At 66.9% G+C, this 56,583-nt stretch carries 54 protein-coding genes (2 of these 54 running past the window's edge); 16 read left to right on the top strand and 38 right to left on the bottom strand.

Features of this window, described 5'->3' with window-relative positions:
- Positions 1–789, top strand: the end of a protein-coding gene (locus LFT44_RS06805) for an HNH endonuclease signature motif containing protein (RefSeq protein ID WP_236801916.1). It extends 885 nt beyond the left edge of the window; only the last 789 of its 1,674 coding nucleotides appear in the window; its start codon lies off the left edge, out of view; its stop codon occupies positions 787–789.
- 42 nt (positions 790–831) lie between these two features.
- Here the strand turns inward: LFT44_RS06805 and LFT44_RS06800 are convergent, their stop codons facing one another.
- The 10 genes from LFT44_RS06800 to truB form a co-directional block, all read right to left on the bottom strand.
- Positions 832–1,383: a DUF1579 family protein gene (locus tag LFT44_RS06800; protein WP_336885641.1), complete on the bottom strand. Its 552-nt coding sequence runs from the start codon at positions 1,381–1,383 to the stop codon at positions 832–834.
- A gap of 38 nt (positions 1,384–1,421) precedes the next feature.
- A complete protein-coding gene (locus LFT44_RS06795) occupies positions 1,422–2,765 on the bottom strand; it encodes a M16 family metallopeptidase (RefSeq protein ID WP_236801915.1) in 1,344 nt (447 codons plus the stop codon).
- A gap of 112 nt (positions 2,766–2,877) precedes the next feature.
- Positions 2,878–5,136: a polyribonucleotide nucleotidyltransferase gene (locus LFT44_RS06790; RefSeq protein WP_236802821.1), complete on the bottom strand. Its 2,259-nt coding sequence runs from the start codon at positions 5,134–5,136 to the stop codon at positions 2,878–2,880.
- A 243-nt stretch (positions 5,137–5,379) separates the two neighbouring features.
- Positions 5,380–5,649, bottom strand: coding sequence for a 30S ribosomal protein S15 (gene rpsO / locus LFT44_RS06785; protein WP_236801914.1), 270 nt, complete (start codon positions 5,647–5,649; stop codon positions 5,380–5,382).
- A 227-nt stretch (positions 5,650–5,876) separates the two neighbouring features.
- A complete protein-coding gene (locus LFT44_RS06780) occupies positions 5,877–7,136 on the bottom strand; it encodes a kynureninase (RefSeq protein WP_236801913.1) in 1,260 nt (419 codons plus the stop codon).
- Positions 7,133–7,987 carry a tryptophan 2,3-dioxygenase gene (kynA, locus tag LFT44_RS06775; protein WP_236801912.1) on the bottom strand — a complete coding sequence of 285 codons (855 nt, stop codon included), beginning with the start codon at positions 7,985–7,987 and terminating at the stop codon, positions 7,133–7,135. Before kynA ends, LFT44_RS06780 begins: the two co-directional genes overlap by 4 nt.
- 44 nt (positions 7,988–8,031) lie before the next feature.
- Positions 8,032–9,015, bottom strand: a complete 984-nt coding sequence (locus LFT44_RS06770; protein WP_236801911.1) for a bifunctional riboflavin kinase/FAD synthetase — start codon at positions 9,013–9,015, stop codon at positions 8,032–8,034.
- A gap of 99 nt (positions 9,016–9,114) precedes the next feature.
- Positions 9,115–9,582, bottom strand: coding sequence for a hypothetical protein (locus LFT44_RS06765; RefSeq protein WP_236801910.1), 468 nt, complete (start codon positions 9,580–9,582; stop codon positions 9,115–9,117).
- Positions 9,583–9,601: 19 nt separating this feature from the next.
- A complete protein-coding gene (locus LFT44_RS06760; RefSeq protein WP_236801909.1) occupies positions 9,602–9,955 on the bottom strand; it encodes a hypothetical protein in 354 nt (117 codons plus the stop codon).
- 2 nt (positions 9,956–9,957) lie between these two features.
- Positions 9,958–10,911, bottom strand: coding sequence for a tRNA pseudouridine(55) synthase TruB (truB, locus tag LFT44_RS06755; protein WP_236801908.1), 954 nt, complete (start codon positions 10,909–10,911; stop codon positions 9,958–9,960).
- A 67-nt stretch (positions 10,912–10,978) separates the two neighbouring features.
- Between truB and LFT44_RS06750 the strand changes: the two genes are divergently transcribed.
- Together LFT44_RS06750 and LFT44_RS06745 are read left to right on the top strand one after the other, a co-directional pair.
- Complete coding sequence (locus LFT44_RS06750) at positions 10,979–12,136, top strand: pyridoxal phosphate-dependent aminotransferase (protein ID WP_236801907.1); 1,158 nt, start codon at positions 10,979–10,981, stop codon at positions 12,134–12,136.
- A gap of 163 nt (positions 12,137–12,299) precedes the next feature.
- Complete coding sequence (locus LFT44_RS06745; protein ID WP_236801906.1) at positions 12,300–13,427, top strand: ScyD/ScyE family protein; 1,128 nt, start codon at positions 12,300–12,302, stop codon at positions 13,425–13,427.
- 88 nt (positions 13,428–13,515) lie between these two features.
- On the opposite strand, the gene rbfA is transcribed toward LFT44_RS06745, so the two are convergent.
- From rbfA to rimP, 5 genes are all read right to left on the bottom strand, one after another.
- Positions 13,516–14,025 (bottom strand): 30S ribosome-binding factor RbfA, encoded by a 510-nt coding sequence (gene rbfA / locus LFT44_RS06740; protein WP_236801905.1) that lies wholly within the window; start codon positions 14,023–14,025, stop codon positions 13,516–13,518.
- A 289-nt stretch (positions 14,026–14,314) separates the two neighbouring features.
- Complete coding sequence (infB, locus tag LFT44_RS06735) at positions 14,315–17,242, bottom strand: translation initiation factor IF-2 (protein WP_236801904.1); 2,928 nt, start codon at positions 17,240–17,242, stop codon at positions 14,315–14,317.
- A 152-nt stretch (positions 17,243–17,394) separates the two neighbouring features.
- The gene (locus LFT44_RS06730) at positions 17,395–17,727 is read right to left on the bottom strand and encodes a YlxR family protein (RefSeq protein ID WP_236802820.1); all 333 of its coding nucleotides are present in this window, start codon (positions 17,725–17,727) and stop codon (positions 17,395–17,397) included.
- A gap of 195 nt (positions 17,728–17,922) precedes the next feature.
- Positions 17,923–18,903 (bottom strand): transcription termination factor NusA, encoded by a 981-nt coding sequence (nusA, locus tag LFT44_RS06725; protein ID WP_236801903.1) that lies wholly within the window; start codon positions 18,901–18,903, stop codon positions 17,923–17,925.
- A complete protein-coding gene (rimP, locus tag LFT44_RS06720) occupies positions 18,903–19,514 on the bottom strand; it encodes a ribosome maturation factor RimP (RefSeq protein WP_236801902.1) in 612 nt (203 codons plus the stop codon). The genes nusA and rimP overlap by 1 nt, the downstream gene beginning before the upstream one ends.
- 106 nt (positions 19,515–19,620) lie before the next feature.
- On the opposite strand from rimP, the gene LFT44_RS06715 reads away from it, so the two are divergent.
- Genes LFT44_RS06715 through LFT44_RS06705 form a run of 3 tightly spaced genes read left to right on the top strand, consistent with a single transcriptional unit; the run spans position 19,621 to position 22,638 of the window.
- A complete protein-coding gene (locus tag LFT44_RS06715) occupies positions 19,621–20,790 on the top strand; it encodes a DUF4439 domain-containing protein (RefSeq protein WP_236801901.1) in 1,170 nt (389 codons plus the stop codon).
- A gap of 53 nt (positions 20,791–20,843) precedes the next feature.
- Positions 20,844–21,608 carry a VIT1/CCC1 transporter family protein gene (locus LFT44_RS06710; protein WP_236801900.1) on the top strand — a complete coding sequence of 255 codons (765 nt, stop codon included), beginning with the start codon at positions 20,844–20,846 and terminating at the stop codon, positions 21,606–21,608.
- Between the two features lie 49 nt (positions 21,609–21,657).
- On the top strand, positions 21,658–22,638 hold the full coding sequence (locus LFT44_RS06705; protein ID WP_236802819.1) for an aminoglycoside phosphotransferase family protein: 981 nt from the start codon (positions 21,658–21,660) through the stop codon (positions 22,636–22,638).
- 27 nt (positions 22,639–22,665) lie between these two features.
- Here the strand turns inward: LFT44_RS06705 and LFT44_RS06700 are convergent, their stop codons facing one another.
- The 11 genes from LFT44_RS06700 to dxr all read right to left on the bottom strand — a co-directional run bounded on the left by LFT44_RS06700 (position 22,666) and on the right by dxr (position 34,363).
- Complete coding sequence (locus LFT44_RS06700; protein WP_236801899.1) at positions 22,666–24,057, bottom strand: pyridoxal phosphate-dependent decarboxylase family protein; 1,392 nt, start codon at positions 24,055–24,057, stop codon at positions 22,666–22,668.
- Between the two features lie 55 nt (positions 24,058–24,112).
- Positions 24,113–24,907, bottom strand: coding sequence for a sulfite exporter TauE/SafE family protein (locus LFT44_RS06695; RefSeq protein WP_236801898.1), 795 nt, complete (start codon positions 24,905–24,907; stop codon positions 24,113–24,115).
- Positions 24,904–26,715, bottom strand: a complete 1,812-nt coding sequence (locus LFT44_RS06690; RefSeq protein ID WP_236801897.1) for a proline--tRNA ligase — start codon at positions 26,713–26,715, stop codon at positions 24,904–24,906. The genes LFT44_RS06695 and LFT44_RS06690 overlap by 4 nt, the downstream gene beginning before the upstream one ends.
- A gap of 417 nt (positions 26,716–27,132) precedes the next feature.
- The gene (locus LFT44_RS06685; RefSeq protein WP_236801896.1) at positions 27,133–27,876 is read right to left on the bottom strand and encodes a hypothetical protein; all 744 of its coding nucleotides are present in this window, start codon (positions 27,874–27,876) and stop codon (positions 27,133–27,135) included.
- A 52-nt stretch (positions 27,877–27,928) separates the two neighbouring features.
- Entirely contained in the window at positions 27,929–28,819 is an 891-nt protein-coding gene (locus LFT44_RS06680) for a GNAT family N-acetyltransferase (protein ID WP_236802818.1), read from the bottom strand.
- Entirely contained in the window at positions 28,782–29,948 is a 1,167-nt protein-coding gene (gene ispG, locus LFT44_RS06675; protein ID WP_142134593.1) for a flavodoxin-dependent (E)-4-hydroxy-3-methylbut-2-enyl-diphosphate synthase, read from the bottom strand. The genes LFT44_RS06680 and ispG overlap by 38 nt, the downstream gene beginning before the upstream one ends.
- A 34-nt stretch (positions 29,949–29,982) precedes the next feature.
- A complete protein-coding gene (locus LFT44_RS06670; protein WP_236801895.1) occupies positions 29,983–30,276 on the bottom strand; it encodes a YciI family protein in 294 nt (97 codons plus the stop codon).
- Between the two features lie 117 nt (positions 30,277–30,393).
- Positions 30,394–30,942 carry a hypothetical protein gene (locus tag LFT44_RS06665; RefSeq protein ID WP_236801894.1) on the bottom strand — a complete coding sequence of 183 codons (549 nt, stop codon included), beginning with the start codon at positions 30,940–30,942 and terminating at the stop codon, positions 30,394–30,396.
- On the bottom strand, positions 30,939–31,694 hold the full coding sequence (locus LFT44_RS06660; protein ID WP_236801893.1) for a MarR family transcriptional regulator: 756 nt from the start codon (positions 31,692–31,694) through the stop codon (positions 30,939–30,941). The genes LFT44_RS06665 and LFT44_RS06660 overlap by 4 nt, the downstream gene beginning before the upstream one ends.
- A gap of 135 nt (positions 31,695–31,829) precedes the next feature.
- Complete coding sequence (locus LFT44_RS06655) at positions 31,830–33,161, bottom strand: M50 family metallopeptidase (protein ID WP_236801892.1); 1,332 nt, start codon at positions 33,159–33,161, stop codon at positions 31,830–31,832.
- Positions 33,162–33,178: 17 nt separating this feature from the next.
- A complete protein-coding gene (dxr, locus tag LFT44_RS06650) occupies positions 33,179–34,363 on the bottom strand; it encodes a 1-deoxy-D-xylulose-5-phosphate reductoisomerase (protein ID WP_236801891.1) in 1,185 nt (394 codons plus the stop codon).
- Between the two features lie 104 nt (positions 34,364–34,467).
- Between dxr and LFT44_RS06645 the strand changes: the two genes are divergently transcribed.
- Positions 34,468–35,937 (top strand): lipase maturation factor family protein, encoded by a 1,470-nt coding sequence (locus tag LFT44_RS06645; protein WP_236802817.1) that lies wholly within the window; start codon positions 34,468–34,470, stop codon positions 35,935–35,937.
- Between the two features lie 51 nt (positions 35,938–35,988).
- On the opposite strand, the gene LFT44_RS06640 is transcribed toward LFT44_RS06645, so the two are convergent.
- From LFT44_RS06640 to LFT44_RS06610, 7 genes are read right to left on the bottom strand one after another with little or no spacing between them, the layout of a single operon-like run.
- Positions 35,989–36,828: an HpcH/HpaI aldolase/citrate lyase family protein gene (locus LFT44_RS06640; protein ID WP_236801890.1), complete on the bottom strand. Its 840-nt coding sequence runs from the start codon at positions 36,826–36,828 to the stop codon at positions 35,989–35,991.
- 4 nt (positions 36,829–36,832) lie between these two features.
- Positions 36,833–37,402, bottom strand: coding sequence for a MaoC family dehydratase (locus LFT44_RS06635; RefSeq protein ID WP_236801889.1), 570 nt, complete (start codon positions 37,400–37,402; stop codon positions 36,833–36,835).
- Positions 37,399–38,181 carry a CoA transferase subunit B gene (locus LFT44_RS06630; RefSeq protein WP_442863772.1) on the bottom strand — a complete coding sequence of 261 codons (783 nt, stop codon included), beginning with the start codon at positions 38,179–38,181 and terminating at the stop codon, positions 37,399–37,401. Before LFT44_RS06630 ends, LFT44_RS06635 begins: the two co-directional genes overlap by 4 nt.
- On the bottom strand, positions 38,178–38,942 hold the full coding sequence (locus tag LFT44_RS06625; RefSeq protein WP_236801888.1) for a CoA transferase subunit A: 765 nt from the start codon (positions 38,940–38,942) through the stop codon (positions 38,178–38,180). Before LFT44_RS06625 ends, LFT44_RS06630 begins: the two co-directional genes overlap by 4 nt.
- A 46-nt stretch (positions 38,943–38,988) precedes the next feature.
- A complete protein-coding gene (locus tag LFT44_RS06620; protein WP_236801887.1) occupies positions 38,989–40,164 on the bottom strand; it encodes an acyl-CoA dehydrogenase family protein in 1,176 nt (391 codons plus the stop codon).
- A gap of 2 nt (positions 40,165–40,166) precedes the next feature.
- Positions 40,167–42,443, bottom strand: coding sequence for an ATP-binding protein (locus LFT44_RS06615; RefSeq protein WP_236801886.1), 2,277 nt, complete (start codon positions 42,441–42,443; stop codon positions 40,167–40,169).
- 7 nt (positions 42,444–42,450) lie between these two features.
- Positions 42,451–44,058 carry a carboxyl transferase domain-containing protein gene (locus tag LFT44_RS06610; RefSeq protein ID WP_236801885.1) on the bottom strand — a complete coding sequence of 536 codons (1,608 nt, stop codon included), beginning with the start codon at positions 44,056–44,058 and terminating at the stop codon, positions 42,451–42,453.
- Between the two features lie 145 nt (positions 44,059–44,203).
- On the opposite strand from LFT44_RS06610, the gene LFT44_RS06605 reads away from it, so the two are divergent.
- The gene (locus LFT44_RS06605; RefSeq protein WP_272910881.1) at positions 44,204–44,896 is read left to right on the top strand and encodes an SACE_7040 family transcriptional regulator; all 693 of its coding nucleotides are present in this window, start codon (positions 44,204–44,206) and stop codon (positions 44,894–44,896) included.
- A gap of 97 nt (positions 44,897–44,993) precedes the next feature.
- Here LFT44_RS06605 and LFT44_RS06600 read toward each other — a convergent pair whose 3' ends face one another.
- From LFT44_RS06600 to pdhA, 3 genes are read right to left on the bottom strand one after another with little or no spacing between them, the layout of a single operon-like run.
- Positions 44,994–46,382 (bottom strand): dihydrolipoamide acetyltransferase family protein, encoded by a 1,389-nt coding sequence (locus LFT44_RS06600; RefSeq protein WP_236801884.1) that lies wholly within the window; start codon positions 46,380–46,382, stop codon positions 44,994–44,996.
- Positions 46,379–47,389: an alpha-ketoacid dehydrogenase subunit beta gene (locus LFT44_RS06595; RefSeq protein ID WP_236801883.1), complete on the bottom strand. Its 1,011-nt coding sequence runs from the start codon at positions 47,387–47,389 to the stop codon at positions 46,379–46,381. The genes LFT44_RS06600 and LFT44_RS06595 overlap by 4 nt, the downstream gene beginning before the upstream one ends.
- Positions 47,389–48,558, bottom strand: a complete 1,170-nt coding sequence (pdhA, locus tag LFT44_RS06590) for a pyruvate dehydrogenase (acetyl-transferring) E1 component subunit alpha (protein WP_236801882.1) — start codon at positions 48,556–48,558, stop codon at positions 47,389–47,391. Before pdhA ends, LFT44_RS06595 begins: the two co-directional genes overlap by 1 nt.
- Before the next feature lie 192 nt (positions 48,559–48,750).
- Here pdhA and LFT44_RS06585 point away from each other — a divergent pair, with 192 nt between their 5' ends.
- From LFT44_RS06585 to LFT44_RS06570, 4 genes are all read left to right on the top strand, one after another.
- Positions 48,751–49,224, top strand: coding sequence for an Lrp/AsnC family transcriptional regulator (locus LFT44_RS06585; RefSeq protein WP_236801881.1), 474 nt, complete (start codon positions 48,751–48,753; stop codon positions 49,222–49,224).
- 268 nt (positions 49,225–49,492) lie between these two features.
- The gene (locus LFT44_RS06580; RefSeq protein WP_236801880.1) at positions 49,493–49,984 is read left to right on the top strand and encodes a hypothetical protein; all 492 of its coding nucleotides are present in this window, start codon (positions 49,493–49,495) and stop codon (positions 49,982–49,984) included.
- Positions 49,985–50,131: 147 nt separating this feature from the next.
- Complete coding sequence (locus tag LFT44_RS06575) at positions 50,132–50,536, top strand: DUF4383 domain-containing protein (protein ID WP_236801879.1); 405 nt, start codon at positions 50,132–50,134, stop codon at positions 50,534–50,536.
- Positions 50,537–50,550: 14 nt separating this feature from the next.
- Positions 50,551–51,174 (top strand): hypothetical protein, encoded by a 624-nt coding sequence (locus LFT44_RS06570; RefSeq protein ID WP_236801878.1) that lies wholly within the window; start codon positions 50,551–50,553, stop codon positions 51,172–51,174.
- A 145-nt stretch (positions 51,175–51,319) separates the two neighbouring features.
- Here the strand turns inward: LFT44_RS06570 and LFT44_RS06565 are convergent, their stop codons facing one another.
- Positions 51,320–52,936 (bottom strand): solute symporter family protein, encoded by a 1,617-nt coding sequence (locus tag LFT44_RS06565; RefSeq protein WP_236801877.1) that lies wholly within the window; start codon positions 52,934–52,936, stop codon positions 51,320–51,322.
- Positions 52,933–53,313 (bottom strand): DUF485 domain-containing protein, encoded by a 381-nt coding sequence (locus LFT44_RS06560; RefSeq protein WP_236801876.1) that lies wholly within the window; start codon positions 53,311–53,313, stop codon positions 52,933–52,935. The genes LFT44_RS06565 and LFT44_RS06560 overlap by 4 nt, the downstream gene beginning before the upstream one ends.
- Before the next feature lie 184 nt (positions 53,314–53,497).
- Here LFT44_RS06560 and LFT44_RS06555 point away from each other — a divergent pair, with 184 nt between their 5' ends.
- The 4 genes in view from LFT44_RS06555 to LFT44_RS06540 are tightly spaced (at most 32 nt apart) and all read left to right on the top strand, a layout consistent with a single transcriptional unit that may run on beyond the window.
- Entirely contained in the window at positions 53,498–54,679 is a 1,182-nt protein-coding gene (locus tag LFT44_RS06555) for a sensor histidine kinase (protein WP_236801875.1), read from the top strand.
- A gap of 32 nt (positions 54,680–54,711) precedes the next feature.
- Complete coding sequence (locus tag LFT44_RS06550) at positions 54,712–55,428, top strand: LytR/AlgR family response regulator transcription factor (protein ID WP_236801874.1); 717 nt, start codon at positions 54,712–54,714, stop codon at positions 55,426–55,428.
- A complete protein-coding gene (locus LFT44_RS06545) occupies positions 55,425–55,796 on the top strand; it encodes a hypothetical protein (RefSeq protein WP_236801873.1) in 372 nt (123 codons plus the stop codon). Before LFT44_RS06550 ends, LFT44_RS06545 begins: the two co-directional genes overlap by 4 nt.
- Positions 55,797–55,803: 7 nt before the next feature.
- On the top strand, positions 55,804–56,583 hold the 5' portion of the coding sequence (locus LFT44_RS06540; RefSeq protein ID WP_236801872.1) for a sodium/solute symporter. Its footprint extends 687 nt past the window's final position; only the first 780 of its 1,467 coding nucleotides appear in the window; its start codon is at positions 55,804–55,806; its stop codon lies beyond the right edge, outside the window.

Genomic DNA, 56,583 nt, shown 5'->3' with positions numbered 1-56,583 from the left:
GACGTCCTGGTCACGGTGCCGGTATTCTCCCTCCTCGGACTCACGGAGGAACCCGCCATGCTCGACGGGCTCGGACCCATCCCGGCATCCACGGCCCGCAAACTCGTCGCCGACGGCGCGAACTCCTTCTACCGCATCCTGGTCGACCCGAGAGACGGGGCACCCTTGGAGATCGGCCGGAAGAACTACCGGCTCACCGAAACCATCAAACGCTGGATCAGGATGCGCGACGCCAAATGCACCTTCCCCGGCTGCACCAACCGCACCCCGGACAACGACACCGACCACCTCCAGGCCTGGGAACACGGCGGAACCACCGGGGCCAGCAACCTGGCACAACTCTGCCCCAAACACCACCGGCTCAAACACCACACCCAATGGACACCAGACCCAGCCACAGAAGACAGATCACCCGGCTGGACCTCACCCACCGGCCGCCACTACAAACCCGAACACCCCCACCCAGAACCCACACACTGGCCACCGCGAATCCTCCCGGCGGAAGCTATCGTGGCTGCCATGTCGGTGGACGCTCCCCAGTGGCAGCAACTGCTCGCGGGCATGCCTGATTGGGCCGATCCACCACCCGAAGATCCACCCGGCGAAAACCTGCTCGAGCCGGGCGAACTATGCCCGACAGATCCACTGTGGGAGGACTTCTACGCGCAGCCCTTCATCCTGCCACCCGACCCGTTGCAGGAACTGGGAATGGGAAGCGCTGGAATCACAAACGTATTGCCAGCGCCGGACCGGCTAGCCGCCCGACCGGTGTCAAACGATCAGTATTGATGGGTCGGCAAGGCGCGCGGCCCGCAGGCAAGTACCCGGCACTCAGACACGGTGGAAGACAGACCGCATGAATGGCCTGTAGCTTGTGCCCTTTCCGTTCCTGGTGACTGGCGCTTTAGCGTCCGGCACCCCTTCACGCGCGGCCTCACGGGTTGCCCGCAATTCGCTGATATGCTGCAGCACGCCGGCCTCGACACTGATGGCGTGGCGCGTCCAGCCCGCACGGCTTGGCCGCTCAACCCGGATGACGCCGTCGTGCCAAGTACAGCGGACGGCGGCAGCGGGCGGCACCCCAGTACTGTCGACGTAGTACCACAGGACGTCATTATGGTCTGGATCGACCGTGAAGATGCCGTGGCCCTCGAAGTGCGTACCGTCAGCCTCGACATGCCGATAGCTCTGGACGACCCCGATGCCGCCGGCCATCGGCCTGTAGGAAACCTCAGCGTCCACGGTGCGCTCGGGTCCCCAGGGGCCGGCGGCGAGTATGGTGCTTCCCCGCCAGCGTCCCAACAGAGGTGCCAGGGCAGGATGCTCTGGCTTCAACTCGGGCCCGTCCACGAACACGCACCTCCTGCCGAAGCTCGCCCCCATACTCAGGATGGACTCTGCAGGGCAACAGCGCCAGCGTCCTACAGCCCGAAGGTTTCCGTCTCCTCGAAGGGACCCACGACGGTGATGGTCCGCGGCGCGGCGGCGAGTTCGGCGGCCAGTTCCTGGACCTGTTCGGCGGTGACAGCCTTGATCAGGCGGAGGGTCTCGTCGATGTCCTGGTATTCCCCGGAGACCAGCTCGGCCCGGCCCAGACGGGACATCCGGGAGCCGGTGTCCTCCAGTGCCAAAACGATCCCACCGCCGAGCTGCCCCACTGCCTTGCGGAGTTCGTCGTCGGATATTCCGTGTTCGGCGAGTTTGTCCAGCTCTACGCCCAGCAGGTCCACCACCTGGCGGACCTTCGACGGCGTGCAGCCGGCATACATGCCGAAGTAGCCGGCGTCGGCGTAGGACGAGGCAAAGGAGTAGGTGGAGTACACCAGGCCGCGCTTCTCGCGGACTTCCTGGAACAGCCTGGAGGACATGCCGCCGCCCAGGACCGCGTTCAGGACACTCATCACGTAGCGGCGTTCGTCGGTGGCGACGATCGTGGGGCATCCCATGATGATGTTTGCCTGCTCCACGGCACGCTTGACCACGTGCAGACCGGCCGTCCCGGTAATCAGGGCGCGTTCGGTGGAACGGCGCTGCACGGGTGCCGCGTCGGACTGCAGCGACCAGCCGGCAGACTCGAGGGCATCCACCACAAGTCCGCATACGACGTCGTGGTCCAGGCCGCCTGCCGCGGTGATGACCAGTTCCTCCGGCTTGTAGTACCGGCGGTAGTGCTCCCACACCGAGTCCCGGGCCACGGCCCTGATCGCGGCGGGCGTGCCGCCGATGGGACGGCCCAGCGGGTGGCTGCCAAGGACCGCGGCGACAAAATGCTCGTGGGCAACGTCGGTGGGGTCATCGCTGTCCATGGCGATTTCTTCCAGGATGACGTCGCGTTCCTGCTCCATCTCATCCGGGTCCAGTACGGCCCCGGTGATCATGTCCGCAATGACGTCGATGGCCATGGGCAGGTCGGTGTCCAGGACCCGGGCAAAGTAGCAGGTGCTTTCCTTGGCTGTTGCCGCGTTGGATTCCCCGCCCACCTCATCGAACGCCGAAGCGATCTCCAGGGCGGTGCGCCGCTTGGTGCCCTTGAACAGCAGGTGCTCGAGGAAGTGGGTGGATCCGTGCTGGCCGGGGGCTTCATCCCGGGATCCGACGCCTACCCAGAACCCGATGGTGGCTGACCGCTGGCCCGGCATCGCCTCCGTCAGTACCCGCACGCCTCCTGGCAGCACTGAACGGCGGACCTCGGACCCACCGTCGGAGCCGTGGACCAGGGTGTCGCCGGCGTGGTTCTGCTCAAGCGGCAGGGGTACAACAGTCATTGATGCCTTTCAGGAGGGGCAGCCGGATCTGGCTGCCATCGTAACAGCGGCGGGACCGGTGGATCATCCACCGGTCCCGCCGATTCATGCTTGTGCCGGGAAGCCCGGGCTGTTAGACCTCGGCGCCCTCAGCAGGCTCCGTGGCGTGAACGCGCTCGGTCTCGTCGGCGCCTTCCTCTTCGGCCACGACGGGCGACAGGGACAGCTTTCCACGGTCATCGATCTTGGTGATTTCCACCTGGATCTTCTGGCCCACGGAAACAACATCGTCGACATTGTCCACGCGCTTGCCGCCTGCAATCTTGCGGAGCTCGGAGATGTGCAGGAGGCCGTCCTTGCCCGGGGTCAGCGACACGAAGGCACCGAAGGTGGTGGTCTTGACGACCGTGCCCAGGTAGCGTTCGCCGATCTCGGGGACCTGCGGGTTGGCGATGGCGTTGATGGCGGAGCGTGCTGCGTCGGCAGACGGGCCGTTGGTTGCGCCAATGTAGACGGTGCCGTCGTCCTCGATGGAGATGTCCGCGCCGGTGTCCTCCTGGATCTGGTTGATCATCTTGCCCTTGGGGCCAATGACCTCGCCGATCTTGTCCACGGGGATCTTGACGGCGATGACGCGCGGCGCGAACTCGGAGAGCTCGTCCGGGGTGTCGATGGCCGAGTTGATGACCTCGAGGATGTGCAGGCGGGCTTCGCGGGCCTGCTTCAGTGCCGCTGCCAGGACCGAGGCGGGGATGCCGTCGAGCTTGGTGTCCAGCTGGATGGCCGTGACGAACTCGGAGGTACCGGCAACCTTGAAGTCCATGTCACCGAAGGCATCTTCGGCGCCGAGGATGTCGGTCAGGGCTGCGTAGCGGGTCTGGCCGTCCACCTGGTCGGAAACCAGGCCCATGGCGATGCCGGCGACGGCGGCCTTCAGGGGCACACCGGCGTTCAGCAGGGACAGGGTGGAGGCGCAGACGGAACCCATCGACGTCGAACCGTTGGAGCCGAGCGCCTCGGACACCTGGCGGATGGCGTACGGGAATTCCTCGCGGGACGGCAGTACGGGCACGATGGCGCGTTCGGCCAGGGCGCCGTGACCGATTTCGCGGCGCTTGGGCGAGCCCACGCGGCCGGTTTCACCGGTGGAGTACGGCGGGAAGTTGTAGTTGTGCATGTAGCGCTTGCGCGTCACCGGCGACAGCGAGTCGATCTGCTGTTCCATCTTGAGCATGTTCAGCGTGGTGACACCCATGATCTGTGTCTCGCCGCGCTCGAAGATGGCGGAACCGTGGACGCGGGGCAGGACCTCAACCTCGGCGGTGAGCTGGCGGATGTCCGTCAGGCCGCGGCCGTCGATGCGGACCTGGTCCTTCAGGATGCGCTGGCGCACCACGTGCTTGGTGACCGAGCGGAAAGCTGCGGAAAGTTCCTTCTCGCGGCCTTCGAACTGGCCTGCCAGGCTGGCAAGGACCTCGTCCTTGAGTGCGTCGGAAGCGTTGTCGCGTTCCTGCTTGTCCGCGATCTGGAAGACAGCGGCCAGCTTGTCGGCGGCGGCGGACTCGACGGCGGCGTAAGCGTCATCCTCGTAGTCCAGGAAGACCGGGAACTCGACCGTGGGCTTGGCAGCGCGTGCGGCGAGGTCGGCCTGGGCGTCGCAAAGTGCCTTGATGAAGGGCTTTGCAGCCTCCAGGCCCTCGGCCACAACCTCTTCGGTGGGGGCGGTGGCGCCCTGTTCCTTGATGAGGTTCCAGGAGTTGTCCGTGGCTTCGGCCTCGACCATCATGATGGCGACGTCATCACCGGCAACGCGGCCGGCAACCACCATGTTGAACACGGAGTTTTCCAGCTGGGAGTGCTTAGGGAAGGCAACCCACTGGGATCCGTTTTCGTCGTTCACCAGGGCAACGCGGACACCGCCGATGGGGCCGGAGAACGGCAGGCCGGACAGCTGGGTGGACATCGAGGAAGCATTGATGGCCACGACGTCGTACAGCTCGTCGGGGTTGATGGCCAGGACGGTCACTACGATCTGGACCTCGTTGCGCAGGCCCTTGATGAAGGCGGGGCGCAGCGGGCGGTCCATCAGGCGGCAGGCCAGGATGGCCTCGGTGGAGGGGCGGCCTTCGCGGCGGAAGAACGAGCCCGGGATGCGGCCCGCGGCGTACATGCGCTCTTCGACGTCGACGGTAAGGGGGAAGAAGTCGAAGCCTTCACGCGGGTGCTTGCCGGCGGTGGTGGCGGACAGCAGCGCAGTGTCATCGTCGATGTACACCATGGCTGCGCCGGCGGCCTGCTTGGCGAGGCGGCCGGTTTCGAAGCGGATTACACGCTTGCCGAAGCGGCCATTGTCAATGACTGCTTCTGAGAACTGGATTTCGGGACCCTCCAAGAGAGTCACCTCCGTTTCTGTTTGACGGAAGTCCAGCCGCATCAACCCAGCCCAGCATCTGTCTACTGGCCCTGCACCCGGTCATCGATCGAGACCCACGGGCCGCCGGCTTCTGTCGACGAAGCCGTTCCCGGGGATCACTACCGAGGACCGCGAATGCGTGATGCGGTTGATCCTCCTGTTTAGTTTTTCATTTGAAGAGGGCGGCCCGTTCCGGATGGGAAGGGCCGCCCCAAAGCCAGACTAGCGGCGCAGGCCGAGGCGCTCGATGAGCGAACGGTAGCGGGCGATGTCAGTCTTCTTGAGGTAGCCCAGCATGCGCTTGCGGCGACCAACCATGGCCAGCAGACCGCGCTGGGTGTGGTAGTCGTGCTTGTGCTCCTTCATGTGCTCAGTCAGATCCTTGATCCGCTGGGTCAGGACCGCAACCTGGACCTCCGGTGAACCGGTGTCGCCTTCGGCGGTTGCGTATTCCTTGATGATGGACTGCTTTACAGCGGCGTCAAGTGCCACAATTACTCCTTGGGAATGTGCCGTGAGGGCCCAGGTCAGTAACTCACTGCCGGGTCTGCCGCCAACGTCCTGAACCGGAAAACCGGAGGAGGCGCCAACAGCAGGAGCCAGCCGCCACGGACTGCAGCCGGATCCATCGTCCAGTTTACCGGCCCCGGCCTAACCTTGTCGAAACAGGGCAATCGCGGCAGTGCGGGCGGAACAGTCCAATCCGAACAGCGGGGCACTCAGCCCTGAAGCCGGTCCCGGATGGCCGCCATGCCCTGCAGCACTTCGGCGAAGCTGGTGCTCAGCGGGGACAACCCCACCCGGATGCCGTGCGGCGAGCGGAAGTCCGGAATAACGTCTCCGTCCCAGAGCGCTTCGACGGTGGCCTTGGTGAAGTCGGGGTGGTCCACGGTGATGTGGCCGCCCCGCTCCCCCGGCTCCCGGGGCGATGCCAGCTGCGCCCCCAGCGGGGCCAGCCATGCGTCGAAGACTTCCACGGCGAAGCCGGTCAGTGCCACGGACTTCTCCCGGATGGCGGCCATGGACGCTTCCTCGATGAGGTCCAGGGTGCCCTGCATGGCGATCATGCCGAAGACGGCGGGAGTGCCGCTGAGGAAACCCCGGATGCCCTGGGCTGGTTCATAGCCGGCCCCCATTTCGAACGCGTCCTTGCGCCCCATCCAGCCCCAGATGGGCTGGTTCAGTGCGGGCAGGTGGCGGGCGTTGACGTAGGCAAAGGCCGGCGACCCCGGGCCTCCGTTCAGGTACTTGTACGTGCACCCGGCGGCAAAATCCACGTCCGCGCCGTCAAGGTCAATCTCCACCGACCCCGCGGAATGGCAAAGGTCCCACACCGCCACGGCACTGGCGTCGTGCACTGCCGCGGTGATGCCCGGCAGGTCGGCGAGGTGACCGGAGCGGTAGGCGATCTGGCTGAGGAGTACGACGGCGGTGCGCGGCCCGGTGGCCCGGCGCACCTGCTCAAGGGTCACCCCGGCGGCGGGGTCCGGCTGGATCCACCGGAGGGTCAGGCCCTCCTCGAGGGCGATGCCCTCCACCAGGTACCGGTCGGTGGGAAAGTTTTCGGTGTCCAGCACGAGCTCGTTGCGGTCAGGGTCCTGCACCGCGGCAAGGGCTGCCCGGATCAGCTTGTACAGCACCACGGTGGTGGAGTCGGCGATGATGGTCTGCCCCGGAGCGGCGCCAAGGACCGCGCGGCCCAGCTGGTCGCCGATGGCCTGGGGCAGGGCAAGCCACTTCTCGTCCCAGCCCCTGATGAGCCGGCCTCCCCATTCATCCCGGATAAACGCGGCAACATCGTCGGCAGTCCGCTTCAGGGGCCGGCCCAGGGAGTTGCCGTCCAAGTAGGACAGCGGCGTGTCCGTGCCGATGAACAGGTCCCGGAAGCGCGCCAGGGAATCACGGCGGTCCAGCTCTTCGGCCCGCTGCCGGAGGTCGCCCAAGGCCACGTCGGTGCTGTTTTCCTGGTGGATGTTCATTGTCCAATCTCCGTCCTGACAGCGAATAGTTCCGGGAAGAACGTCAGTTCCAGGGCCTTCTGCAGGAAGGTCACACCGCTGGATCCACCCGTGCCGGTCTTCATGCCGATGGTCCGCTGCACGGTGCGCAGGTGCCGGAACCGCCAGAGCTGGAAGTTGTCCTCCAGGTCCACCAGTTCCTCGCACGCTTCGTAGGCGGCCCAGTTGTCCGCGGCGTTTTCGTAGATGTGCTTGAAGAGCGGGACCAGTTCCGGGGCGAACTCGTGGGCCAGCGTCACGTCCCGGTCCAGGACGGAACGGGGCACGTCGAACCCCTGCCGGGACAGGTAGGCCAGGAACTCGTCGTAGATGCTGGGTGCGGCCAGCAGCTCCGCCAGCATCCCGTGGGCCTCCGGGTCGGATTCGAAGATGGGCAGCATCTTGCTGTTCTTATTGCCAAGGACAAACTCCACCGCGCGGTACTGGGCGGACTGGAATCCGGACGAGTTGCCCAGGAAGCCGCGGAACTGCGAGTACTCGGTGGGCGTAAGGGTGGCCAGGACGGACCACTGCTCGGTGAGGGTCTTCTGGATGTGCTTGACCCGGGCAATGCCCTTGAGGGCCGAGCCCAGGTCGTCCTCCCGGAGCCAGGCGGCCGCGCTGCGCAGTTCGTGCAGGACCAGTTTCAGCCACAGCTCCGTGGTCTGGTGCTGGATGATGAACAGCAGCTCGTCGTGGTGTTCAGGCTGGCTGACCGGCTGCTGGGCACTGAGCAGGGTGGGAAGCTGCAGGTAGGAGGCGTAGCTCATCCGCGAGCTGAAGTCGCGGACAATCCCCTGGTCCAGGTTGCGGGTGTTCTTCTCGACGGACACGCACTGCCTTTCGTTGTTCTCATCCCTGGCGGATGAGGCTGGGGTCAGCGGCCCGCCAGGATCTGGTGGGCCTGTGCGACGTCCAGCCGCATTTGCTCCACCAGGGCCTCAGGGCCACGGTAGGCCACCATGCCGCGGAGCCGCTGCACGAATTCGACGATGACTGTCTGGTCATACAGATCGAAGTCCTCCACGGCTTCCTCCGGCCTGTCGATCACATGCGCCTCCACCTGCCGGCTGACGCCGTCGAATGTGGGGTTGGAGCCTACCGAGATCGCTGCCGGCCAGCGCTTGCCGGCCTGGTCCACCAGCCAGCCCGCGTATATGCCGTCCGCGGGGACCAGGCCGGTGGCATTTGAGGAAAGGTTTGCCGTGGGGAAGCCAAGCGCCCTGCCCCTGGCGGCGCCGTGGACCACTTCGCCGCGCATCCGGTGCGGGCGGCCCAGGACGGACGCGGCGGTGGCGACGTCACCCTCCTGCAGCGCCTCCCGCACCCAGGTGGAGGAACAGCGGCGGTCCGTGCCGTCGTCGTCATGCAGGGGGTAGCCCTCGGAGCCGAACTCGCTGATGACCTGGACGTCGAAACCGAATTTGTCGCCCAGGGCCTTCATGGTCTCAAGGTCGCCGGAGTTGCCGCGTCCGAAGCGTGCATCATGGCCGATGACCACCTGGCTGGCGTGCAGGCAGTCAACCAGGTACTGCTCCACGAACTCTTCGGCCGTGAGGCTGGCAAGGTCCAGTGAGTACTTGACCACCAGGATGGCGTCCAGGCCCAACTCGCCGAGCGCCTCCAGCTTGTCATCCAGGCCCATGATGAGCTCCGGCGCCGCCTCGGGCCGGTGGATGACCGCCGGGTGGGGGTCGAAGGTGATGGCCACGGCCTTGGCCTGGGAGAGCCGGGCAGAACGGATCAGCTGGGACAGCACCTGCTGGTGGCCGCGGTGAACGCCGTCGAAGTTGCCGAAAGTGACAACAGATGGGCCGAAGTCCGCCGGGACATCGGACGGATCGTTCCAGATGTAGACCATCACCCTCGCCTTAAGCTGCGTGCAAGCATCAACGTTCCACCGGCCGTGCGGCCGCGGAACTCTTCAAGGTTACCCGGATTCTCTGGGCGGCTTTTGCCGTCACTCCGCAGCCTTGGCGGAACCCGCCGCGACCTTCGAGGGACGGCGGCGGTACAGCCATACCAGGCCCAGGATGGGCAGCAGCAGGGGGATGAAGCCGTAGCCGCGGCCGAACAGGGACCAGACGGTTTCATGCGGGAACTGCACGGAGTCCAGGATGCTCAGCGTCCCCACCACCAGGACCCCGGCGAGCTCAACCAGCACGGCCGCAACGGAGACCTTGAACCAGGTGGTTCCTGCCTTGGCCAGCGATACCGTCGCCAGGATATACACCACGGCGGCGAACGCGGAGAGCAGGTAGGCCAGCGGAGCCTCGGAGAATTTGGTGAGGATCTGGTATCCGGCACGGGCGGTGGCCGAGATGGCGAACACCCCGTATACCGCGATCAAAAGGCGACCGGGACCGGTGTTGCGGGTATTGCGGACGGGTGCGTCGCCGGCGGCCGCGCGGGCCTGCTGCTCTTTCATTTCTGCTGCTTCTTCCACTTCAGTACCAGATCTGGTTCATTCGGGCAGCCATCACCAGCGCAGTGACACCGACCGCGGCCAGGACAAAGTTGCTCCATCGCGTCCGCTCCAGGATGGCCCAGTAGATCGCCGCGGGCGGCAGGAGCATGGCGGTGGCCATGTAGCCCCAAAACTCCCACGCTTCGCCTGCGATGGGTTCCCCGGCGATGACGCGGACGATCGAACCCACAAGGTAGACCACCAGGGCTGCTTCCACTGCCACGACGGACAGGAGGGTGACGTCGTTGGGCGCCTTCTTCAGGATCCCCGCCCCGAGGCAGAGCACCGTGGACACCAGGCCGACGACGAGGATTATCCAAAAGTATGCGTCCACGCCTACGCCTCCGCGGCTGCTGTGGCGGCCGCCCCGTTCCCGTGTCCGGTCCCGGTTCCGGGCGCGAAGACAAGGACCGGTTTGGCGTAGCTGCCCGCATCGGCGAGGAGCGCCACCAGGCTGCCGTCGGGGGCGAAGCCCGCCGCAGGGTGCTCAGCGGTGGCGGCGCCCGGGGTACCGGCAGCCGTGCCGGCAGCGATCCGGCGGCCGAAGGAGATTTCGGCGGTTTCCTGGGCCGTGAGCTCACGGTTGGGCATTAGGGCACGCGCGGCCAGGGACGTGTCTAGGACGTTGAGGTCGTCCGCGAGCTGTTCCAGGGTACGCGCCTGGTCAAGGGTGTATGGACCCACCTGGGTCCGGCGGAGGGCGGTGAGGTGTCCGCCGACGCCAAGGGCGTTGCCGAGGTCCCGGGCCAGGGCACGGATATACGTGCCGGAAGAGCATTCGACGGTGACGTCCAGGTCCACGACGCCGGCCGTGGGGTCCCTGCGGATGGCATGGACGTCGAACCGGTGGATGGTGACGGGGCGCGCGGCGAGCTTGACGTCCTCGCCGGACCGCACCCGTGCGTAGGCGCGTTCGCCGTTTACCTTGATGGCGCTGACGCTGCTGGGCACCTGCTGGAGCTCCCCCGTGAGCGCCGCGACGCCGTCGTATATCTCCGCGTCAGTGACGCCTGTTGCACTGGTGGTGGTCGTGACCTCGCCCTCCGCGTCATCCGTCACCGTGGACTGACCCAGCCGGATGGTGGCGGTGTAGGTCTTGGAAGTGCCCACGATGTAGGTCAGCAGGCGGGTTGCTTTGTTGATGCCGAGCACCAGCACGCCGGTGGCCATGGGATCGAGTGTTCCAGCGTGCCCTACTTTCCGGGTCCCTGCGAGGCGCCGCATCCGGCCAACCACATCATGGCTGGTCCATCCCTGCGGCTTGTCCACTATCACCAGTCCAGAAAGCACGCCTCCCAGTATATCGGCGCAGGTTGGAGCCGCCGTACGAACCACCGGGACGGCTAGGATGGCTGGCATGCCTGAGCTTGCCGCCCATGTACGCGACGTGCCCGTGAACCAGATCCGGGAGATCACCGAGGCCGCCTGGCGGACCCCGGGCGCCATCGTGTTGAGCATCGGCGAGCCCGGCTTCCCGCTCCCCCGGCACGTCCTGGACGCAGGTATCGCCTGCCTGGACCGCGACGAAACCAACTACACCCCCAACGCCGGAATCCCGGCCCTCCGCGAGGCGTTCGCCGCCAGGTTCCGGGAGGAACAGGGCGTGGACGTCGGCGCCGACCGGGTGTACGTGGTCTCCGGTGCGCAGCAGGGCCTGCACTTCGCCATGAGCCTGCTGCTCTCCCCCGGCGACGAGATCCTCATCCCCAATCCCGGCTACCCCACCTTCGCCATGACCAGCCGGCTGCTGAACGCCGTTCCCGTGGGGTATCCGCTGCATCCGGAACACGGCTTCCAGCCACGTGTTGCCGACGTGGAAGCACTCATCACCAGCCGCACCCGGGTGCTGGTGCTCAACTCACCCTCCAACCCGCTCGGTGCCGTGCTCAACGGGGAACTGGTGCGGGAACTGGTGGAACTGGCCCGACGGCACGACATCTGGGTCATCTCCGACGAATGCTACGAGGCGTTCACCTACGACGTCCCGCACGTCAGCCCGGCAAGGTTCGACGGCGGCACCGAGACTGATGCGCGCGTGTTCACTTCGCTGACACTGTCCAAGACCTACGGGCTGACCGGGCTGCGGATCGGCGCACTGGTCTGCCCGCCGGGGCTGGAACAGAAGATGGACAACGTCATGGAATCGATCGTCTCCTGCGTGGCCTCCGCCCCGCAGTACGCGGCGCTGGCGGCGCTGACCGGCCCCCAGGACTACGTCCGGCACGCACATCAGCACTACCGCGAGAACCGGGACGCTGCTTCGGCAGTCCTTGCCGCAAAGGGCATCCGCTACCTGCCGGCACAGGGCGCGTTTTACCTGTGGGCCGATATGTCCCACGTAACCACGGCCCCGAACGGTCCGCCGCCCTGGCCCACGTTCGCCGTGGCGAGATCCACTGCCTGTTCGAGGTATGGGGCCCCTTCGACGTGTCGGGTCCGGTCGAGGCGCTGGGCCCGTTCGACGTGTTCCGGGGAGCTGTTTCCGTGGTCTGCGGCGGTCATAGCACGATCCTAGCCACCGGTTACCCGTTGGGGGATGGAAAGGGGGCCAGGAAGGGGGGACGCCCGCAAACACTACCCGCCGGTACGGGCCTACTCTTGCGCCGGGGGATACATATTTTGCCTCTGCCGAGGCTTCCATATCCGGCCCGCAAGGGCCCCGCACCCCGGAGTACCCAATGAAGAGAAGACTCGCAGTCTTAGCCTGTATCACCGCCTCGGCCGCTGCCATAGCGTCCGGAGGCCCGGCCGCAGCTTCCACCAAAGCGCCGGATTACCAGGTACTTGCAGGCGGCCTGGTCTCGCCGCTGCACGTCGCTGCAGGAAACGGCAAGGCGGTCCTGGTGTCCCAGGATTTTGCCGGGAAACTAACGCGCATCAACCGGGACGGATCAACCGGGGACCTGGCGACCGGCACGCCGGAGGGCTGGGAAGTGGCCGGTTCCGATACCCGCGGCAGCACAACGTACTACCTGGAAAGCGTCGGCGCCGGTCAGGGTGACCCGGCCGGACTGCACGGATTCCTGAAGTCGATCGACGCCAAGGGCGGCGTGGACACCATCGCAAGCTTTGCCGATTACGAGCGGCGCCACAACCCGGACGGCGACCAGCGCTACGGATTCGGCAATGACGTGAGCGCAGCGTGCCTTGCAGGGTGGCCGGCCTTCGCGCCTGCCAAGTACAAAGGCCTGGTGGACTCGCATCCGTATGCCCTGGCAGTGAAGGACGACACCGCGTATGTCGCCGATGCCGGGATGAACGCTGTCCTCAAGGTCAACCTGAAAGACGGTGACATCGACACCCTCGCTGTCCTGCCTCCACGGCCGGCGGTCATTCCCAAGGGATTGGTCATTCCCACCGACATGCAGGGCGGGACCTTCAAGGTGCCCGACTGCGTGGCCGGCCATAAGTATGCCTTCGAACCCGTCCCGACGGACGTCGCGATGGGACCGGACGGCATGCTCTATGTGACGTCGCTGCCCGGCGGACCGGAAGGACCGGAACTGGGCGCCCGTGGTGCCATTTTCAAGGTGAATCCGTGGAACGGGGACGTGGACCTCTGGGCCGACCATATCCTCAGCCCCACGGGTGTGGCTGTGGCCGGCAACGGTGACGTGTATGTTGCGTCGCTGTTCGGTGGCGAGATCCTGAAGTTCACCTGCGACGGCGACCGTTCGACGTTCCTGAAGGTGAACATGCCGGCTGACGTCGACATCAGGGGGAACAACCTCTACGCCACGGTCGACGCGCTGGGCGACCCGATGCAGCCGCCCGCCGGAAAGGTCATCAAGGCCGATCTCGGGTAGCAGGCCGTGACAACGCCCCGGCTTAAAGGACGGGGTGGGTTAAAAGCAGCCAGGGCCCGGGATAAGCTCCCGGGCCCTGGTGTGCGTCTTACTTGTTGCCGTCCTCGTTGAGGTCTTCATCGTCGCTGAGGTCCAGGTCCTCTTCGTCGAAGTCGTCCTCATCGATGTCCACGTCGCCGGACGCGTCGGACTTGTACGGGTCCGCGTCGCCTGCGTGCCGGGCGTTGGCGGCAAGGGCTGCCACCTCGGCATCCCGCTTGCGGGCCTCCCGCAGCAGCTCCTCCAGGTTGGAAGCGTTGACCGGGATCTGGTCGGCGACGAATTCGAGGGTGGGGGTCAGGCGGACGGTGATGTTCCGGCCCACCTCCTGCCGAAGCACACCCTTGGCCTTCTCAAGCCCCTTGGCAGCATCGGCCTGGACAGCCTGGTCGCCGAGGACGGTGTAGTAAACAGTGGCGTGCTGCAGGTCGTTGGTCACGCGGGCATCAGTAACAGTAACGCCCTCAACCCGCGGATCCTTTATCCTCCGGCCCAGGGCCTCAGCAACAACAACCTTAATCCGCTGCGCCAACTTGGCAGCACGTGCCGGATCAGCCATGAACAACTCCTATAAGAAGAAAAAATTAGGGACGTACGACGGCGGCAACAGGGCAGCCAACGGACGTTTCAGTTATCTGCCACGCACCTGGGGCCGGGACGCCCGCACTATGGCGAGTGTACGACGGACCTGCGTTGGGTTTTTCCGGCGGCCTGGGAGTGGCATCGGGCCTGCCGAAGCTGGGTGCCCGACGTCGTCAGACGTTGGCCATCCAGCGAAGGGGCGGGGCCGCCGGAAAAATCCAACGGCCCCGCACCTGGCACTGCTGACAGCCCGAAGGCCGGCCAGACTAGACGCGCGGCTTCTCGCGCATCTCGAAGGTTTCGATGATGTCACCTTCGGTGATGTCGTTGTACGAGCCAAGACCGATACCACACTCGAAGTCTGTGCGGACCTCGGTGACGTCGTCCTTGAAGCGCTTGAGCGTCTCAACGGTGAGGTTGTCGCCGATGATTTTGCCATCGCGGCTGACGCGGGCCTTGGCGTTGCGTCGGATAACACCCGAGCGCACGATCGAGCCTGCAATGTTGCCGAACTTGGAGGAACGGAACACTTCGCGGACCTCGGCGGTGCCGAGCTGGACTTCTTCGTATTCCGGCTTGAGCATGCCCTTGAGCGCTGCTTCGATGTCATCGATTGCTGCGTAGATGACGGAGTAGAAGCGCATGTCCACGCCTTCGCGGTCTGCCAGTTCGGCAACCCGCTCGGCGGGCTTGACGTTGAAGCCGATGATGACGGCGGAGTCGACCGTTGCCAGGTTGACGTCGTTCTGCGTGATCGCACCGACGCCGCGGTGGATGACGCGCAGCTGCACGCCTTCGCCGACGTCGATCTTGAGCAGCGCGTCTTCGAGGGCTTCGACGGCACCGGACACGTCACCCTTGAGGATGAGGTTGAGGGTGTCGATCTTGCCTTCGGCGACGGCCTGGTCGAAGTCCTCCAGGCTGATGCGCTTGCGGCGCTTGGCCAGGGCTGCGTTGCGGTCGGCTGCTTCACGCTTCTCGGCGATCTGGCGGGCGGTGCGCTCGTCAGCGGTCACGAAGAAGGTGTCACCGGCGCGCGGCACGTTGGACAGACCCAGCACCTGGACGGGGCGGGACGGACCGGCCTCGGTCAGGGCGCTGCCGTCGTCGTCGAACATCGCACGGACGCGGCCGTGGGCCGTGCCTGCCACGATGGTGTCGCCGACGCGCAGGGTACCGGACTGCACCAGGACGGTGGCAACCGCACCGCGGCCCTTGTCCAGGTTGGCTTCGATCGCGATGCCGCGGGCGTCCTTGTTCGGGTTGGCGCGCATGTCCAGGGCTGCGTCTGCGGTGAGCAGGACAGCCTCGAGCAGCTCGTCAATGTGCAGGTTCTGGCGGGCAGAGACCTCCACGAACATGGTGTCGCCACCGTATTCCTCGGGAACCAGGCCGTACTCGGTCAGCTGGCCGCGGACCTTCTCCGGGTTGGCGCCTTCCTTGTCGATCTTGTTCACGGCCACGACGATCGGCACGTTGGCCGCCTGGGCGTGGTTGAGGGCTTCAACGGTCTGCGGCATCACGCCGTCGTCCGCTGCGACCACCAGGATGGCGATGTCGGTGACCTTGGCACCACGGGCACGCATGGCGGTGAACGCCTCGTGGCCCGGGGTGTCGATGAAGGTGATCTTGCGATCGTCGCCTTCGTGGTTGTGCGTGACCTGGTAGGCACCGATGTGCTGGGTAATGCCGCCGTGCTCGCCCGCCATGACGTCGGACTTGCGGATGGCATCGAGCAGGCGGGTTTTACCGTGGTCAACGTGGCCCATGACGGTGACTACCGGCGGACGTGCCTCGAGTTCCTCATCGCCTTCGGCTTCGAGTTCGGCGTCAAAGTCGATGTCGAAGCTGGAGAGCAGCTCGCGCTCCTCGTCCTCCGGGGAGACGACCTGGAGCTTGTAGCCCAGTTCCTCGCCGAGCAGGGCGAAGGTGTCCTCGTCCAGCGACTGGGTGGCGGTGGCCATCTCACCAAGGTGGAACAGCACGGTGACCAGCGCGGCGGGGTTTGCCTCGATCTTGTCGGCGAAGTCCGTGATGGACGAACCACGGCGAAGCCGGATGACGGTGTTGCCGTCGCCGCGGGGTACGCTCACGCCACCCAGCGACGGGGCACTCATTTGCTCAAGTTCCTGGCGCTTTGCGCGCTTGGACTTGCGCTGCTTGCCACGGCCAGCGCCGCCCTTGCCGAAGGCACCCTGGGTGCCGCCGCGGCCGCGGCCGCCCTTGCCAAAGCCACCGCCGGCGGGTGCACCGCCGCCGCCACCGGGACCACCGGTACCGGGAGCGCCACCGGGGCGTCCTGGACCGCGGCCGCCGCCACCGGGACGTCCTGCACCTGCGGGTGCGGGACGCTCAGTGCGGTTAGGCATCATGCCCGGAGTAGGACGGGGACCACCGGGGCGCGGGGCGCCTGGACGGGGACCACCGGCGCCTGCTGCGGGGCGGGGACCACCGGCACCGGCTGCGGGACGCGGCCCACCGGGGCGCGGTCCGCCGGCGCCTGCTGCGGGGCGGGGACCACCGGGGCGGTCGCCGTCGGTGCGGCTGCCACCCGGACGGGGCATGCCCTGCGAGGTGGCAAACGGGTTGTTGCCGGGACGGGGTGCACGGTCACCGTCTCCACCGCGGCCGCGGGGCATGCCCTGCGAGGTGGCGAACGGGTTGTTGCCCGGACGGGGACCGCCGGGGCGGGGCCCTGAACCACCCGGACGGGCGGAGGGAGCCGGAGCTTCAGCCTTGGGTGCCGGGCGGGCACCGGGCTTGGCGCCGGTGGACGGGGCACCAGCGGCTGGGGCACTGGAAGACGGCGTACCGGAAGACGGAGCCGCGGGGGCGGCAGGCGCGGCGGGGGCTGCCGGGGCTGCTGCCTGTGCAGGAGCAGCGGGAGCGGCCGGAGCCGGTGCCTGGGCCTTGGGGGCCGGAGCCTTGGGCGCAGCCGGACCGGGAGCCGGTGCTGAAGGGCGTGTTCCTGCCGCGGGAACAGGTGCCTTGGACGCAGCGGCTGGCGCTGCGGCCGGGGCCGAGGACTTTGCCGCGGCGTCGGGGAAGGCGTTGCGCAGTTTACGCACAACGGGTGCCTCAATGGTTGAAGAGGCAGAGCGAACGAATTCGCCCAGTTCCTGCAGTTTTGTCACTGCATCTTTGGAAGTTATACCGAGCTCTTTGGCGAGCTCATGTACGCGGACCTTGGCCACATTTCTCCTGTCTCGGTCCGCACCGAGCCAGGCACGAACCGTCTACTTCTTACTGCGGACCCCAGCCGCTGTTGATGCGAAGGGGCCCATTGCAGAGCGCAACAAAGTTGTCATCGTTACGCACTCATCGCTGGGAACTCATCGGGTTTCCATCAGATTTCTGACCCGCTTTCAGGTTGGACGGTTGGTGTTGCAGCCACCGGGGCGGCGTCAACGTTCGGACCTGGCGTGAACCAGCGTTCGACGGCGGTTGTTTCAGTTGCGCCCGGAAGGGCACGCCCGAATGCTCGCCGCTTGACCGCCAGGGCCAGGCACGATGTGCTGGGGTGCAGCCATGCACCCCGGCCAGCCATCCGGCGTCGTTCATCCACCAGGACAGCGGTTGACCCGCTGCCTTCGGCGACGAGCCGGAGCAACTGCGACCGCGGGCCCTTCTTCCGGCATCCGATGCAGGTACGCTCGGGCTGATTCCCTGTGGAAAGCATTTCTGCCACGGTCATCGTCCTGACGTTCTTTCTGCTGGCCGCAGGTTTTACTGCCCCGCAGTTGCGGAAACGAGCACGCCCAAGGCACACGGCTACCGGCTGTTAGGCGCGGTCTTATCCATTCTAGCCCCTCGGGGCCGTTCTGCCCGAAACGGGGTGGCTGCCGCGGCGCGCCAACCACCCGCGTCCCGGCAGTTATTTGTCGCGGGCCACCGCGGCGTCGGAGACGATGTCGATGCGCCACCCGGTCAGCTTTGCCGCAAGGCGGGCATTCTGGCCTTCCTTGCCGATGGCCAGGGACAGCTGGTAGTCCGGAACCACCACGCGCGCGGAGCGGGTGGCCTCGTCGGTGATGGTGACCGAATTCACCCGCGACGGCGACAGCGCGCTGGCAATGAAGGTAGCCGGGTTCTCGCTGTAGTCGACAATGTCGATCTTTTCGTCGTTCAGCTCGTTCATGACGGCACGGACGCGGGAACCCATCTCACCGATGCAGGCACCCTTCGCGTTGATCCCGGGGGTGTTCGCCTTGACGGCGATCTTGGTGCGGTGGCCGGCTTCGCGGGCCAGCGCGACAATCTCCACGGAGTGGTCGGCGATCTCGGGGACTTCGAGTTCGAAGAGCTTCCGAACCAGGCCCGGGTGCGACCGGGACAGCGTCACGGAGGGGCCCTTGGTACCGCGGTGCACGTCAATGACCAGGGCGCGCAGGCGGTTACCGTGGATGTACTTCTCGCCGGGGACCTGCTCGGGCGGGGGAAGCAGCGCCTCGAGGGACCCGAGGTTGACCTGGACCATGTGCGGGTTGTTGCCCTGCTGGATGGTGCCGGACACCAACTCGCCTTCGCGGCCCTTGAACTCGCCCAGGACGTTGTCGTCCTCAACGTCGCGAAGCCGCTGCAGGATGATCTGGCGGGCCGTGCTGGCTGCGATGCGGCCGAACCCTTCTGGGGTGTGCTCGAATTCGCCGATGGGGGCGCCGTCGTCGTCAATCTCCACGGCCCAAATGGTCACGTGCCCGCTCTTGCGGTCCAGTTCGGCGCGTGCTTTTTCGAAGGCGCCGGGCGACTTATGGTAGGCCACCAGGAGCGCCTGCTCGATGGTGGGGATCAGGAGGTCCAGCGGGATTTCACGCTCACGCTCCAAAAGTCTCAGTGCGCTCATGTCAATATCCATCAGGCCTCCTCAGAAGGTCCATTGTGTTCAGGTTCCAGACCGTCCTCCGGGAGGTGGCTGAATTCGATCTCGACTTTTCCGTTGCGGATCCTGTCGAAAGGAAGCTTTACGGGTTCACCCTGTCGGGGCTTCATGCCCTTCTTGACGGCGATCTCCGGAACGAGGGTGACTCCCCCGTCGTCCACGGACTTGATGCGGCCGGTCACGTTCTCGCCCTGGGTGACGTTGACCTTGACCATCCGGCCCCGCGCGCGGTGCCAGTGCCGCGGTTCGGTCAGGGGACGGCCGACGCCGGGCGAGGACACCTCGAGGTCATAGGGGCGGCCGTCGTCGTTGGGGTCGTTGTCCAGCACATCCGAGAGGACCTTGGAGATGTCCGCGATGACGTCCAGGCTGACCCCGCCCGTCTCTTCCTGCGGCAGGTCCACCACGACATGGACCACACGGTGGGAGCCCGGGATGATGGCTACGTCCTCCAGGTACAGGCGGTTTGCGTGAACGGCGGGTTCCAGGAGAGCCCGGAGCCGCGCAGCTTCGGGGTTGTGGGCCGGCGCGGTGCCGCTTCCCGTGCCGGTGTGGTCTGGTGAAGCCGTAGCTTCTGCGTTGCTCACGATGCCGGCCGCCTCCCTATAGATGATGTGGTGTTTACTAGCGTAGCTATTTTACCGGCCCCGTGGTGCACCCGGGTGCCCCCTCAGCGTGACACCATGGTCTGTTGTGAAACACCCCCTCAAGGACACCCACCCGCGCGTGCGCGCGTTCCGGTTTGCCGTCTTTGCCCTCGCCGCGCTGGTGGTCCTGAGCCTCGGTTTCGCCTTGATTCCCGCGGAAAAGCCAGCTCCCGCCGAGCCTCCGTTGACGGAACGGGCCAGGGCGGCGGCGTTCACTGCTGCCATGGACCTGCGTGCCTCCGGGATGGAGCTGTCTTCCACTGGCGCAGCGGATTCCGCCGTCCTGGACCCCGTTGTGACCTTGCTGACCATCCAGGCCAGGGCGTTGATGTCCCCCGCGCTGATGTCCCCTGCACCGGAAACCGGTGCAGCCACGCCGCCGGCATCCGCCACGCCGTCTTCCACCGCCGGCCCGGCCAGTGTTGCCGGACTCGTCCAGGCGCTGGCCGGCAGCGGAACCGCGCGCCTCAAGGACGCAGAAACAGCCGACGGCGGCATGGCCCGCCTCCTCGCGGGTGCCGGCACCGCGCAGATCCTCGCCGCCGGCCGCCTGGCCGCCGCCACAGGAGTACCCGTCCCGGAGGCAACGGCAGCCGCAACGGTAGAAGAGGTGCCGGCCCAGGAAACTGCTTCCCCATGCCCCTCGCCATCCGCGGCTGCCTCGCAGAAGGGCGCTCGCCCGGGCACTGCTGCCGGCGTGCGCGAGGCGCTGGCCGCTGTCGTCACCGCAGAGGAGGAGGCTGCCTACGGGTACCAGGCGGCACTCCCCCGCCTCGGTCCCGCCGAGGCCGGGCCGGCGTCGGAGTTCCTGGCCCGGCACCGCGAACTGGCCGACACCGGGGAGGAACGCCTCAGGCTCGCTTGTGGAACGGCCGTACCGCAACAGCCGGGATATGTCCTCGATTCCGCCTTCCTGGCCGCACCGGCAGCAGGCCTGGGCAGGCTCGAGGCAGCGACGCTCGCCTCCTACGGCGCCCTGGTGGCACTGTCCCAGGGCCAGGACCGGAAATGGGCGCTGTCAGCGCTGCAGGCTGCCGCAGGACGGGCGCTTCGCTGGGGCACAGACCCCGGAGCTGTTCCAGGCCTGACCCTGGACGTTAACCAACTGCCCAACCTTCCCGCAGTTACTGGACGTCCTGCCGGTACCGGCCCCGCGCCGTCGTCCGCGGAATCCCAGGCCCTCACTGGGCCGTCACCACTGAAGGAATGGTCGTAAAGAAGACCACGCAGAGGGTGGCACTGGGAAGGCCGGGGTGGTTTCCTGAAAGGATGAACGCCGACGATCCAGCCGATGCCCCGGGGACCGGTGCCAGCCCGGAGCTGAACAACCACCTTGAGACGGAACCGCACGGCAACGATATTGCGCACCGGCTGAACTGGTTGCGCGCCGGCGTCCTCGGCGCCAATGACGGCATCGTCTCCGTGGCCGCCATTGTGGTTGGCGTGGCGGGTGCCACGGCCGAATTGGGGCCCATCCTCACGGCCGGCGTCGCCGGCGTCGTGGGGGGCGCCGTGTCAATGGCGTTGGGCGAATATGTCTCGGTCAGCAGCCAAAGTGACAGTCAGCGCGCCCTGATTGAGAAGGAACGCCGCGAACTGGAGGAAGAACCGGAAGCGGAGCTCGCCGAACTGACCGCCCTCTACCTGGCCAAGGGGCTGACCCCCGAAACCGCGGCCAAGGTCGCCCGCGAACTTACTGCCCACGACGTCCTGGCCGCGCACCTGTCTGCCGAGCTCAACATCGACGAGGAGGACATCGTCAGCCCCTGGCACGCGGCATTCGCCTCAGCCATCGCGTTCACCATCGGGGCTATTCTGCCAATGCTGGCCATCCTGCTTCCCCCACCCGGCATCCGGTTTCCGCTGACGTTTGCAGCAGTCCTGGTGGCCTTGGCCATAACAGGCGCCCTGGGGGCATGGATCGGAGGCGGCTCAAAAACGCGGGCAGCTGTGCGCGTGGTGGTGGGCGGCGCATTGGCGCTCGCGGCGACGTTCGTGATCGGCAACCTGCTGGGGGCCTCGGGTGTTGTTTGACCCCGTGGTGCCGGCACTGCCCATCCCGCCGGACCTCACGGCCCGCTACATGCGCGACCGGGCAGGACGCACCTGGCTTGACAGCCTTCCGGGGCTGCTGGCTGACCGGCTGGAGCAATGGCAGCTCGACGTGGACCTGGCGCCCGGCAGCCTGCCGTGGAGTGGACACGGCGGCATCGTGCTGCCGGTGCGGCAGGACGACGGTTCACCAGCAGCCTTGAAGATCGCTTTCCCCCACGATGAAGCCAAGGTGGAGCGGCATGCACTGGCACTTTGGGGCGGCCGTGGCGCTGTTGCATTGCTGGCCTCCGACGCGGAATCGTGCGCCATGCTCCTGGAACGCCTCGACGCCGGACGGTCACTGGCGGACGTGCCCCTGGATGACGCTGCCGTTGTCTGGGGCGGGCTGGTGCGGCAACTGGGGCTGGCCCCGGACCACCGCCCTGAATGGCGGGAGTTCGCCGACATCGCCGGCCGAGCCGAACAGTGGAGCGACCAACTGCCGGCGGACTGGGAGCAGCTGGGCCGCCCGTTCCCCCGGTGGCTGCTGGAGGCAGCCCTTGAAGTGTGCCAGACCCGCGGTGCGGTGGGCCGCCGGTCGGCCCATGACCTGCTGGTCCACACGGACCTGCATTTCCTGAATGTCCTGGCGCGCCCGGGGAAGCAGCCCACGGGTGAAGCGCCGACGGCGGCGGGATACGCGGCCATCGACCCCCAGCCGATGATTGGCGAACCCGAGTTCGCCGTGGCCCCGCTTCTGTGGAACCGCCTTGCGGACCTGCCGGCGTCCCGGCCCGGCGCGGCGCTGCTGACGCGCTGCCACGACTTCAGCACAGCCGCCGGCCTGGACCCCGACGTGGCCCGGCAGTGGGCCATCGCCAGGGAAGTGGATAACGCGCTGGGGTACGCCGCGCAGGGACACCAGGGCGGTCTTGCCCGGTCCCTTTGGGTCTCCAGCACCCTGGCCGGCAAAACCCTGGACGGCCTGCCGCATCCCCATTCACTGCCCGAGCCGGGACAGGACGGGTAGGGCGGCCGGCAAGGCGTGCGCGAACGGTCAGGAGTTCCGCACTGCGGCCAGGGCTGACCGCACGGCGTCGATTGCGGTGCCCACATCCTCCCCCGCCGTATGCCAGTTGCTCACCGAAACCCGAAGGATGTCCCGCTCCCGCCAGCGTGACCCGGACATCCACACCTTCCCGTCCTGGATGACACGGGCCGTGACCGCGCGGGTGGTGTCGTCGTCGCCGAAAGCCAGGCACACCTGGGTGTAGGAGACGTCGTTGAGCACCTCCACGCCGTCCAGGGCGGCCATTCCTTCTGCGATTGCCGCGGCGGCACCCGCCAGACCACCCACCTGGGCTGCCACGCCCTCGCGGCCCAGGCTTTTAAGCGCGGCCCACACCGGTACTCCCCGTGCCCGGCGCGAGAGTTCCGGGACCTTCTCGAAGGGATCGCCCGGGCCTTCCGCGTCGTGCACCAGGTAGCTCGCGTGCAGGCCCATCGCAGCCCGCAGCGCCGACGGGTCGCGGACGATGGCGATGCCGCAGTCGTACGGCACGTTCAACGTCTTGTGGGCATCCGTGCCCCAGGAGTCGGCCTCTTCATAGCCCCGGGTGAGGTGCCTCAGTTCCGGTGCGGCGGCAGCCCAAAGGCCGAACGCACCGTCGATGTGTACCCACGCACCGTGTTTGCGTGCGACGGCGATGGCCTGGGCAAAGGGGTCGAAGGCGCCTGAGTGCAGGTTGCCTGCCTGGAGGCACACCAGGGCGGGCCCGGTGCCGGAGGCAAGCGCGGCGTCCAGGGCGGCGGGGAGCAGGCGGCCCTGCCCGTCTGCGTCGACTTCCGTTGGTTTTCCGAGGCCCAGGTAGCGAAGGCCGAGGTCAACGGTGTCGTGCCGTTCCCGTCCGACAAAGCAGCGGATCCGGGGTGCGCCGCAGAGTCCGTCGCGGTCCAGGTCCCAGCCGGCATCGGTGAGCAGCCGCCAGCGGGCGGCAGCCATGCCGGTGAAGTTTGCCATGGTGGCGCCGGTGACGAATCCGACGTCGGCGGTGGATGGGAGGCCCAGCAGGTCCAGCAGCCAGTGTCCGGCGGCTTCCTCGATGGCAGCCGTGGCCGGGGTGGCGTAGCGCAGGCCCGCGTTTTGGTCCCATGCGCTGACCAGCCAGTCCGAGGCCAGGGCGGCCGGCAGGGTGCCGCCGATCACCCAACCGAAGAACCGGCTCGAGGGCATGGCCATGAGGCCAGGTTCTGCCTGGGTTGCCAGGAAGTCGATGACGCCCGCTGCAGGCATTCCTGCTTGGGGCAGTGGTCCGCCGAAGACTTCGGCGAGCTCTGTGGCGTTCCGGCTGGGTCCCACGCGGCGGTGCGGAAGGCTGTCCAGCCAGGCCTGCGAATACCCTGCGGCGGCTGCCAGTGCCGCGGCAAACCCGTCCTCGCCGTGTGCCATACCTGCATGCTACGCCGGGCTGGTCCCCACGACGAGGACCAGTTTCCAGGGCGGATCAGGAGAAGTTTTCCTGCCAGACGTCGTAGCCAAGCTTGACGATCAGGGCCGCCACGACCGCCAGGAAGACCACCCGGACGAATTTGCTGCCCTGCTTCACGGCTGTGCGGGCGCCGAGGTAGCCGCCGGCCATGTTGGCGCCGCCGAGCAGCAGGCCGACCCCCCAAAGGATGGACCCGTGCGGCAGGAAGAACAACAGGGCACCGGCATTGGTGGCCATGTTGACAATTTTGGCCTTGGCGCTTGCTTCCAGGAAGGCGTAGCCCATGGCGGACACCAGGGCGATGACCAGGAAGGAACCGGTCCCCGGGCCAATAAGCCCGTCATAAAAGCCGATCACAGCACCGATCAAGCAGGCCACGACGTAGTGCTTATGGCCTTCGTGGCGCAGTGCCGTCAGCTCACCCACGCTGGGCCGCAGGGCAATGAAAAGCGCGACGGCGACCAGGGCCACCACGATGATGGGCTTGAACACCCCGGCCGGCAGGGTAGCGGCCAGGCTTGCCCCGCCGAAGCTGCCTGCCAGGGCTATCACCGCCATGGGCACCGCGGTCCGCAGGTCCGGCCCCACCCGCCGGTAATAGGTGACAGCACTGGTGGCGGTACCGAAGATGGAGCCCATCTTGTTGGTGGCCAGCGCCTGGACCGGCGCGATGCCGGGGACCAGGAGCAGCGCCGGAAGCTGGATGAGGCCTCCGCCGCCCACCACCGCATCAATCCACCCGGCTGCGAATCCAGCCACCACGATCAGGATGATGGTGGTGAGCTGGATCGACTCGAAGCCGGAGGTCACTGGTTGCGGACGGCGTTGACCACGTAGTCGACGGCCTTATCTACCGCCACGTTCTCGGCGGCACCGCTGCGGCGGTCCTTGATCTCCACCACGCCGTCCACCAGGCCGCGGCCCACTGCCAGGATGGTGGGGACGCCCACCAGCTCGGCGTCGCCGAACTTCACGCCCGGCGAGACCTTGGGCCGGTCGTCATAGATGACCGACAGTCCGGCTTCCTCGAGTTCCGCCGACAGCTTTTCCGCCGTCTGGAAGATCTCGTCACCGCGGCCTACTGCAACCACATGTACATCGGCGGGCGCTACCGTGCGGGGCCAGACCAGGCCACGGTCATCGTGGTTGGCCTCTGCCAATGCCGCCACGGCCCGGGTGACCCCGACGCCGTAGGAACCCATGGTGACCACCACCTGCTTGCCGTTCTGGTCCAGGACTTTGAGGTCCAGTGCTTCGGCGTATTTGCGGCCGAGCTGGAAGATGTGGCCCATTTCGATGCCGCGGGCGGTCTCCAGCGGGCCCGAGCCGTCCGGGGAGGGGTCGCCGGCGCGGACTTCGGTGCACTCGATGACGCCGTCCCAGCGGAAGTCGCGTCCGGCCACCAGGCCGAAGACGTGCTTGCCGGCCTCGTTGGCGCCAGTAATCCAGGCAGTTCCGCTGACCACCCGGGGGTCCACCAGGTACAGCAGCTTGGTGGCACTGTCGGCGCCCAGGAGCGGCTGGTCGAGGGACAGGCCGGGGCCAAGGTAGCCCTTGACGATCAGCGGCTGCTTCTTGAGGTCTTCCTCGCCTGCCTGCTCCAGGCCGATCTCTCCACCGATCGGCAGGAAGGCGCCGATGTTTGCCTCCACCCTTTTGAGGTCCACTGCGCGGTCGCCGGGGAGGCCGATGACCACCAGCTGCCGCTCACCGGTGGGCAGCGTGACGGCGAGGACCACGTTCTTGAGCGTGTCCGCTGCAGTCCAGGCGCCGCCGTCGGATTCTGCCCGAGGGGCGATCTGGTTGGAAGCGGCAACCAGGGTCTCGATGGTGGGGGTGTCCGGGGTATCCAGGACCTCTGCCGCCGGGGCGTTGGTGAAGTCGATTTCCTCGGGGACCACCGTGGTGACGGCCTCGACGTTGGCGGCGTAGCCGCCGGCCGAGCGGACAAAGGTGTCCTCGCCGATCTCCGTGGGGAAGAGGAATTCCTCGCTCTTGGAACCTCCCATGGCGCCGGCGGTGGCTGCCACGGGCACTACTTCAAGGCCCAGGCGTTCAAAGATCTTCAAGTAGGCGGCGCGGTGGGCGGCGTAGCTGGCATCCAGACCGGCGTCGTCCACGTCAAAGGAGTAGGAATCCTTCATGATGAACTCGCGGCCGCGGAGGAGCCCGGCCCGGGGACGGGCCTCGTCGCGGTACTTATTCTGGATTTGGTACAGGCTCAGCGGCAGGTCCTTGTAGGACGAGTACAGGTCCTTGACCAGGAGCGTGAACATCTCCTCATGCGTGGGGGCCAGCAGGTAATCAGCTCCCTTGCGGTCCTGGAGGCGGAACAGGCCCTCGCCGTATTCGGTCCAGCGGTTCGTGGCCTCGTACGGCTCGCGTGGCAGCAGGGCCGGGAAGTGGACTTCCTGGGCGCCAATGGCTGCCATCTCCTCGCGGATGATTTCCTCGACCTTGCGCAGGACGCTCAGTCCCAGCGGAAGCCAGGTGTAGATGCCGGGGGCAGCGCGGCGGATGTAGCCGGCGCGGACCAGGAGTTTGTGGCTGGCAACCTCGGCATCGACGGGGTCTTCGCGCAGCGTGCGCAGGAAAAGCTGGGACAGTCGTAGGACCACGGGTGGTATCCGTTTCTGGGGAAGTGCTGGGTCAGCAGGGCCGGACAATTCGTCTGGATACTAATCTACCGGCACGGAACATGCGGCAATTACGGGCCAGGGAACGCAGCCGGGCCGGCTTGCCCGGCAATGGCCGGACACAGTAGGGCCACGCCCGGGAATACAAAGCCCCTGGCCCCCCCAATGAGGCTGGTCATCGCATCCGGGCGTGGCCCAACGCCGTTATCGCCTAAGTACTGGTGAGGACTGGTGAGACCGCCCACCCCACTTCCAGCGCAGCTAGAAAGAACTTATGTGATCGTGCGCACGTTTGACAAGTGTTTTTATTTTCGGAATCCGCGTGCCCTTTACCTGTCGCGCGGCGTTACTTCCGCTGTTGTGCCTTGACGACGCGTTGTTACGTGACAGGCGGTTGTCTTACTTGACCAGCGCAGCAGCGGAGTCAAGGAGGGCACCAGCCCGGCGGACGGCGTCGGCCTCGCTCTCGCCTCCGGACGCAACCGAGGTGAGCACCACGCCCTGCTTGACCACCTGGGCCGTAACGGTTGACTGCTTGCGTCCATCGGGAAGGGCGCTGTCAGTGCGGTAGGCAACGGTACCGGGGAGGCTGCCGGCTCCCTGCACCGGAGTCACGGTTACGGCTATCTCCATGCCCGACGCGGTCATGGTCATGGAGGAGCACTTCGCCAGCTGGTCCGGCTGGTCCTTGACCTTGGCAAGGAAGCTTTGGTCCAGGCCGGCAATCAGGGACAGGGCTGTGGCGGCCCCGGTGCCGGCGTCCGTGCTCATGCCCATCGCCATGGTTGCTCCGTCGACGGAAGGTACGGCGCTTGCGGCGGCCAGTTCCTTGCACTCTGCGGGCTTGACGTCAATGGACGCAATCATTGCCTTGGTTTGTTCGAGCGTGGTTTTGATGTCGGCGCTGGGCAGGACTGACAGCCTGCGGTCTGCCGCGTCCCGGACCTGGCCGACGATGGCAGCGAGTTCCTCGCTGGTGTAGGCCTTGGCGGTTGGCGTCGGAGTTGCCGTTGGGGTGGGCGTACTTTGCGTGGAGGCCGCAGGCGCGGCAGGTGTGGATTCCGCTGCCTGTGGCGCGGACGTCCCGCCGCACGCAGAAACACCAACGGCAAGAAGGGCGCAGGCCCCGAAAGTTCCAAGCACGGACGTCTTCAATTTTTCCCCCAATATCCAGCACGGAACCGGCAGTTACCGGCTAGAACAGGACTGTAGCGAAGGTCCCCACCTGGCGGAAGCCCACACGCTCATAGGTGGACCTGGCCCTGGTGTTGAAGCCGTTGACGTAGAGGCTCGTCATCGGGGCAATCTGCTGGGCTTTTTCCACCACTGCCGCCATGTACGCCGCACTGAGCCCCTGGCCGCGGAAAGCCGGATTCATCCATACCCCTTGGACTTGGGTGACGTCGTCCGTGACTGCACCCAACTCGGCTTTGAACACCACCTCGCGGGCTTCGTTGAGGTGGACCAGGGAGTGCCCCTGCCTGATGAGGCCTTCCACCCGCCGGCTGTAGAACTCCCTGCCGCCCAAATAGGGCGAGTAGCCTACTTCTTCCTCGAACATGGCGGCGCATGCGGGAAGGATGCGGTCGAAGTCCGCCAGGTCCCCGTGCACCAGGCCCGGGTGGGGCCGTACCCGGGGTGCTCCGTCGATGACCATCAGGGGCTGGTCGGCCCGGACCTCGTGGGCCTGGTGCCCCAGTTCCGTGAGTTCGGCATTAAGTGCCAGCACGGCCTCGGCCGGACCGAAAGCCGAGGCGTACCTGCGCCCGGAACTGTTGGCTGCCTCCGCTAGCAGGGGGGCCAGTGCGGGATCGAGCTGGACCGGAACCAAATTGGCCCCGGCCCAGCATGCGCCCGTCAGGATGCCGCCGTCGAAAACGCCGATGACGCCGGCCCCGCCGCTGGTGGGTGCCGCCGTCCCGGTGCCGCGCAGATGGGCCAGGATGAACACATTGGCCACCGGGTCCTGCTGGGCCAGCGCCGTCAGTGCGGGGGTGTCCTGGCCGTCGAGCGTACGGACAGAAAGCCCTGCCGGGTCGGGAGCGTCCCTACGAGACGCTAACCACGGGGCTACCCTTGACAGCATCTTCGCCATCGGCCTCCCCCATCTCTTCCGCGATACGCATAGCCTCTTCGATCAGTGTCTCAACAATTGCGCTCTCGGGAACAGTCTTGATGACCTCGCCCTTAACGAAGATCTGGCCCTTGCCGTTGCCTGATGCAACACCAAGGTCCGCTTCACGCGCCTCGCCGGGGCCGTTCACGACGCAGCCCATGACCGCCACGCGCAGCGGAATTTCCATTCCCTCGAGGCCGGCGGTGACCTGTTCTGCCAGAGTGTACACGTCCACCTGGGCGCGGCCACATGACGGGCACGATACGATTTCCAGCTTGCGGGGCCGCAGGTTCAGCGATTGGAGGATCTGGTTGCCGACCTTGATCTCCTCCACCGGCGGCGCGGACAGGGACACGCGGATGGTGTCACCGATACCCCGCGACAGGAGCGCGCCGAACGCCGTGGCGGACTTGATGGTCCCCTGGAAGGCGGGGCCGGCTTCGGTGACGCCCAAATGCAGGGGCCAGTCACCCTTTTCCGCGAGCATCTCGTAGGCGGCCACCATCACCACGGGGTCGTTGTGCTTGACGGAAATCTTGAAGTCGTGGAAACCGTGCTCCTCGAACAGTGAGGCTTCCCAGACCGCCGATTCGACCAGTGCCTCCGGAGTGGCCTTGCCGTACTTCTTCAGGATGCCCGGTTCCAGGGAGCCTGCGTTCACGCCGATGCGGATGGAGGTACCGTGGTCCTTCGCCGCGGCGGCGATCTCCTTGACCTGGTCGTCGAACTTACGGATGTTTCCCGGGTTCACGCGCACCGCAGCGCAGCCGGCTTCAATGGCTGCGAAGACGTACTTGGGCTGGAAGTGGATGTCCGCGATGACGGGGATCTGGGACTTCCGGGCGATGATGGGCAGCGCTTCGGCGTCATCGGCGGACGGGCAGGCGACGCGGACGATGTCGCAGCCGGACGCAGTCAGTTCAGCGATCTGCTGCAGGGTGGCGTTGATGTCCGTGGTGGGCGTGGTGGTCATGGACTGCACGCTGATGGGGTAGTCAGACCCTACGCCTACCGAGCCGACTTTAATCTGGCGCGTCTTGCGGCGGGGCGCGAGGACGGGCGGTGGTGCTGACGGCATTCCCAGGCTGACCGAGGTCACGTGGACTCCTTGAGTTGAAAGGGTAAAAAGGCGGCTACGCGGTAATCCCGGCCAGCATGCCGGTTACCGGTGACCATTCCGTGATGCGCGTTCCGGCGATCACACCGGCTCCGGCGAACGGGTCCTGCTTGAGGATCGAGTTGAGGGCGGCTTCATCCAAGGCCTTGAAGATCAGCAGGGCACCGGCACCGTCACCGTACGGGCCGCTGGCTACGATGACGCCGTCCTGTGCCAGGTTCGCGGTCCATTCCCGGTGCGCGGGCCGGACCTCGTTGCGGGTTTCAGTGGAGCTGGCGGCATAAACGTACTCAACGGCAAAAACTGTCATACCGCTACCCTATCGCCATGGCTGGCTTGGTACCGTACGCGTCCGGCCGGCAGGGCGAAGCGACCCGGCGCGCAAAGACCGTCCGGGGCCGGCCATGGTGTTAGTGCAGGAATAGGACTAGTGCAGGAAGAGGACTTTGACGGCGGCAGCGGTTCCGGCCGCCCAGAGCATCGATGTGAGCGTCCCGATGATGAAGCGCTCGGCTGCCACCGGCGTTTCCTTCAGCTCGGCGAACCTGCCCAGGCCCTTGATGGCAACGATGTAGGCGATGGCCACGGGCTGCCCGGTCAGGATGGCGAGGCAGACGCCCAGCCGCTCCAGTACGCCAATGATGGCGCCCCCGCGCAGGATGCGCTGGGTAGGGGGCGCCGGCCCGGCAGGCGCGTCCGACGGCGGCTGGACAGGCGGGGCGGTCAGCTCATCGTCCACAGCCTGGCCGGCTGCGCCGCCTGCTGTTCCAAGGGCAGCCCCCGGGGCGTCGGCAGGGGTGTCGTCCACGGTAACGTCGCCCGCGGGATCCTGTTCGGCCTTGCGGGCTGCATCCGCCGCCTTCGCAGCGTCCGCGCGGTCGTCGATGGTCCGCGCGAGCTTGAACACCAACGCCGTCACCGGCCAGCCGGCGAAGCCGGCGACTACCAGGGCCACTGCCACCCAAAGTGCGGTCACCTGTCTCCTTCGTTGGGGTCGTCTGCATCACGGTCGTCTTTGAGGGGGCCGTTAATCTGCGAGTCCGCAAAACCCAGAAGCATCGCCGCAGCTGGCCTGGCTGCCCATTCTTCCTGCCACCCGGACCGAAGCACGGTACGGCTCACCGATTGTTCCGAGATGCCGAGTTCAAGCGCCACCTGCTTCTGGCTTCCGTGGCGGCCCGGTCCCGGGCTGCGCGCACCCAGGCGGCTTCCATCCAGGCGGCCTTCATCCAGGCGGCGCAGGGCATCCACTACCCGCCACTGGGCCTCCGTGCGGTCCTGGACAAGCCGGCCGAGCAGCCGGAGCACCGCCTCCGCATTTGCGCATGCCTGGCTCCCCTCCCCGGCGGGGACACCGCCGGTCTTCGCCATGATGCCCGGCACCACCGACAACGGCACCTGCGGCCCGGCGGCCTTGGCCAGCTCAACTGCCTTGCGGGCGGCGACAAACGCAGTCCCGGTTCCTTCGCGGGGGCTGGCGCCTGGAGCCAGGGAGACGGTTCCGACGCCGATCCCCACGTACCAGCGACCGAAGCGGAGTGCATGGAGGGCAATCTCCACGACGACGGAAGGGTCGGGCACTACCCCCTGGACTTCATCACCCACGGTACGTTCGAAGACCGGCTGCTCCGTTCCGGACGGTTGCAGCGCGGCAATCCGGGCGAGAAGGTCCGGGACGAGGTCCTGGCCGCCGGTACTTCCCCGCTGGTCGATGGTCATGACGAACATTTCTCAACCATAGATGGCTGATGCCAGTGAATCAATCACATTTGACTGATATTTGGGAATCAGTCGATATCGGCTGCGAGAAGGAGCGTGCAGTGCCAACGCGGCCCGCCCGTGCGGCTCCACAGAGGCTGCGGCCTAACCGAAGAGATTGACCGGCTTGACGATGTCCGCGTAGATAAGCAGGACGCTCATACCCATGAGCAGCGCCGCCACAACGTAGGTAACCGGCAGCAGCTTGGCGATGTCGAACGCTCCCGGGTCCGGCCGGCCGCGCAGCTTTGCCACCTTGCGCCGCACGCCCTCATAGAGCGCCCCGGCAACGTGGCCGCCGTCGAGCGGCAGGAGCGGGACCAGGTTGAACACCGCCAGTGCGAAGTTCAGGCCTGCCAGCAGGCCAACGAGGGTTGCCACCCGGGATTGCAGCGGCGCCGCTTCCATGGCGGCTACTTCACCTGCAACCCTGCCTACGCCCACAACGCTGATGGGTCCGTTCGGATCGCGGGGCTCCTCGCTGAAGGCGGCTTTGGCCACGCCCACCACTCGGGCCGGAAGGTTCAAGACCACGCCGGCCACCTGGCGGATGTTCTCCCCCGCCATGGGCAGGACGGACGACGCCGGCTGGGGCACCAGCGCCGTTTGCGCACCGATGCCAAGGAAACCGACGTCCTCGTACTGGAGGTTGCCGGCGGCGTCGGTGGCCTGCCGCCCGTCGCTTCCCATCACCGGCCGGGCCGAAAGGACCGGCGTCACGGTGGTGGACACTGGGTTGCCATCCCGCTGCACGGTAATGGCCACTTCCCTGCCCGCGGAAGCGCGGATCCATTCCGTCAGCTGGTCCCAGCTGGTCACGGCCTTGCCATCGAAGGAAGTGACGGTGTCATTGGGCTTGAGCCCGGCAGCCGCGGCCGGCGTGAGCTGGCAGTCAGCGGAATTCGGGTCAACGGTTTGCCCGGCCGCCACCTGGCATTTGGACACGTCCGAGATGGTGGTGGTGGCTGTGGCAACACCGAAGCCCATGAGCAGCACAGCCGTGAACAGCAGCCCAAGGATCATGTTCATGGCGGGGCCGCCCAGCATCACGATGATTTTTTTCCAGACCGGCAACCGGTAGAAAACGCGGTTTTCGTCACCGGGCCCAACTTCCTCGTGGGCCTGCGAGCGGGCCTCGGTGGCAAGTGTCTGGAACATGCCGGTGCTGGATGGCCGGACCGAGCCGTCCTCCTTGTTGGGCGGGTACATGCCGATCATGGAGACGTAGCCACCCAGCGGGACTGCCTTGACGCCGTATTCGGTTTCGCCTTTTCGGCGCGACCACAGCGTGGGTCCGAAGCCGATCATGTACTTGGTGACGCGCACCTTGAAAAGCTTGGCGGGGACCAGGTGCCCCACTTCGTGGAGCGCAATGGACACGGCGATGCCCACCGCCACGAAGACGACGCCGAGGATGAAAAGTAAAACAGGGGTCATGGAGGTGCTGCTGCTTCCTAGAGACTGCTGACTGCTAAACGTTCGTGGGCCCGGGCACGTGCCCAGCTTTCAGCATCCAGCACTGACTCCACCGTCAGCCCGGAAGAGCCTGAGTGTTCGCTGAGCACGGCCTCGATGGTGTCCACGATGTCGGTAAAGCGGATCCTGCCGGCATGGAATGCGGTGACGGCTTCCTCGTTGGCCGCATTGAACACGGCGGGGAACGTGCTGCCCTGCTTGGCCGCTTCCTTGGCAAGGCCGACGGCGGGGAAAGCTTCAGTGTCCAGCGGTTCAAAGGTCCAGGTGGCGGCCTGGGTCCAGTCGCACGCGCTGGCGGCCTTGGGTACGCGGGACGGCCAACCAAGTCCCAGCGCGATGGGCAGCCGCATGTCCGGCGGGGAGGCCTGGGCGATGGTGGAGCCGTCAATGAACTGCACCATGGAGTGCACCACGGACTGAGGATGGACCACCACGTCGATCCGGTCCAGCGGGATATCGAACAGCAGGTGCGCCTCGATGACTTCCAGGCCCTTGTTCACCAGCGTGGCCGAATTGGTGGTGACCATGACGCCCATGTCCCAGGTGGGGTGGGCCAGGGCCTGCTGGGGCGTCACACTGTGGAGTTCCTCCCGGTTCCTGCCGCGGAATGGGCCGCCGGAAGCGGTCAGGATCAGTTTGTCCACCTCGTCGGCAGTGCCGGAGCGCAGGCACTGGGCAATGGCGGAGTGTTCCGAGTCCACCGGAACAATCTGGCCTTCCGCGGCCGCGGCTTTGACCAGGCTGCCGCCCACGATCAGCGACTCCTTGTTGGCCAGGGCCAGGGTGGCGCCGGACTTGAGGGCCGCGAGCGTGGGGGCCAGGCCGATGGAACCGGTGATGCCGTTAAGCACCACGTCAGCCTGGACTGCCGCGACCTGCGCGGAGGCGTCCGGACCGGCCACGATCTGGGGCCGGTAGCCGGGACGGCCTGCCGCAGCGGCAGCTTCACGGATAAGTGCTTCCAGCCGGGCCGGGTCTCCCCCGGCAATTCCCACGGCTGCGGCACCGGTGTGGACGGCCTGCCGGGCCAGGAGTTCCAGGTTGCCGCCCCCGGCGCTCAGTGCCACCACCTCGAACAGGTGGGGGGCGCCGTCGACGACGTCAATCGCCTGGGTGCCGATGGAACCGGTGGATCCGAGGAGGACGATTCTGCGTGGCTGCATTGGTTAAGTATCCCGCACCCTTCGGGCCCGCCCGCGCCCCGGCCCGCGCCGCTGACCTGCTGCTGCGCCTTGACCCCGGGGTTGCCGGGCGTAACGTGGACTGCGTGGACTGGCTCTCGTGGTTTGATGCGCCGGAGTACGAATTCGCCCGGCAGGTGCTGCAACGGGGTGTGGCGGCACTGTACTTCGTAGCGTTCCTGTCCACGCTGAACCAGTTTCCCGCCCTGCTTGGCGAGCGCGGGCTGCTGCCGGTGCCGGAGTTCCTGGCGGCGTTTACCCGGATGCGCCGGTTCACACTGTTCCGCTGGCGGTACTCGGACGGCCTGCTGCGTGGTGTCTGCGCCGCCGGCCTGGTGGTGTCGGCGCTGCTCGTGGCCGGAATTCCGCAGATGGGGCCGCCCTGGGTCCCGCTGATCGCCTTTCTGGCCCTGTGGCTGCTGTACATGTCCATCGTGAACGTGGGCCAGACGTTTTACGGATTCGGCTGGGAGATGCTGCTCCTGGAGGCGGGCTTCACCGTGGCCTTCCTCGGTTCCAACCAGACCGAGCCGCCGAGGACCATCCTGATCCTCATCGTGTGGCTGGTGTTCCGGCTGGAGTTCGGTGCGGGAATGATCAAGATCCGCGGCGGCCGGGAGTGGCGTGACCTGACGGCGCTGTACTACCACCATGAAACCCAGCCCATGCCCGGGCCGCTCAGCAGGCAGGCGCACCTGTTACCCAAGCCGCTGCACCGCGTCGAGGTGGTTGGCAACCACTTCGCCCAGCTGGTGGTGCCGTTCCTGCTCTTTGCGCCCCAGCCCGTGGCCAGTGTGGCGGCCGCCGTCGTGGTGGTCACCCAGCTGTGGCTGGTGGCCAGTGGCAACTTCGCCTGGCTGAACTGGATGGCGATCGTGCTCGCGTTCGCCGCGGTAAGCGACCCCGTGGCGCACGCAGTGATACCGGCCATCCCGGCGGACTGGGAGGCGGCCACCGGAATGCAGCGGGAGACCCCGCCCTGGTGGCTGGCCATCACACTGGCCGCCTCCCTCCTGCTGCTGGTCCTGAGCTACTGGCCGCTGCGGAACCTCTTCTCCCGCCGGCAGCTGATGAATGCAAGCTTCAACCGGTGGCAGCTGGTCAACGCCTACGGCGCGTTCGGCACCGTGACCAAGCAGCGCATCGAGATCGTGGTGGAGGGAACGCTGGATGAGGACCCCGGCGACAGCTCCGACTGGCGTGAGTACGGCTTCAAGGGCAAGCCCGGCGATGTCCGCAGGATCCCCCGGCAGTGGGCCCCGTACCACCTGCGCCTTGACTGGCTGATGTGGTTCCTGCCGCTGCGCAGCGTGCACGAAGAATGGTTTTACGCGTTCCTGGCGAAGCTGCTGGCGGCGGACCGGCAGATGCTGCGGCTGCTGCGGCGTGACCCGTTCGACGGCGCGGCGCCCCGGTGGGTGCGCGTGCGCAGCTTCCATTACCGTTTCGCCAGCCGGAAGGAGTTCCGCGAGACGGGGAACCGCTGGGTGCGGACCCTCCTGTACGAACCCATCCCGCCTACGTCCCTGCGCCGTTCCCAGGGACAGCAACGGTAGCTGGACCTTCCCGGGCAGACCTTCAGTGCTGGCTAAATTTTCAGTCCTGGGCTAAACCTTCTGGGCAGCCCGCCGGATGATCTCCTGGGCATGCTTGAGGATGGGGCCGTCGATCATTTTTCCCTCGTAGCGGAACACTCCGGACCCTGCTGAGTCTGCCGCAGCCAGGAGTGCCTGGGCCGCGGCCACTTCGTCATCGGTAGGCGCGTAGGCCTTGCGGACCACCGCGGCCTGGCTCGGGTGGATGCACGCCTTGGAACTGAACCCTGACGCCACCGCGTCGGCTGCCTCCACCGCAAGCCCATCAAGGTCGGGAATGTTGGTATAGACGGCATCCACGGCTTCCTTGCCGAACGCCCTGGCCGCCACAAGCACTGACGAGCGGGCGTGCAGCGCAACAGCCCGGTAGCCGCCGTCGTCCGTCCTGCTGGAGGTCCCGCCAAGCGTGGCCAGCAAGTCCTCGGCCCCCCACATGATGCCCACCACGTTGGGGGCGGCGGCGATGGCCGGGGCGTTCAGCACGCCAAGGGCCGTTTCACACAGTGCGATCACCTGGTACCCCTCAAGGGCCTTGAGCTGTTCGGCGGATTCGGCCTTGGCCAGCATCACGGTGCGGTACGGCGTGTGGGCAAGGCAGTGCAGGTCCTTTTCAAAGTCCTCCGTTCCCACGGGGTTGACCCTGACGATGGTGCAGCTGGGTTCCAGTTCCGGCTCCACCCCGGTGGTTCCCAATTGGGCCAGGATCGCGCCGCGGGCGCGCTGCTTGTCCGCCGGCGCCACTGCGTCCTCAAGGTCAAGGATCACGGCGTCCGCCCGGGCCGCGGCCTTTTGGTAGCGCTCCGGCCGGTCGGCGGGGCAGAACAGCAGGGCGGGGCCCATCACGAAAGTCATAAGGCTATTCTCCGATGTTTTGAACGTTCCGTGCGTCCTGGTGAGCATCCCGCGTCCACATCAGGCAGCTGCGCGTGGCCCGGGCCACCACGGTTCCGTCCTGGTTGCGGCCAGTGTGTTCCATGGTCACGATCCCCTGGCCGGGGCGCGAGGCCGAAAGCCGCCTGCCGGCGATGACCGTCTCCGTGTAGAGCGTGTCGCCGTGATAGAGCGGGTGCGGGAAGGACACGTCGGTGAGGCCCAGCTGGGCGATGATGGTCCCCTGGGTCAGTTGCGTGACGGACTGGCCCACCATGGTGGCAAGGGTGAACATGGAGTTCATCAGCCGCTGGCCGAAGGGCTGCCCGGCGCTCCAGGCCGCGTCCAGGTGGAGGGCCTGCGTGTTCATGGTGAGCGTGGTGAACAGGACGTTGTCGGCTTCGGTCACGGTGCGCCCCGGCCGGTGGGCATACACCACGCCTTCCTCCAGTTCGTCGAAGTACAGCCCGCGCTGCTCGACGACCCGCCTGCCTCCGTCAACGGCTGCGGTGGTTGGGCTTTCCGCATTGCTGCCCGCGGGGCTGTTGCCGGTCATACGGTCAGTTCCCTGTCTTCCTCGAACAGGTCAGTTCCAGTGGCGGCCACCACGTCTTCGACGGAGACGTTGGGAGCCAGTTCGCGCAGGACCAGCCGGGAGGCGCCGCCATCCTTGACGACGTCGATGACGGCCAGGTCCGTGATGATCCGATCCACGCAGCCCTTGCCTGTCAGCGGCAGCGAGCATTGCCGGACGATTTTGGGGTTTCCGTTGCGGTCAACGTGCTCCATCATCACGATCACCCGTTTGGCCCCGAACACCAGGTCCATGGCCCCGCCCATGCCCTTGACCATCTTTCCCGGGATCATCCAGTTGGCCAGGTCTCCGTTCTCGGCCACCTCCATGGCGCCCAGCACGGCCAGGTCCACGTGGCCGCCGCGGATCATGCCGAAGGAGGTTGCCGAGTCAAAGAACGCCGCTCCCCTGTTGACGGTCACGGTTTCCTTGCCGGCATTGATCAGGTCCGGGTCCAGGGCGTCTTCAGCGGGATAGGGTCCGACGCCGAGGATTCCGTTCTCGGAGTGCAGCACCACTTCCACCCCATCAGGGATGTAGTTGGGTATCAGGGTAGGCATGCCGATCCCCAGGTTCACGTACTGCCCGTTGCGCAGTTCCCTGGCGACCCGCGCGGCCAGTTCGTTGCGGTTCCAGCCTTTCGTGTCTGCCGGCGACGTGGAGTCACCAGGGCCGGCGTGCCGCTGGGACCCTGCACGCCGGTACTCGGGGCGTACGGCTTCCGGGCGCGGAGCCTCGGGGCTGTTGGGATCCATGCTCATGCTCCTGCCTTGCTGAGGGCGACCGTCCGCTTTTCGATCCGTTTCTCACCATTCGGGACATGGACCACGCGCTGGACGAAGATGCCGGGGGTGTGGATATGTTCGGGGTCCAGTTCGCCAGGCTCCACCAGTTCCTCCACCTCGGCGATGGTGATCTTTCCGGCCATGGCACACAGCGGATTGAAATTCATGGCCGTGGCGTGGAAGACCAAATTGCCGTGGCGGTCGCCCTTCCACGCGTGCACCAGCCCGAAATCCGGGGTGAGGGACTCTTCCAGGACGTAGTAGACGCCGCCGAACGGGCGCACTTCCTTGGGGGCCGAGGCAACCGCGATGCCGCCGTTGGCGTCGTACTTCTGCGGCAGGCCGCCGTCGGACACCTGGGTGCCTACCCCCGCCTTCGTGTAGAAGGCCGGGATGCCCGCGCCGCCGGCACGCAGTTTCTCGGCCAGCGTGCCCTGCGGGGTGAGCACCACCTCGAGCTCGCCGGCCAGGTACTGGCGGGCGAACTCCTTGTTCTCGCCCACGTAGGAGCTGATGGTGCGGCGGATACGCCCGTCCCGCAGCAGGATGCCCAGTCCCCAGTCATCGACGCCGCAGTTGTTGCTGACGGTTTCCAGGTCCGTTGTCCCGGCCCGGTGCAGGGCATCGATCAGGGCCACCGGGATCCCGCAGAGGCCGAACCCGCCCACGGCCAGGGAAGCGCCGTCGGGGATGTCCCCCACGGCTTCATCAGCACTGGCAACAACCTTGTCAATCATCCTTGATCCTTTCAGGCCGGCTTGCGTGCCCTGTGCAGGCGCAGGGCTAAAGTCCCAGTTCGCGGGCGATCAGCATCAGCTGGACCTCCGTGGTGCCCTCCCCCACTTCAAGGATCTTGGAGTCGCGGTAGTGGCGTGCCACAGTGAACTCGTTGATGAAGCCATAGCCGCCGAATACCTGGGTGGCATCCCGCGCGTTGTCCATGGCTGCCTCGCCTGCGACCATCTTAGCGATGGCCGCCTGGGTCTTGAACGGCTTGCCTGCCAGCATCCGGGCGGCCGCGTCGTAGTAGGCCAGCCGGGCGGTGTGGGCCCGTGCCTCCATGCGCGCGATCTTGAAGGAGATGGCCTGGTACTTGCCGATTTCGTGGCCAAAAGCCCGGCGCTCGCGGGCATACCGGACCGACAGGTCCACGCAGCCCTGGGCCGCGCCGGTTGCCAATGCCGCGATGGCGATCCGGCCCTCGTCCAGGATGGACAGGAAGTTGGCGTAACCGCGCCCCTCTTCGCCAAGCAGGTTTTCTTCCGGCACCCGGACGTCCTTCAGGGTCAGCGGGTGGGTATCGGAGGCGTTCCAGCCCACCTTGTTGTAGGGTTTCTCCGCCTTGAAGCCGGGGGTGTCCGTTGGCACCAGGATGGTGGAGATTTCCTTTTTGATGCTGCCGTCTTCGCGTTCCTGCTGGCCGGTGACGGCCGTGACGGTGACCAGCCGGGTGATGTCGGTTCCGGAGTTGGTGATGAACTCCTTGTTGCCGGTGATCACCCAGTGTGTTTTGTCTCCGACGGCCTCGCGCCTCGCGTGGGTCTTGGTGCCGCCGGCGTCGGACCCTGCCTCCGGCTCGGTGAGCCCGAACCCGGCGAGCGCCTGGCCGGACGCAAGCATGGGCAGCCACTCCTGTTTCTGTGCTTCCGTGCCGAAGCGGTACACGGGCATGGCGCCCAGGGACACCCCGGCCTCCAGGGTGATGGCCACTGACTGGTCCACGCGGCCCAGCTGTTCCAGCGCAAGCGCCAGGGCGAAGTAGTCCCCGCCCATGCCGCCGTATTCCTCCGGGAACGGCAGCCCGAACAGGCCCATCTCCGCCATCTGCTTCACCACTTCGTAGGGGAAGCTGTGCTCTTCGTCATGCTTTGCGGAAACCGGGGCCACCACGTTGTCCGCGAAGTCGCGCACGGTGTCGCTGAGGTCCTGGTATTCCTCGGTGAGTTCAAAACCGCTCATGGTCAGGCTCCTTCGCCTTGGTCTTCGTCTGCAACTGTTTCTGTGTCCGTGGAGCTGGGTCCGGTACCCGTGGGATGGGGGTGGACGGTGGCCAGCACCTGGTCGGCCTTCACCAGGTCACCGGTGCGGGCGGACAGATGGACCGTCCCTGCCAGCGGGGCCACCAAGTGATGCTCCATCTTCATGGCCTCCACGGACACCAGGACTTCCCCGGCCTGGACTTCATCCCCGTCGGCGACCGGGACAGCCACCACCGTGCCGGGCATTGGCGAACGCACCTCCGGATCGGCGGCGCCTTCCTGCCGCTGGACGGCTGCCAGCACCCGCTCCAGCCGCGCCTCGCGGGTCAGGACGTCAATCCGGCAGGACCAGCCGGCGTTGCCGAGGAAGAGCTGGGAGGGACGTCCGGGCAGTGGATTACTCCACGTCGGTTCCACCGGCCCCGTGACGACGGGCGCCAGCCGGTAACTCCGGTGCTCGCCGTCAAGGTCAAGGTCGATGCCGTGCCGGCTGGACCAGTCCAGGGCTGCACGCCGCCGGGCGCCGCCGTCGACCGTTACCGTGACTGTCTGTCCCCCGCTGGGGCTGCCGCTGACCAGCACGGTTGTCACGCCGCCGTCGGGCGTTCCGAGGCTGATCCGGCGCGGAGCCGGTACGCCAAGCCGCCAGCCGCTCCTGTCCAGCCACGGGCCGGACGCAGGGGCCGGATGGTCCTGCGCCTCCATGGACAGCGCGTAGAGCGCGGCGGCCACAAGTTCGGGCTCTTCGATGCGGCGGAATTCGAGTGCGGGCAGCTTCCGCTCGATCAGGCCGGTGTCCAGGCGCCCGGCGCGGACGTCGGGATCGTTGAGCAGGAGCAGAAGGTACTCGACATTGGTCTCGATGCCCAGAGCGGTGTACCCGGCCAGGGCTGTATCAAGGGACGCGAGGGCTGCGCCGCGGTCCGCTCCCCAGGCGATCACCTTGGAGATCATGGGGTCGTAGTGTGCCGAAAGCTCCAGCCCTTCCACCAGGGAGGAATCCACGCGGAGCCGGCCGCCGGGCTGGTCCACTTCACCCCGTGCGGAAGCGCTGGGCCGCTGCTGTGGTCCCGGCAGCTCGTCCAGCTGCAGCACAGTCCCGGTGGACGGCAGGAAGTTCTTCTCCGGCACCTCGGCGTAGACCCGCGCCTCCACCGCATGGCCGGACAGTTCGACATCGGCCTGCCGGAGCGTCAGTTCCGCCCCGGCGGCGATCCGCACCTGCCATTCCACGAGGTCGATGCCGGTGACCATCTCGGTGACGGGGTGTTCCACCTGCAGCCTGGTGTTCATCTCCATGAAGAAGAACTCATCCGGCGCGTCGTCGGACACCAGGAATTCCACTGTTCCCGCCCCGGTGTAGTTCACGCTGCGGGCGGCGTTGCATGCGGCTTCGCCAATCCGCGCCCGCACTTCCGCACCGTTGGGCAGGCCCTCCAGCAGGGGGGACGGGGCTTCCTCGATGACTTTCTGGTGCCGTCGCTGCAGGGAGCACTCGCGCTCGCCCAGGTGGATGACGTTGCCGTGGTTGTCAGCCAGCACCTGCACTTCGATGTGCCGCGGGGTGGTCACCAGGCGCTCCAGGAACAGGGTGTCATCGCCAAACGCCGCACTGGCAACGCGCCGCGCCGTGGCCAGGGCTGCAGGCAGGTCCGCCGGCTTTTCCACCACGTGCATGCCTTTGCCGCCGCCACCGGCGGAGGGCTTGATCAGGAGCGGATAGCCGACGGCGGCGGCCGCCTCGGACAGTTCGCCGTCCGTCATACCGGGCCTGGCAACGCCGGGGACCACGGGCACGCCGTAACCCGCCACATGGTTTTTGGCGCGGATCTTGTCGCCCATGACATTGAGGGCTTCCACGCCCGGCCCGATGAACGTGATGCCGGCCTTTTCAAGGGCCCTGGCGAAGTCCACGTTCTCGCTGAGGAAGCCGTAGCCCGGGTGGACGGCCTCGGCACCGGACCGCCTGCAGGCTTCGACGATCGCGCCGGCGTTCAGGTAGCTCTCGGCCGCCGCGGCAGGGCCGATCCGGACCGCCGTGTCGGCTTCGCGCACGTGGCGGGCGCCGGCGTCGGCATCGCTGTAGACGGCCACCGAGCGGATCCCAAGCTGTCGCAGGGTGCGGATGACGCGGCAGGCGATTTCGCCGCGGTTGGCCACCAGGACCGTGCTGAAAAGCGGCGTGGCGTTGTTGGTGGCGGTGGCCGCTGCGGTCCCGGCGCCGGTGGTTTGGGTGGCGGTGTTGGTCTGCATGGTCATTGCTGGCTCACATCCGGAAGAGGCCGAAGGAGGTCTCCGGCAAGGGGGTGCGGGAGACGACGTCCAGGGCGAGGCCCAGGACGGTGCGGGTATCGGCGGGGTCGATGACGGCGTCATCCCAGAGCCGCGCAGTGGAGTAATACGGGCTCCCCTGGTCCTCGTACTGCTCGCGGATGGGGGCTTTGAAGGCTTCCTCGTCGTCCGCCGGCCAGTCCTCCCCCGCCGCCTCATACTGGTCCCGCTTCACGGTGGCCAGCACGCTGGCCGCCTGGTTGCCGCCCATCACCGAGATGCGGGCCGCGGGCCACATCCACAGGAACCGCGGGGAATAGGCGCGGCCGCACATGGAGTAGTTCCCGGCACCAAAGGAGCCGCCGATCACCACGGTCAGCTTGGGCACGCGGGCCGTGGCGACGGCGGTGACCATCTTGGCCCCGTTCTTGGCGATGCCGCCCTGTTCGGCGTCCCGGCCCACCATGAAGCCGGAGATGTTCTGCAGGAACAGCAGCGGGATGCCGCGCTGGTCGCACAGCTCGATGAAATGCGCGCCCTTGAGCGAGGACTCGCTGAACAGCACGCCGTTGTTGGCCACGATGCCCACGGGGTGACCGTCGATGCGGGCGAAGCCGGTGACAAGGGTGGTGCCGTAGTCCTTCTTGAATTCGTGGAACCTGCTGCCGTCCACCAGCCGGGCGATCACCTCATGGACGTCGTAGGGTGCGTTGACGTCCGTGGGCACGGCGCCGTAGAGCCCCTCCGGGTCGACGGCAGGTTCGACCCCGGGTTCCACCTGCCAGGCGGGCGCGGCGGGAGGAGGCAGGGTGGCAACGACGTCCCTGATGATCTGGAGGGCATGTTCGTCGTTGTCGGCCAAGTGGTCGGTCACACCGGAGACGCGGGAATGCACCTCGCCCCCGCCCAGTTCCTCCGCAGTGACGATTTCCCCAATGGCGGCCTTCACCAGCGGCGGTCCGCCCAGGAAGATGGTGCCCTGGTTCCGGACAATAACGGTTTCGTCGCTCATGGCGGGGACGTACGCGCCGCCCGCCGTGCACGACCCCATGACGGCGGCGAGCTGCGGGATCTTGGCGCCGGAGAGGCGTGCCTGGTTGTAGAAGATCCGGCCGAAGTGGTCCCTGTCCGGGAACACCTCATCCTGCTTGGGCAGGAACGCCCCGCCCGAATCCACCAGGTAGATGCAGGGCAGCCGGTTTTCCAGGGCGATCTCCTGCGCGCGGAGGTGCTTCTTGACCGTCATTGGGTAATAGGTGCCGCCCTTGACGGTGGCGTCATTGGAGATGACCAGCACCTGCCTGCCGTGCACCAGGCCGATCCCGGCGATTACTCCGGCGCCCGGGGCATCGCCGTTGTACATGCCGTTGGCGGCAAGGGGCGCGATTTCCAGGAACGGGCTGCCGTCATCCAGGAGCTGGTCGATCCGGTCCCGCGGCAGCAGCTTGCCCCGGGCCACATGCCGGTCCCGCGACTTCTGGGGACCTCCCAGCGCCGCATCCGCCAGCCTTTTCCGCAGGTCCTCCGCGAGCGCCAGCTGCGCTTCCCGGTTGGCGCGGAAGGACTCGCTTGCCGGGTCGAGCCGGGTGGCCAGGGTCTCCATTGACGATCCGTCCTTGTGTGCACCGGGCCGGCTCCACGCCAACTCGGTTAGTGACTAATAACTGAAATTCAGGTTAGTCTCGATTAACTGTGATGTCCAACACACGGGCGCCTTGCTAGACTCTGCGTCGGCCCCAGGAGGAAAAGTGTCCAGCAATCCAGTGCAGCCGGTTCCTGCCACGCACGTCCCCACACCGCAGGGTCCCACGACACAGGTCCCCACAACGCAGGTCCCCACAACGCAGCGCGGCAAGGCCAAGGAGAACCGGCGGCAGGCGTTGCTGACAGCTGCGGCCTCGCTGTTCGCAGCCAACGGCTTCAACCGGGTGTCCCTGGAGGACCTCGGCGCAGCTGCGGGCGTCAGCGGGCCTGCGGTCTACCGCCATTTTCCCGGCAAGCAGGCGGTCCTGGCCGACCTCCTGGTCACCGTGAGCCGGGAACTGCTCGACGGCGGCCGCCAGGTTGTGGAGCACGCCGCCGATCCCCTGGCGGCGCTGCGCCAGCTGGTGGAGTTCCAAGTGGACTTCGCGCTCGGCAAGCCGGACGTAATCCGGGTGCAGGACCGCGACCTCAGCAATCTGTCGGAGCAGGACCAGTCCGCCGTGCGCGCGCTGCAGCGCAGCTATGTAGAGGTGTGGGTGGACGTCCTGGCAAAGGTGCACCCCGGTATTGATGCCGCTGAACTGCGAATGCGCGCCCACGCCACCTTTGGCCTGATCAACTCCACGCCGCACTCCGTCCGCAGCCACGGCAGGCGGATGGCTGCCAGCGTTGCCCGCCCCTTGCTGGAGCGGATGGCGCTGGCAGCCCTGATGGTGGACAGCGGGCCTTCGGCCTGAGCCGCCCAACACCGGGCACCACACGAACGGCCCCCGCCCGCACAACCGGGCCCTGGCAGCACCGCTTATGCGGGTTGGGGCCGGTGGTGATGGGCCGCTACACCATGGTGAGGACCATCCCCGGCTCGGCCAGGATGGCACCGACGTCGGCCAGGAAACGGGAGCCTTGTTCCCCATCCACCAGGCGGTGGTCGAAGGACAGGCTCAGCGTGAGCACCTGGCGCAGCGCCACCTCGCCCCGGTATTCCCACGGCATGGTCCGGACCGCGCCCAGGCCGAGGATCGCCGCCTCCCCCGGGTTGAGGATGGGGGTGCCGGCGTCGATGCCGAAGACACCGATGTTGGTGATGGAGATGGTGCCGCCGGAAAGGTCCGCGGGGGTGGTCTTACCCGCCCGGGCGGTCTCGGCGAGTTCCGCCAGGGCCTGGGCGAGCTCCGGGAGCTGCAGGGCGCCGGCGTCCTTGATGTTGGGCACGGTGAGCCCCCTGGGCGTGGCCGCGGCGATGCCCAGGTTCACGTAATGGAACGTGACGATCTCCTGGTTTTCCTCGTCCCAGCGCGAATTCAGCGCCGGCTGCCGGCGAAGGGCAATGAGGACCGCCTTGGCGGCGAGCGTCAGGGGTGTGAGCTTGATGCCGGCGAATACCCTGCTCTCCTTCAGTTTGGCCAGCAGCTCAAGGCTCGGCGTGACGTCCACGGTGAGGAACTCGGTGGCATGCGGCGCAGTGAAGGCGCTTTGCACCATTGCGGCCGCGGTGTGTTTCCGGACGCCTCTGATGGGAGTCCGGGTCTCCCGCTCCCCCGCGCCTGCTCCAGCTGCAGCCGCCCGCCCAGCCATGGGAGTGGCGGCCTCTTCCGCGTGCCCGGAAAATCCCTGCACATCTTCCCGGGTAATCAGCCCGCCGGGACCGGTACCGCGGATCTGCGCGAGGTCCAGCCCCAGGTCCTTGGCCAGCTTGCGGACGGGAGGAGTGGACCGCGGTCGCTCGGCCGGCCTGGTTTCGACAGGTGTGGTTTCGACTGGCTCAACCACCGGCACCGCGCTTTCAGCCTGTTTTGTTTTGGCCGGCCCAGCCACCGGCGCGAAGTTGCGCGCCCGGCGCGTGGGGCGTCCGGATCCTTCGACGACGGCACCGTACCCCACCAGGTTCGGTTCCCGTTTGGGCGTCTCCGCCGGTTGTTCCCCGAGCCCGGCCGAACGGCCGTTCCCCTCCGAAGGCGACCCGCCGTCGTCGTCCGCCACCTCAAAGGAGACGATGGGCTTGCCCACCTCCACGACGGAACCGGGCTGCTCGTGAAGTTCCTTGATGACGCCGGCAAAGGGCGACGGAAGCTCCACTACGGCCTTGGCCGTCTCCACCTCGGCGATGACCTGGTTCAGGGTGACGGTATCGCCAACGCCCACTTTCCAGCTGAGGATTTCGGACTCCGTGAGTCCCTCACCCAGGTCCGGGAGCCGGAATTCCTTGATCATGGTGGCGCTCATCCTTCCAGCCCGCTCAGGGAGTTGGGGCGGCCCAGGGCACGATCCACACCGTCCAGGATGCGGTCCAGGCCCGGCAGGTGGTGCATTTCCAGCTTGGAGTAGGGGTAGGGGATGTCGAACCCGGTCACCCGGACGGGTGCTGCTTCCAGGTGGTAGAAGCACCGCTCCGTGATGCTCGCCGCCACTTCCGCGCCGAGCCCGCCGGACTGCCCGGCCTCGTGGGTGACCACCAGCCGCCCTGTCTTCCGCACCGAGGCCACCACGGGTTCGTAGTCAACGGGGGCCAGCGAGCGCAGGTCGATGACTTCAATCGAGATGCCTTCATCCGCTGCGGCGGAGGCGGCGTCCAAAGCGGTCTTGACCAGCGGCCCGTAGGCCACCAGGGTGACGTCCGCGCCGTCGGTCAGCACCCTGGCCTTGTCCATGGGCAGGGCCATGGCCGGGTCCACGGACTCGTCCACCTCACCTTTGTCGTGATAGCGGCGCTTTGGCTCGAAGTACAGGACGGGATCGTCACAGGAGATGGCCTGCTGGATCACGGTGTAGGCGTCCTGCGGATTGGCCACTGTCACCACCCGCAATCCGGAGGTGTGGGTGAAGTAGGCTTCCGGTGATTCCGAGTGGTGCTCGGGCGAGCCGATGCCGCCGCCAAAGGGGACGCGGATGGTGATGGGCATCTTGACGGCCCCGCGGGTGCGGTAGTGCAGCTTGGCCACCTGGCTGACGATCTGGTCGAACGCCGGGTAGATGAACCCGTCAAACTGGATTTCCACCACCGGCCGGTAGCCCCGGTAGGCCAGGCCGACGGCGGTGCCCACGATGGCGGACTCGGCCAGCGGCGTGTCCACCACGCGGTGGGTCCCGAAATCCTTTTGCAGGCCGTCCGTCACGCGGAACACCCCGCCCAGGGTGCCAATGTCCTCGCCGAGGAGGACCACCTTTGAGTCGTTTTCCAGCGACTTGCGCAGCCCGGCGTTGATGGCACGGGCAAAGGTCAACTGCGTCATCAGCGTGCACCTTCCTCTGAAACGGCTCCTGCGGGATCGCCGAAGGACGCCAAATAACGTGCGTAATGGTCCTGCTGGCGTTCCAGCCAGGAGTTGGGTGCGCTGTAGACGTGCTTGAAGATGTCCATGGGCTGGGGATCGGGCATGGTGGTGCAGCCCCGGCGCATCTCCGCCGCAACGGCGTCTGCCTTGTCCTTGACCTGCTGCTGCAGTTCCGCGGTGAGCAGGCCCTTCCGGTCCAGGAGGCCGGCGAGCCTGGAGATGGGGTCCTTGGCCGCCCAGTCCTCAAGTTCATTGGCGTCCCGGTAGCGGGTTGGGTCATCGGCCGTAGTGTGCGGCCCCATGCGGTAGCTGACCGCTTCGATGAAGGTGGGACCGCCGCCGCGCCGGGCCCGGTCCAGCGCCAGCCGGGTAGCGGCCATGACCGCCAGGACATCGTTGCCGTCCACCCGCAGGCTGGGGATGCCGAAACCGGTGGCCCGGTCCGCGAGCTGGATATGGGACTGCAGTCGTACCGGCTCGGAGATGGCCCAGTGGTTGTTGGTGCAGAAGAAGACCACGGGGACCTGGAAGCTGGCGGCAAACACCATGGCCTCGCTGACGTCGCCTTCGCTGGTGGCACCGTCGCCGAAGTAGGTGATGGCTGCGGCATCGGCGCCGTCATTCTGGATCCCCATGGCATAGCCGGTGGCGTGCAGGGTCTGGGCACCGATAATGATCTGCGGCGTGGCCATGTTGATGCTGTACGGGTCCCATCCGCCGGAGGCATTGCCGCGCCATACCCGGAGGAGGTCGGTCAGATCCACGCCGCGGCAGTATGCCACTCCGTTCTCACGGTAGCTGGAGAACACAAAATCGTCGGCCCGCAGGGACCGGCCGGACCCGATCTGGGCCGCTTCCTGGCCGAGCAGCGGGGGCCACAGGGCCAGCTCACCCTGCCGCTGCAGCGCGGTGGCCTCCACGTCGATCCGGCGGATGACAGTCATGTCCTCGAACAGGGAACACAACTGCTCGTCGGTAATATCCCTGACCCAGAAGTCGAACTCCGGGTGGCTGATGCGCTCGCCTGCCGGGGTGATCAGTTGGAGAAATTCCTGCCCGGGGCTGCCCGGGTTTCCTGCGCTTTCGGGGGTCTGTGCGCCGCCAGGGCCCGTTTCGTCTGTAGACACGATTGCCGCAACCTTCGTACGTCGTTGACCCGTGGCCTCCGGGCTTTTGGCCCTGCCGCCACCGGCCTTCCGGGCGTCATTGCCCCAGATACTGTGACCCTACTCACAACACCCATGGGGTACAACCACTCGGGCATTTTTTGAGCAGAATGCCCTGTCAGGCCTGTTGGCACCGTGCTAGCGTTGCGCATTATGCAAGCTTTGGATGGCACTGACACCCGCCTGCTGTCGGCGCTCGCGGAGGACCCCCGCCGGACGGTGGTGGCGCTCGCCCAGAAGCTGGGGCTGTCCCGCAACACGGTCCAGGCGCGCATGGCCCAGTTGGAAAAGAAGCACGCCTTCCTGTCCTTTCAACGGCGCATCAATCCGGTGGCGCTGGGGTACCCGCTCATGGCCTTCATCTCGGTGCACGTCCAGCAACAGAAACTTGGGAGGCTGGCGGAGGAGATCGCGGCCATTCCGGAGGTTTTGGAGGGATACGGGCTGACGGGATCGGCGGACCTGCTGCTGCGCGTGGTGGCCCGGGATGCCGAGGACCTGTTCCGCATCAACGGAAAGATCCTGGCCTGCGACGGCGTGGAGCGGGCGGACACGGCCCTGGCTATGGGCGAGCTGATCCCCTTCCGTGTGCGGCCCCTGCTTGACCGCGGCTCAGAGGGCGCATAGCGGCAGGATTTGGAGGCGGCGCTGAAAGCACGACGGCGGCGGGCCGGGTTATAGGCTGGTTTCAGTCATACGCGGGCCGGGACCGGCCCGTCCGCCCGCCGGCGCCGAAGCGCCTGTTCGATGAAAGCCGCCAGTTTGATGAAAGGCTCACCACTTGACTAGTCCCCAGGACGCGGGCAGCCCCCAGGATCCGTACCAGCAAGGACCGTACAGGCAGGGCACGTATCAGCAGGGCCCTCCGGGCGTAACACCGCATCAGTTTCCCCCGATGCCGGAGCAGCCGGCCCCGTTCGGCCTGCCCGGTGAGCCTCCCCCGCAGCGAAGCCGGCAGCGGAGCCGGCGGAAGCTGTGGGTCATCCTTGGCAGCATCGGCGGAGTGCTGCTGCTGGTGACCATCGGCGTCGTCATCCTGGTGAACATCGTGGGCAGCGCCACCAACCAGGCCAGGGGCCTCGCGGACGACTTCACAAAGAAGGTGATCGCCGGCGACACCTCCGGCGCGTACGACGAATATCTCGACCCCGCCCTTCAGGAGCAGCTTTCCAAGGAGGCATTCATCTCCGGGGTGAAGAGCCTGGAAATGGACAGCTCCTGCCAGCCCTCCTACAACAACCTGAAGGTGGCCACCGAGAACGGCGTCAAGTCGGCCGAGGTGGTGGGCCAGATCAGCTGCACCGGCAAGAAGGTGGACCTGGCCTACAAGTTCCAGGGAACCGACCGGCTCACGATGACCAACATCAAGCTGCGTCCCGCCGCCTAGGGCCAGCCTGACGACGGGAAGGTGGAAAGGGTACTGATCTTTTTACCCATCCACTTCCGGCCATGGTCCGAATCGCTTCCGAGGGTCCCGCCCAGGGACCACGGACCGGCGGGTGGCCACACCCGTCCTATCGGAAGGATCCAGGCCATGCGCAACTCACCCAACCGCCTCATCGCCACCATTTTCGGAGCCGTCTACCTGCTGGTGGGCCTCCTGGGCTTCGCAGTCACCTCCGGCGTCGGTTTCGCCGCCACCGAGGGCGCGAACCTCATCATCTTCGAAGTCAACCCGCTGCACAACGTCATTCACCTGGCCATCGGCGCCGCGCTGCTCTTGGCCGGGCTCCGCGGGACGGCCAGCGCACGCACGGTGAACGCCACTGTGGGCGCCGTCTACCTCCTGGTGGGCATTGTTGGCCTGTTCCTGCTGAACTCGCCGCTGAACATCATCGCGCTGAACGGGGCCGACAACGTCCTCCACCTGGCCAGCGCGGTACTCCTGCTCGGCGTGGGCCTGTCCCTGGACAAGTCCCCGGCCGCTGCCCGCGCGTAGCAGGACAGCGCGGAATGACAAGGCCCGGAATGGCTCCTGCGGGGCCAACTGTTCCAGCAATCCAGCCAGCGCCCCTGACGCACCCTTCGGTCCGCCTGGTCACCGGGTTCGCGGGATTCGGCGCGGGATCGGTCAACCTGGCCATCTCGTCCAGCATCCTTGCAGCCGGTTCGGCGCAGCCGGAGAGGATCATCGCCGCGGTGCTGGCCGGGCTGTGGGGCACAGCCCTGCTGGCCGGTGCCGTGGTGTTCCTGGCCAGGGACCGGTCGGCGGGCGGCCGATGGGTGCAGTACCCGCTGGCGGCCGCCGCCGTGGCCCACCTCGCCGCCATCGCCTTCCCTGCGTTCGTAACTTCCGGGCTGGGCTTGACGCAGCTTTCGGCGTTGCTGCTGACGCTGATGATCATCGCCTCGCTGGCGTGGCTGCGGCGGACCCAGCGGCTGGACGGCGGGCGGCAGCAGGCAGCCGGGGAAAGGGCCGGAGACCGGCCGGGCAGGCTGTTGCTCGCAGCGTTTGCCGGTGCCGTCCTGGTGGCGGGCATTACGACGCCGGGACTCGCCGCTTCGACCGCGGGCCAGTACGCCGTGCCGCACGGTGGGCACGGGAACCTGGCGCCGGGTGGCCACCACCAGCACTGAGCGACCACTGGGCCGCCCGCGGCTGGACCGCACCCTGTCCCACGGAAAGAGCCTCCATGCCGCAGTCTGCGGCAGGAGGCTCTTCGCGTTGCGCCGAAAAAATCCCGGCGCTGGTTGGCAGTGGGCCCTCTTCAGGAACCCTGCCTTAGTGGTCCACGGCCTTCTCGGCTCCGATTCCCGTGAGCGACCGGACTTCCATTTCGGCCTGCTTGGCGGGATCTTCGCGCCTCTTGTCCAGGGTGGTGCCCAGCCATCCCAGGAAGAAGGCCAGCGGAATCGACACGATGCCCGGGTTGCTCAGCGGGAAGAGCGCGAAGTTGGCACCCGGGATCATCGAGGTCTTGGCACCGGACACCACCGGCGAGAACACGATGAGCAGGATGGCCGCCGCCAAACCTCCGTACATGCTCCACACGGCGCCCTGGGTGGTGAACTTCCGCCAGAACAGCGAGTAGATGATGGTGGGCAGGTTCGCCGAAGCGGCAACCGCGAAGGCGAGCGCCACCAGGAAGGCTACGTTCTGGCCGTTGGCGAAGATGCCGCCCAGGATGGCCAGGATGCCGATCACCACTACGGTGCGGCGGGCTACCCGGACTTCGGTGGCGGCGTCGGCCTTGCCCTTGGCAATGACGTTGGCGTAAATGTCATGGGCAAAGGATGCCGCCGCCGTAATGGTCAGGCCGGCCACCACAGCCAGGATGGTGGCGAACGCGACCGCCGAGATGAACCCGAGCAGCAGCGGGCCGCCCAGGTGGAAGGCCAGCAGCGGGGCGGCGGCGTTGACGCCGCCGGGTGCGGACTTGATGGTGTCCGCGCCCACAAGGGCCGCAGCTCCATAGCCAAGCACCAGGGTGAAGAGGTAGAACAGGCCGATCAGCCAGATGGACCAGACCACGGACTTGCGTGCTTCTTTGGCTGTGGGGACGGTGTAGAAGCGCATCAGGACGTGCGGCAGGGCTGCCGTGCCGAGCACCAGGGCAAGGCCCAGGGACATGAAGTCCAGCTTGGACGTATCGGTCTTGCCGTACTGGAGGCCCGGGTTCAGGACCGCAGGGTTGTTGGCGGTCTCCACGGCACCGCCCAGCAGGGCGGAAAGGTTGAAGCCGTAGATGGCCAGGACCCACAGGGTCATGACGGCGGCACCGGCGATCAGCAGCATGGCTTTGATGATCTGGACCCAGGTGGTGCCCTTCATGCCGCCGATCAGGACGTACATGATCATGAGGGCGCCGACGACGATGATCACCAGGGCCTGGCCGCCCCAGTCGCTGATGCCCAGCAGCAGGGAGATCAAGCTGCCTGCACCGGCCATCTGGGCCAGCAGGTAGAAGAAGCAGACCGCGAGGGTGGAAATGGCGGCGGCGATCCGGACCGGGCGCTGCTTCAGCCGGAAGGACAGCACGTCAGCCATGGTGAACTTGCCGGTGTTGCGCAGCAGTTCAGCAACCAGCAGCAGCGCCACGAGCCAGGCCACCAGGAAGCCGATGGAGTACATGAACCCGTCGTAGCCGTTGATGGCGATGGCCCCGGTAATGCCCAGGAAGGATGCTGCGGACAGGTAGTCGCCGGCGATGGCGGTGCCGTTCTGCGAGCCGGTGAACGACCGTCCTGCCGCATAGTAGTCGGCGGCGGTCTTGTTGTTGCGGCTGGCGCGGAACACGATCACCATGGTGACCGCCACAAACAGGCCGAAGATGCCCATGTTCAGCAGGGTGGTGTCCTTGAGGGCGGCGACGTCCACCGCTGCGGGAATTGCGATCATTTGTTGGCTCCGCCCACTCGGTTTCCGTTCTTATCGAATTCATGCCCCTCGATCTCGTGCCTGATCTCCGAAGCGATGGGGTCCAGCCGCTTGTTCGAGTAGTGCACGTACCAGCCGGTGATGGCGAAGGTGGAGACAAACTGGAGCAGGCCCAGGATCAGGCCGATGTTGATGTTGCCCCAGACCTTGGTGGACATGAATCCCACCGCATAGTCGGCAAGCAGGACATAGGCGAAGTACCACAGCAGGAAGGCCACTGCCATGGGGAAGACAAAGCTGCGGTGACGCTTGCGCAATTCCTGGAACTGCCCGGTCGACTGGACTTGTTCAAAGTCCACGGACGCCGCTGCGTCCGGAGTATGGGCATCGTTACCCATCGTTCCTCCTCATTGAGTTGCCGGAACACACCGGGCGGCAGTCCCTGATCACACAGGGGCACCGCAGATGTGACACCAATCACTCTGCCGCCGTGGGTGCCGCTGGTTCCAGCACATCGGCCCCCACCGTCGCTCAACGGTCGCGATGCTGCGGCCAACGGCACCCGCCGCTACGCTGGGCAGCATGCCGGACTCCCCCCTCCTCACCGCCGCGGCCGTGGCTGTGATCGCCATGGCCATTGCCGTCGTCGTCGGCGTGGGCCTGAAGGTGCTCCGTTCCTTCCGTGAGCTGGGCACTGATGCCGAATGCGCCACCTACCACACGCTCCACGCGGCCTCCCAGGCAGGGCAGCACCTGCGGCGGGGCCTGAACCCGGCCGGAGCCGCAAAGGCCAGCCGCCAGCTCCGCGCCCTGCTTGCCTGCGATGCCCTGGCGATCACCGACACCTCGGGCGTCCTGGCCTGGGACGGCGGCGGCGAGGACATCAGGCCGCGCCTGATGGACCTCGCCGCCGAGGTCCTGTCTTCGGGCCGGGCGGCTGTACTGCCCGCGGGAGGCGATGGTACCGGCGGCCGGCTTGCCGGCGTCATCGCCCCTGTGCGGGCGGGCACCCGGGTGGTGGGTGCGGTTGCCGCCTTTGCTCCTTCCGCGGGGGCCGGCCTGGTCAGGGCGACAGGGGAAGTGGCGGACTGGGTGGCCGTCCAGGTGGAATTGGCCGAACTGGACGCCTCACGCACGCTGCTCATGGAAGCGGAGGTCCGGGCGCTGCGGGCCCAGATCAGCCCGCATTTCATCTACAACTCACTCAACGCCATCGCGTCCTTCATCAACACGGACCCGGAACGGGCCAGGGAACTCGTAGTGGAGTTCGCCGATTTCACCCGCTATTCGTTCCGGCGGCACGGCGACTTCACCACGCTGGCCGAGGAACTGCGCTGCATCGACCGCTACCTGCTCCTGGAGCGCGCCCGGTTCGGCGACCGGGTCCAGGTCAGCCTCCGCGTGGCGCCCGAAGTCCTCAGCACCGTCATCCCGTTCCTCAGCCTCCAGCCGCTGGTGGAAAACGCCGTCCGGCACGGGCTGGAGGCCAAGGCAGGTCCGGGGCATATCAGCATCACGGCGGAGGACGCGGGTGCCTTCGCCGAGGTCACCATTGAGGACGACGGCGTGGGAATGGATCCGGAGCAGCTCCGATCGGTCCTGGCAGGCCACACCGACGGGGACCACGTTGGGCTGCGGAACGTGGATGCGCGCCTCCGGCAGGTGTACGGCAACGACCACGGGCTGGTGGTGGAGACGGCGCCGGGCGAGGGAACGCTGATCACCATGCGGGTGCCCAAGTCCCAGCCCGGCCATGATGCGTAAGGCCAGCCTCCCGCTGGAAGTACCCTAGGAGAATGATTAACGTCCTCGTCGTTGATGATGAGCTGCCCGCCGTTGAGGAACTGGCCTTCCTGCTGGGCAGGGACGAACGCATCGGAAAGGTGCTGCGGGCCACGTCAGGCGCCGAAGCACTCACGGCCCTGTCCTCAGCCAGCATCGACGCCGTCTTCCTGGATATCCACATGCCCGCCGTGTCCGGCCTGGACATTGCCGGCGCGATCGCCCGGAGCAGCAACCCGCCCGCCGTCGTCTTTGTCACCGCCGACGAGGACCACGCCCTGGCCGCCTTCGAACTCGCCGCCGTGGACTACCTGCTCAAGCCTGTGCGCGCCGAGCGCCTGGCCCGTTCCGTGGGACGGATCAGCGAACTGCGCGACGGCGGGGCGGCGCCTGAGATGATCACAGTGGACCAGGGCGGAACCACCAGGATGATCCGCCGCGATGACGTCACGTACGTCCAGGCCCAGGGGGACTACGCGCGGCTGCACACCGCCGACGCAAGCTACCTCATCCGGGTCCCGCTGGCCGACCTGGAACAGCAGTGGGCAGACGCCGGGTTCATCCGCACCCACCGCTCCTACCTGGTGGCCCTGAAGCATGTGTCCTCCATGAAGCTGGCGGCCGACGGACCGCGCGTCACGGTGGCCGGCGCAGGCCTGCCCATCAGCCGCAGGCACCTGCCCATCGTGCGGGAGAGGCTGGAGGCCACCCGGATCAGGCCGCACGCATGACCCGGGTCCGCGTCACGGCCCCGCACGCGTCACCGCTCACCCAGGCCCGTGGCGCGTCAAAGCCCCTGGAGTCGCGCGAAGCGGCGCAGGAATCCGACGTTGGGCAGGTGTTCGTCCGCTCGCTGATCCGGTCCCAGCTGCGGCTGGCCCTGGTGGTGGCGGGTGGCTTCCTGCTGATCCTTGCAGCGTTCCCGCTGATCCTGGTGGTGGTTCCCGGCCTCGCCGACGCCCGCATCGCCGGGATCCCCTTTGGCTGGTTGCTGCTGGGCGCCGGCATCTACCCTGTCATCGGGCTGAGCGCGTGGCTGTACGTCAGGACGGCGGCCCGGAACGAGGCACGGTACCGGGACCTGGCGGGGGAACAGTGAGGCAGGGGTGAATGCCGGCGTCGCCATCACCGCCGTCACTGTGGTGTCCCTCGCCACCGCCATCATCGGGTTCTACGGGCTCCGGATCTCGCGCACCACGGGAGACTTCTACGTTGCCTCGCGGACCGTTCGGCCCTGGTGGAATGCATCGGCGATCGGCGGGGAGTACCTGTCCGCCGCCAGCTTCCTGGGCGTGGCCGGACTCATCCTGCTGTCGGGGACCGACGCGCTCTGGTTCCCCGTAGGCTATACCGCCGGGTACCTGATGCTGCTGCTCTTCGTCGCCGCCCCGCTCCGCCGGTCTGGGGCCTATACAATTCCGGACTTCACCGAGTCCCGCCTCGCTTCCCGGACGGTCCGCCGCGTCACCAGCCTTGTGGTGGTGATGGTGGGGTGGTTGTACATCGTGCCGCAGCTCCACGGCGCCGCGCTGACAATCCATATCGCCACGGGCCTGCCGTCCTGGGTGGGGTCCGTGGCCGTCGTGGTGGTGGTGTGCCTGACGGTGGTGGCCGGCGGGATGCGCTCCATCACCTTTGTCCAGGCGTTCCAGTACTGGCTCAAGCTGACAGCCCTGGCCGTGCCCATCCTGTTCATCATCTTCGTGCTGGCCGGGCACGGGGCCGAGCCGCAATCCCCGCCGGCCGTCAACCCGACGGGCCTGGCACCGGCCGGGCCCTACCAGAACGTGTCCCTGCTGGTGGCGCTGCTGTTCGGCACCCTGGGCCTGCCGCACGTGCTGGTGCGTTTCTACACGAACCCGGACGGGCACTCGGCACGGCGCACC

This window comes from Arthrobacter sp. FW306-05-C, from assembly GCF_021801725.1.
Classification (GTDB): domain Bacteria; phylum Actinomycetota; class Actinomycetes; order Actinomycetales; family Micrococcaceae; genus Arthrobacter.
The sequence above is the reverse complement of the archived record's forward strand: the minus strand, read 5'-3'. Positions and strand labels throughout refer to the sequence as shown.

What these genes read in the sequence shown, in the direction of transcription:
- LFT44_RS06800 (WP_336885641.1), bottom strand. Translation starts at nt 1,383, where the DNA reads ATGGGGGCGAGCTTCGGCAGGAGGTGCGTGTTCGTGGACGGGCCCGAG.
- LFT44_RS06795 (WP_236801915.1), bottom strand. Translation starts at nt 2,765, where the DNA reads ATGACTGTTGTACCCCTGCCGCTTGAGCAGAACCACGCCGGCGACACC.
- LFT44_RS06780 (WP_236801913.1), bottom strand. Translation starts at nt 7,136, where the DNA reads ATGAACATCCACCAGGAAAACAGCACCGACGTGGCCTTGGGCGACCTC.
- LFT44_RS06770 (WP_236801911.1), bottom strand. Translation starts at nt 9,015, where the DNA reads ATGGTCTACATCTGGAACGATCCGTCCGATGTCCCGGCGGACTTCGGC.
- LFT44_RS06765 (WP_236801910.1), bottom strand. Translation starts at nt 9,582, where the DNA reads ATGAAAGAGCAGCAGGCCCGCGCGGCCGCCGGCGACGCACCCGTCCGC.
- LFT44_RS06750 (WP_236801907.1), top strand. Translation starts at nt 10,979, where the DNA reads ATGCCTGAGCTTGCCGCCCATGTACGCGACGTGCCCGTGAACCAGATC.
- LFT44_RS06745 (WP_236801906.1), top strand. Translation starts at nt 12,300, where the DNA reads ATGAAGAGAAGACTCGCAGTCTTAGCCTGTATCACCGCCTCGGCCGCT.
- rbfA (WP_236801905.1), bottom strand. Translation starts at nt 14,025, where the DNA reads ATGGCTGATCCGGCACGTGCTGCCAAGTTGGCGCAGCGGATTAAGGTT.
- LFT44_RS06730 (WP_236802820.1), bottom strand. Translation starts at nt 17,727, where the DNA reads ATGCTTTCCACAGGGAATCAGCCCGAGCGTACCTGCATCGGATGCCGG.
- nusA (WP_236801903.1), bottom strand. Translation starts at nt 18,903, where the DNA reads ATGGATATTGACATGAGCGCACTGAGACTTTTGGAGCGTGAGCGTGAA.
- LFT44_RS06710 (WP_236801900.1), top strand. Translation starts at nt 20,844, where the DNA reads ATGAACGCCGACGATCCAGCCGATGCCCCGGGGACCGGTGCCAGCCCG.
- LFT44_RS06705 (WP_236802819.1), top strand. Translation starts at nt 21,658, where the DNA reads ATGCGCGACCGGGCAGGACGCACCTGGCTTGACAGCCTTCCGGGGCTG.
- LFT44_RS06700 (WP_236801899.1), bottom strand. Translation starts at nt 24,057, where the DNA reads ATGGCACACGGCGAGGACGGGTTTGCCGCGGCACTGGCAGCCGCCGCA.
- LFT44_RS06680 (WP_236802818.1), bottom strand. Translation starts at nt 28,819, where the DNA reads ATGCTGTCAAGGGTAGCCCCGTGGTTAGCGTCTCGTAGGGACGCTCCC.
- LFT44_RS06670 (WP_236801895.1), bottom strand. Translation starts at nt 30,276, where the DNA reads ATGACAGTTTTTGCCGTTGAGTACGTTTATGCCGCCAGCTCCACTGAA.
- LFT44_RS06660 (WP_236801893.1), bottom strand. Translation starts at nt 31,694, where the DNA reads ATGTTCGTCATGACCATCGACCAGCGGGGAAGTACCGGCGGCCAGGAC.
- LFT44_RS06655 (WP_236801892.1), bottom strand. Translation starts at nt 33,161, where the DNA reads ATGACCCCTGTTTTACTTTTCATCCTCGGCGTCGTCTTCGTGGCGGTG.
- dxr (WP_236801891.1), bottom strand. Translation starts at nt 34,363, where the DNA reads ATGCAGCCACGCAGAATCGTCCTCCTCGGATCCACCGGTTCCATCGGC.
- LFT44_RS06640 (WP_236801890.1), bottom strand. Translation starts at nt 36,828, where the DNA reads ATGACTTTCGTGATGGGCCCCGCCCTGCTGTTCTGCCCCGCCGACCGG.
- LFT44_RS06635 (WP_236801889.1), bottom strand. Translation starts at nt 37,402, where the DNA reads ATGACCGGCAACAGCCCCGCGGGCAGCAATGCGGAAAGCCCAACCACC.
- LFT44_RS06630 (WP_442863772.1), bottom strand. Translation starts at nt 38,181, where the DNA reads ATGAGCATGGATCCCAACAGCCCCGAGGCTCCGCGCCCGGAAGCCGTA.
- LFT44_RS06625 (WP_236801888.1), bottom strand. Translation starts at nt 38,942, where the DNA reads ATGATTGACAAGGTTGTTGCCAGTGCTGATGAAGCCGTGGGGGACATC.
- LFT44_RS06620 (WP_236801887.1), bottom strand. Translation starts at nt 40,164, where the DNA reads ATGAGCGGTTTTGAACTCACCGAGGAATACCAGGACCTCAGCGACACC.
- LFT44_RS06615 (WP_236801886.1), bottom strand. Translation starts at nt 42,443, where the DNA reads ATGACCATGCAGACCAACACCGCCACCCAAACCACCGGCGCCGGGACC.
- LFT44_RS06610 (WP_236801885.1), bottom strand. Translation starts at nt 44,058, where the DNA reads ATGGAGACCCTGGCCACCCGGCTCGACCCGGCAAGCGAGTCCTTCCGC.
- LFT44_RS06600 (WP_236801884.1), bottom strand. Translation starts at nt 46,382, where the DNA reads ATGAGCGCCACCATGATCAAGGAATTCCGGCTCCCGGACCTGGGTGAG.
- LFT44_RS06595 (WP_236801883.1), bottom strand. Translation starts at nt 47,389, where the DNA reads ATGACGCAGTTGACCTTTGCCCGTGCCATCAACGCCGGGCTGCGCAAG.
- LFT44_RS06585 (WP_236801881.1), top strand. Translation starts at nt 48,751, where the DNA reads ATGCAAGCTTTGGATGGCACTGACACCCGCCTGCTGTCGGCGCTCGCG.
- LFT44_RS06580 (WP_236801880.1), top strand. Translation starts at nt 49,493, where the DNA reads ATGCCGGAGCAGCCGGCCCCGTTCGGCCTGCCCGGTGAGCCTCCCCCG.
- LFT44_RS06575 (WP_236801879.1), top strand. Translation starts at nt 50,132, where the DNA reads ATGCGCAACTCACCCAACCGCCTCATCGCCACCATTTTCGGAGCCGTC.
- LFT44_RS06570 (WP_236801878.1), top strand. Translation starts at nt 50,551, where the DNA reads ATGACAAGGCCCGGAATGGCTCCTGCGGGGCCAACTGTTCCAGCAATC.
- LFT44_RS06565 (WP_236801877.1), bottom strand. Translation starts at nt 52,936, where the DNA reads ATGATCGCAATTCCCGCAGCGGTGGACGTCGCCGCCCTCAAGGACACC.
- LFT44_RS06560 (WP_236801876.1), bottom strand. Translation starts at nt 53,313, where the DNA reads ATGGGTAACGATGCCCATACTCCGGACGCAGCGGCGTCCGTGGACTTT.
- LFT44_RS06555 (WP_236801875.1), top strand. Translation starts at nt 53,498, where the DNA reads ATGCCGGACTCCCCCCTCCTCACCGCCGCGGCCGTGGCTGTGATCGCC.
- LFT44_RS06550 (WP_236801874.1), top strand. Translation starts at nt 54,712, where the DNA reads ATGATTAACGTCCTCGTCGTTGATGATGAGCTGCCCGCCGTTGAGGAA.
- LFT44_RS06545 (WP_236801873.1), top strand. Translation starts at nt 55,425, where the DNA reads ATGACCCGGGTCCGCGTCACGGCCCCGCACGCGTCACCGCTCACCCAG.